At 72.4% G+C, this 57671-nt stretch carries 47 protein-coding genes, 4 pseudogenes, 1 CRISPR repeat array and 1 riboswitch (1 of these 53 cut by a window edge); of the genes and pseudogenes, 30 read left to right on the forward strand and 21 right to left on the reverse strand.

What is annotated here, in order from left to right:
• The 4 genes from IE225_RS14520 to IE225_RS14535 form a co-directional block, all read left to right on the forward strand.
• Positions 1-299, forward strand: partial view of a M16 family metallopeptidase gene (locus tag IE225_RS14520; RefSeq protein WP_190057907.1) — the final stretch only. Its footprint begins 1090 nt before the window's first position; the window shows 299 of its 1389 coding nt (coding positions 1091-1389); the start codon falls outside the window, past its left edge; its stop codon occupies positions 297-299.
• Entirely contained in the window at positions 296-1684 is a 1389-nt protein-coding gene (locus tag IE225_RS14525; RefSeq protein ID WP_190057908.1) for a M16 family metallopeptidase, read from the forward strand. Before IE225_RS14520 ends, IE225_RS14525 begins: the two co-directional genes overlap by 4 nt.
• A 228-nt stretch (positions 1685-1912) precedes the next feature.
• Positions 1913-2110, forward strand: a riboswitch (cyclic di-AMP (ydaO/yuaA leader).
• Positions 2111-2124: 14 nt separating this feature from the next.
• Positions 2125-2880 (forward strand): M23 family metallopeptidase, encoded by a 756-nt coding sequence (locus tag IE225_RS14530; protein WP_190057909.1) that lies wholly within the window; start codon positions 2125-2127, stop codon positions 2878-2880.
• A 199-nt stretch (positions 2881-3079) separates the two neighbouring features.
• Positions 3080-3775 (forward strand): GntR family transcriptional regulator, encoded by a 696-nt coding sequence (locus IE225_RS14535; protein ID WP_190057910.1) that lies wholly within the window; start codon positions 3080-3082, stop codon positions 3773-3775.
• A 264-nt stretch (positions 3776-4039) separates the two neighbouring features.
• On the opposite strand, the gene IE225_RS14540 is transcribed toward IE225_RS14535, so the two are convergent.
• Positions 4040-4321, reverse strand: coding sequence for an HPr family phosphocarrier protein (locus IE225_RS14540; protein WP_190057911.1), 282 nt, complete (start codon positions 4319-4321; stop codon positions 4040-4042).
• Between the two features lie 216 nt (positions 4322-4537).
• On the opposite strand from IE225_RS14540, the gene IE225_RS14545 reads away from it, so the two are divergent.
• The 4 genes from IE225_RS14545 to IE225_RS14560 all read left to right on the forward strand — a co-directional run bounded on the left by IE225_RS14545 (position 4538) and on the right by IE225_RS14560 (position 10288).
• Complete coding sequence (locus IE225_RS14545; protein ID WP_190057912.1) at positions 4538-7402, forward strand: bifunctional acetate--CoA ligase family protein/GNAT family N-acetyltransferase; 2865 nt, start codon at positions 4538-4540, stop codon at positions 7400-7402.
• 198 nt (positions 7403-7600) lie between these two features.
• Complete coding sequence (locus IE225_RS14550; protein WP_190057913.1) at positions 7601-8197, forward strand: DUF5998 family protein; 597 nt, start codon at positions 7601-7603, stop codon at positions 8195-8197.
• Positions 8197-9387: an alkaline phosphatase family protein gene (locus tag IE225_RS14555; RefSeq protein WP_190057914.1), complete on the forward strand. Its 1191-nt coding sequence runs from the start codon at positions 8197-8199 to the stop codon at positions 9385-9387. The genes IE225_RS14550 and IE225_RS14555 overlap by 1 nt, the downstream gene beginning before the upstream one ends.
• Before the next feature lie 97 nt (positions 9388-9484).
• On the forward strand, positions 9485-10288 hold the full coding sequence (locus tag IE225_RS14560; RefSeq protein WP_373303189.1) for a class I SAM-dependent methyltransferase: 804 nt from the start codon (positions 9485-9487) through the stop codon (positions 10286-10288).
• Here IE225_RS14560 and IE225_RS14565 read toward each other — a convergent pair.
• Both IE225_RS14565 and IE225_RS34005 read right to left on the reverse strand, forming a co-directional pair.
• Positions 10260-10886, reverse strand: coding sequence for a TetR/AcrR family transcriptional regulator (locus tag IE225_RS14565; protein WP_190057915.1), 627 nt, complete (start codon positions 10884-10886; stop codon positions 10260-10262). The two genes, IE225_RS14560 and IE225_RS14565, sit on opposite strands and share 29 nt — an antisense overlap.
• 132 nt (positions 10887-11018) lie before the next feature.
• A pseudogene (locus tag IE225_RS34005) lies at positions 11019-11228 on the reverse strand (VOC family protein); the annotation flags it as partial.
• A gap of 119 nt (positions 11229-11347) precedes the next feature.
• On the opposite strand from IE225_RS34005, the gene IE225_RS14575 reads away from it, so the two are divergent.
• On the forward strand, positions 11348-12217 hold the full coding sequence (locus tag IE225_RS14575; protein ID WP_190057916.1) for a sulfurtransferase: 870 nt from the start codon (positions 11348-11350) through the stop codon (positions 12215-12217).
• Between the two features lie 157 nt (positions 12218-12374).
• Here IE225_RS14575 and sepH read toward each other — a convergent pair whose 3' ends face one another.
• Complete coding sequence (gene sepH / locus IE225_RS14580) at positions 12375-13400, reverse strand: septation protein SepH (RefSeq protein ID WP_190057917.1); 1026 nt, start codon at positions 13398-13400, stop codon at positions 12375-12377.
• 471 nt (positions 13401-13871) lie between these two features.
• Here sepH and IE225_RS14585 point away from each other — a divergent pair, with 471 nt between their 5' ends.
• A complete protein-coding gene (locus tag IE225_RS14585; protein ID WP_229879550.1) occupies positions 13872-14816 on the forward strand; it encodes a hypothetical protein in 945 nt (314 codons plus the stop codon).
• On the opposite strand, the gene IE225_RS14590 is transcribed toward IE225_RS14585, so the two are convergent.
• Entirely contained in the window at positions 14740-16071 is a 1332-nt protein-coding gene (locus IE225_RS14590) for a D-arabinono-1,4-lactone oxidase (protein ID WP_190057918.1), read from the reverse strand. The genes IE225_RS14585 and IE225_RS14590 overlap by 77 nt on opposite strands.
• Entirely contained in the window at positions 16019-17269 is a 1251-nt protein-coding gene (locus IE225_RS14595; RefSeq protein WP_190057919.1) for an MFS transporter, read from the reverse strand. The genes IE225_RS14590 and IE225_RS14595 overlap by 53 nt, the downstream gene beginning before the upstream one ends.
• 192 nt (positions 17270-17461) lie before the next feature.
• Between IE225_RS14595 and IE225_RS14600 the strand changes: the two genes are divergently transcribed.
• On the forward strand, positions 17462-18589 hold the full coding sequence (locus tag IE225_RS14600) for a ferrochelatase (RefSeq protein WP_190057920.1): 1128 nt from the start codon (positions 17462-17464) through the stop codon (positions 18587-18589).
• A gap of 8 nt (positions 18590-18597) precedes the next feature.
• Positions 18598-19419: an inositol monophosphatase family protein gene (locus IE225_RS14605; RefSeq protein WP_229879552.1), complete on the forward strand. Its 822-nt coding sequence runs from the start codon at positions 18598-18600 to the stop codon at positions 19417-19419.
• A gap of 95 nt (positions 19420-19514) precedes the next feature.
• Here IE225_RS14605 and IE225_RS14610 read toward each other — a convergent pair whose 3' ends face one another.
• Positions 19515-19688: a hypothetical protein gene (locus tag IE225_RS14610; RefSeq protein WP_190057921.1), complete on the reverse strand. Its 174-nt coding sequence runs from the start codon at positions 19686-19688 to the stop codon at positions 19515-19517.
• A gap of 514 nt (positions 19689-20202) precedes the next feature.
• Between IE225_RS14610 and IE225_RS14615 the strand changes: the two genes are divergently transcribed.
• The 4 genes from IE225_RS14615 (at position 20203) to IE225_RS14630 (ending at position 23785) form a co-directional block, all read left to right on the forward strand.
• The gene (locus IE225_RS14615; RefSeq protein ID WP_190057922.1) at positions 20203-20856 is read left to right on the forward strand and encodes a response regulator transcription factor; all 654 of its coding nucleotides are present in this window, start codon (positions 20203-20205) and stop codon (positions 20854-20856) included.
• Between the two features lie 6 nt (positions 20857-20862).
• Positions 20863-22113: a sensor histidine kinase gene (locus tag IE225_RS14620; RefSeq protein ID WP_190057923.1), complete on the forward strand. Its 1251-nt coding sequence runs from the start codon at positions 20863-20865 to the stop codon at positions 22111-22113.
• Between the two features lie 393 nt (positions 22114-22506).
• Entirely contained in the window at positions 22507-22803 is a 297-nt protein-coding gene (locus IE225_RS14625) for a DUF4193 domain-containing protein (RefSeq protein WP_190057924.1), read from the forward strand.
• Between the two features lie 13 nt (positions 22804-22816).
• A complete protein-coding gene (locus tag IE225_RS14630; RefSeq protein ID WP_190057925.1) occupies positions 22817-23785 on the forward strand; it encodes a hypothetical protein in 969 nt (322 codons plus the stop codon).
• Positions 23786-24043: 258 nt separating this feature from the next.
• On the opposite strand, the gene IE225_RS14635 is transcribed toward IE225_RS14630, so the two are convergent.
• Positions 24044-24532 carry a DUF3093 domain-containing protein gene (locus tag IE225_RS14635; RefSeq protein ID WP_190057926.1) on the reverse strand — a complete coding sequence of 163 codons (489 nt, stop codon included), beginning with the start codon at positions 24530-24532 and terminating at the stop codon, positions 24044-24046.
• Positions 24533-24614: 82 nt separating this feature from the next.
• Between IE225_RS14635 and IE225_RS14640 the strand changes: the two genes are divergently transcribed.
• The 5 genes from IE225_RS14640 to IE225_RS14660 all read left to right on the forward strand — a co-directional run bounded on the left by IE225_RS14640 (position 24615) and on the right by IE225_RS14660 (position 28022).
• The gene (locus tag IE225_RS14640; protein WP_190057927.1) at positions 24615-25199 is read left to right on the forward strand and encodes a PaaI family thioesterase; all 585 of its coding nucleotides are present in this window, start codon (positions 24615-24617) and stop codon (positions 25197-25199) included.
• Entirely contained in the window at positions 25196-25759 is a 564-nt protein-coding gene (gene dut / locus IE225_RS14645; protein ID WP_190057928.1) for a dUTP diphosphatase, read from the forward strand. The genes IE225_RS14640 and dut overlap by 4 nt, the downstream gene beginning before the upstream one ends.
• A gap of 1 nt (position 25760) precedes the next feature.
• Positions 25761-26519 carry a DUF3710 domain-containing protein gene (locus IE225_RS14650; RefSeq protein ID WP_190057929.1) on the forward strand — a complete coding sequence of 253 codons (759 nt, stop codon included), beginning with the start codon at positions 25761-25763 and terminating at the stop codon, positions 26517-26519.
• A 279-nt stretch (positions 26520-26798) separates the two neighbouring features.
• Entirely contained in the window at positions 26799-27197 is a 399-nt protein-coding gene (locus tag IE225_RS14655) for an OB-fold nucleic acid binding domain-containing protein (RefSeq protein ID WP_190057930.1), read from the forward strand.
• Between the two features lie 3 nt (positions 27198-27200).
• On the forward strand, positions 27201-28022 hold the full coding sequence (locus IE225_RS14660; RefSeq protein WP_190057931.1) for a DUF3159 domain-containing protein: 822 nt from the start codon (positions 27201-27203) through the stop codon (positions 28020-28022).
• 219 nt (positions 28023-28241) lie between these two features.
• Here IE225_RS14660 and IE225_RS14665 read toward each other — a convergent pair whose 3' ends face one another.
• Both IE225_RS14665 and IE225_RS14670 read right to left on the reverse strand, forming a co-directional pair.
• A complete protein-coding gene (locus IE225_RS14665) occupies positions 28242-28928 on the reverse strand; it encodes a potassium channel family protein (RefSeq protein WP_190057932.1) in 687 nt (228 codons plus the stop codon).
• Positions 28928-29599 (reverse strand): potassium channel family protein, encoded by a 672-nt coding sequence (locus tag IE225_RS14670; RefSeq protein ID WP_190057933.1) that lies wholly within the window; start codon positions 29597-29599, stop codon positions 28928-28930. The genes IE225_RS14665 and IE225_RS14670 overlap by 1 nt, the downstream gene beginning before the upstream one ends.
• A gap of 551 nt (positions 29600-30150) precedes the next feature.
• On the opposite strand from IE225_RS14670, the gene IE225_RS14675 reads away from it, so the two are divergent.
• The 4 genes and pseudogenes from IE225_RS14675 to IE225_RS34230 all read left to right on the forward strand — a co-directional run.
• Positions 30151-32196, forward strand: coding sequence for an APC family permease (locus tag IE225_RS14675; RefSeq protein ID WP_190057934.1), 2046 nt, complete (start codon positions 30151-30153; stop codon positions 32194-32196).
• 195 nt (positions 32197-32391) lie between these two features.
• The gene (locus IE225_RS14680; protein ID WP_190057935.1) at positions 32392-33720 is read left to right on the forward strand and encodes a class I SAM-dependent RNA methyltransferase; all 1329 of its coding nucleotides are present in this window, start codon (positions 32392-32394) and stop codon (positions 33718-33720) included.
• Positions 33721-34207: 487 nt separating this feature from the next.
• A pseudogene (locus IE225_RS34225) lies at positions 34208-34429 on the forward strand (transposase); the annotation flags it as partial.
• Positions 34424-34804: pseudogene (locus IE225_RS34230) on the forward strand (IS481 family transposase); the annotation flags it as partial. The pseudogenes IE225_RS34225 and IE225_RS34230, both read left to right, overlap by 6 nt.
• Before the next feature lie 41 nt (positions 34805-34845).
• Positions 34846-35850: a CRISPR direct-repeat array (repeat unit 29 nt; unit sequence GGGATCAGCCCCGCGTGCGCGGGGACCAC).
• 91 nt (positions 35851-35941) lie between these two features.
• Here the strand turns inward: IE225_RS34230 and cas2e are convergent.
• The 8 genes from cas2e to cas3 form a co-directional block, all read right to left on the reverse strand.
• Positions 35942-36304 carry a type I-E CRISPR-associated endoribonuclease Cas2e gene (gene cas2e, locus IE225_RS14695; RefSeq protein ID WP_190057936.1) on the reverse strand — a complete coding sequence of 121 codons (363 nt, stop codon included), beginning with the start codon at positions 36302-36304 and terminating at the stop codon, positions 35942-35944.
• Positions 36301-37281, reverse strand: a complete 981-nt coding sequence (gene cas1e, locus IE225_RS14700) for a type I-E CRISPR-associated endonuclease Cas1e (protein ID WP_190057937.1) — start codon at positions 37279-37281, stop codon at positions 36301-36303. The genes cas2e and cas1e overlap by 4 nt, the downstream gene beginning before the upstream one ends.
• Positions 37278-38003: a type I-E CRISPR-associated protein Cas6/Cse3/CasE gene (gene cas6e / locus IE225_RS14705; protein ID WP_190057938.1), complete on the reverse strand. Its 726-nt coding sequence runs from the start codon at positions 38001-38003 to the stop codon at positions 37278-37280. The genes cas1e and cas6e overlap by 4 nt, the downstream gene beginning before the upstream one ends.
• Positions 38003-38788 (reverse strand): type I-E CRISPR-associated protein Cas5/CasD, encoded by a 786-nt coding sequence (gene cas5e, locus IE225_RS14710; protein WP_190057939.1) that lies wholly within the window; start codon positions 38786-38788, stop codon positions 38003-38005. The genes cas6e and cas5e overlap by 1 nt, the downstream gene beginning before the upstream one ends.
• The gene (gene cas7e / locus IE225_RS14715) at positions 38785-39993 is read right to left on the reverse strand and encodes a type I-E CRISPR-associated protein Cas7/Cse4/CasC (RefSeq protein WP_190057940.1); all 1209 of its coding nucleotides are present in this window, start codon (positions 39991-39993) and stop codon (positions 38785-38787) included. The genes cas5e and cas7e overlap by 4 nt, the downstream gene beginning before the upstream one ends.
• 91 nt (positions 39994-40084) lie before the next feature.
• A complete protein-coding gene (casB, locus tag IE225_RS14720) occupies positions 40085-40927 on the reverse strand; it encodes a type I-E CRISPR-associated protein Cse2/CasB (protein WP_190057941.1) in 843 nt (280 codons plus the stop codon).
• Positions 40924-42750: a type I-E CRISPR-associated protein Cse1/CasA gene (gene casA, locus IE225_RS14725; RefSeq protein WP_190057942.1), complete on the reverse strand. Its 1827-nt coding sequence runs from the start codon at positions 42748-42750 to the stop codon at positions 40924-40926. The genes casB and casA overlap by 4 nt, the downstream gene beginning before the upstream one ends.
• A complete protein-coding gene (gene cas3, locus IE225_RS14730) occupies positions 42743-45733 on the reverse strand; it encodes a CRISPR-associated helicase Cas3' (protein ID WP_229879556.1) in 2991 nt (996 codons plus the stop codon). Before cas3 ends, casA begins: the two co-directional genes overlap by 8 nt.
• Positions 45734-45948: 215 nt before the next feature.
• Here cas3 and IE225_RS33160 point away from each other — a divergent pair.
• The 4 genes and pseudogenes from IE225_RS33160 to IE225_RS14750 all read left to right on the forward strand — a co-directional run.
• Positions 45949-46951, forward strand: a pseudogene (locus tag IE225_RS33160) (IS3 family transposase); the annotation flags it as partial.
• Positions 46952-47076: 125 nt separating this feature from the next.
• Positions 47077-47766: a DUF6882 domain-containing protein gene (locus IE225_RS14740; RefSeq protein WP_190057944.1), complete on the forward strand. Its 690-nt coding sequence runs from the start codon at positions 47077-47079 to the stop codon at positions 47764-47766.
• 210 nt (positions 47767-47976) lie between these two features.
• Positions 47977-48459 carry a hypothetical protein gene (locus IE225_RS14745; protein ID WP_190057945.1) on the forward strand — a complete coding sequence of 161 codons (483 nt, stop codon included), beginning with the start codon at positions 47977-47979 and terminating at the stop codon, positions 48457-48459.
• Positions 48456-50651 (forward strand): tetratricopeptide repeat protein, encoded by a 2196-nt coding sequence (locus IE225_RS14750; protein ID WP_229879558.1) that lies wholly within the window; start codon positions 48456-48458, stop codon positions 50649-50651. Before IE225_RS14745 ends, IE225_RS14750 begins: the two co-directional genes overlap by 4 nt.
• A gap of 12 nt (positions 50652-50663) precedes the next feature.
• Here the strand turns inward: IE225_RS14750 and IE225_RS14755 are convergent, their stop codons facing one another.
• A complete protein-coding gene (locus tag IE225_RS14755; RefSeq protein ID WP_190057946.1) occupies positions 50664-52463 on the reverse strand; it encodes a hypothetical protein in 1800 nt (599 codons plus the stop codon).
• 541 nt (positions 52464-53004) lie between these two features.
• Here IE225_RS14755 and IE225_RS14760 point away from each other — a divergent pair.
• Positions 53005-54105, forward strand: coding sequence for a YihY/virulence factor BrkB family protein (locus IE225_RS14760; protein ID WP_190057947.1), 1101 nt, complete (start codon positions 53005-53007; stop codon positions 54103-54105).
• A gap of 450 nt (positions 54106-54555) precedes the next feature.
• Here IE225_RS14760 and IE225_RS14765 read toward each other — a convergent pair whose 3' ends face one another.
• Positions 54556-56676 carry a tetratricopeptide repeat protein gene (locus tag IE225_RS14765; protein ID WP_190057948.1) on the reverse strand — a complete coding sequence of 707 codons (2121 nt, stop codon included), beginning with the start codon at positions 56674-56676 and terminating at the stop codon, positions 54556-54558.
• Between the two features lie 172 nt (positions 56677-56848).
• Positions 56849-57592, reverse strand: a complete 744-nt coding sequence (locus tag IE225_RS14770) for a hypothetical protein (RefSeq protein ID WP_190057949.1) — start codon at positions 57590-57592, stop codon at positions 56849-56851.
• Positions 57593-57671: the final 79 nt, after the last annotated feature.

Below are 57671 nucleotides of genomic sequence, written 5' to 3' on the forward strand. Positions count from 1 at the left end.
CCCAGTTGGAGCGCGAGTGGCTGGACCGGCTCGGCACGGTCGCCGGCCGCGCCGACGAACTGTGCCGCTACGCCGTCCTGTTCGGCGATCCGCAGCTGGCCCTGACCGCCGTGCAGCGCGTCCTGGAGGTGACCGCCGAGGAGGTCCAGGAGGTCGCCAAGGCCCGCCTGCGGCCCGACAACCGCGCGGTGCTCGTCTACGAGCCCGTCGCCGGCGAGGCACCGGCCGCCGAGGCCGCTGCCACCGACGGCACCGATGGCACCGATGGCGCTGACAACAACGAGGAGACGGACCGGTGACCGAGCTCGCCCCGATGCAGTTCCACCCCATGCCGCAGGCGGGCGAGGCCCGGCCCTGGGCCTTCCCCACGCCCGAGCGCGGCGCCCTGGACAACGGCCTGACGGTGCTGCGCTGCCACCGCCCCGGCCAGCAGCTCGTCGCCGTGGAGGTGCTCCTGGACGCGCCCCTGGACGCCGAACCGGCCGGTCTGGACGGTGTCGCCACCATCATGGCCAGGGCCTTCTCCGAGGGCACCGACCAGCACACGGCGGAGGAGTTCGCCGCCGAGCTGGAGCGCTGCGGCGCCACCCTCGACGCGCACGCCGACCACCCCGGCGTCCGCCTCTCCCTGGAGGTGCCCGCCTCCCGGCTGGCCAGGGCCCTCGGTCTGGTCGCCGACGCCCTGCGCGCGCCCGCCTTCGCCGACAACGAGGTGGAGCGCCTGGTGCGCAACCGCCTGGACGAGATCCCGCACGAGCTGGCCAACCCCTCCCGCCGCGCCGCCAAGGAGCTGTCCAAGGAGCTGTTCCCGGCGACCTCGCGCATGGCGCGCCCCCGCCAGGGCACCGAGGACACCGTCGCGCACATCGACGCCGCGGCCGTACGCGCCTTCTACGAGCGGCACGTGCACCCCGCCACCTCCACCGCCGTGGTCGTCGGCGACCTGGCCGGCATCGACCTGGACGCCGTGCTCGCCGACACGCTGGGCGGCTGGAGCGGCCCCGCGGCCCGGCCGCACGCCGTGCCGCCGGTGACCGCCGACGACACCGGCCGGGTCGTGATCGTCGACCGGCCCGGCGCCGTCCAGACGCAGCTGCTGCTCGGGCGCATCGGCCCCGACCGGCACGACCGCGTCTGGCCCGCCCAGGTCGTGGGCACCTACTGCCTCGGCGGCACCCTCACCTCCCGCCTGGACCGCGTCCTGCGCGAGGAGAAGGGCTACACCTACGGGGTGCGGGCGTTCGGCCAGGTGCTGCGCTCCGCCCCCGACGGCAGCGGCGCCGCCCTGCTCGCCATCAGCGGCTCGGTGGACACCCCGAATACCGGGCCGGCCCTGGACGACCTGTTCACGGTGGTGCGGAAGCTCGCCGCCGAGGGCCTCACCGACGCCGAGCGGGACGCGGCCGTGCAGAACCTGGTGGGCGTGGCGCCGCTGAAGTACGAGACCGCGGCGGCCGTCGCCGGCACGCTCGCCGACCAGGTCGAGCAGCACCTGCCCGACGACTACCAGGCCACGCTGTACCGGCAGCTCGCCGCCACCGGCACCGTGGAGGCCACGGCCGCGGTCGTCAGCGCCTTCCCGGTGGACCGTCTCGTGACGGTCCTCGTCGGCGACGCCGCCGAGATCAGGGAGCCGGTCGAGCGGCTCGGGATCGGCCCGGTCACCGTCGTACCGGCGGAGTAGGAGTAGCGGGGTACTGGCGGAGCAGCGGGCGGCACCCGCACGCGTGCGCGAGGGGCCCTGGTGACGGATGCGTCACCAGGGCCCCTCGGTGCCCGAATTGCGGCGGAGACCGCCTGTCTGCCCTGTGGCGTCCGCTACAAAAACCGGGCTGCGTTTGAGGATTGACGGCCCGCCCGCCTAGCGTCACCTCCGGCTGTCCGTCAGGCAGTGCGCCGCACCCGCGGCACCGGGCAGCCGTCGCCGAATCCCCGTGCGGCGCGAGCCAGGGGAGCCGGGGACCCGCCTTCCCGCCGCCGTCCGCGCGGCCGGAGGGGCCTTGCAGTCCCTGGGGTGAATCGGACGCCCGCGCGTGCCGCGAGGGTGTCCGTAGGAGACCTTCCCGCTCCGAACCCGTCAGCTAACCCGGCAGGCGAGACGGAAGGAAAGGACCAGACCACCTCATGGCGTTCACGCGCGCCACCGGCAAGCACCGCCGTCCCGGCCGGACGCAGCGCACCACCGCCCGCGCGGCGGGCGTCGCGGCCCTCACCACCGCCGGCGCCGTCGGCACCCTCGCCGCCCCGGCCCTCGCCGCCGACGAACCCGCCCCGGAGCAGACTGGCCTCATCCCGGTCGTCGCCATCGGCGACACGGTCGCCGCCCAGATCGACGCGCAGGCCGCCGCCCAGGAGCAGGCCGCGGAGCAGAAGAAGGCGGAGGAGGCCGCGCGCCGCAAGGCCGCCGAGGAGGCGCGCAGGGCCCGCGAGGCCAAGGAGCGCGCCGCCCGCGAGGCCGAGCGCAAGCGCCTGGACACCTTCGTGCTGCCCATCACCGGCTCCTACATCTCCACCGGCTACAAGGCCGGCGGGTCCCTGTGGTCCTCCGGCAGCCACACCGGCGTCGACTTCCACGCCGCCGGCGGCACGCCCGTCCACGCGGTCGGCGCCGGCACCGTCGTGCAGACCGGCTGGGGCGGGGCGTACGGCAACCAGATCGTGATCAAGATGAACGACGGCACGTACACCCAGTACGGCCACCTGTCGTCCATCGAGGTCTCCGTGGGTCAGGAGGTCACCCCCGGCCAGCAGATCGCGCTGTCCGGCGCGACCGGCAACACCACCGGCCCGCACCTGCACTTCGAGGCCCGCACCACCCCCGAGTACGGCTCCGACATCGACCCCGTCGCCTACCTGCGCAAGCACGGCGTGAGCATCTGACCCGCCCCGCCCGGCGACCGCGCCCCACTCCCGCCCACTGCCCCGGCCCGGCCGGGGCTTTCGGCGTTTCAGGACGCCCGCTGTCCAAAAAACTCCATGGATTCGATCCCGCCGTCGGAAATTACCGCCCTTTGCCCTAGAGTTCACGGAACACGCGTCCATCGTCGACGTTTCACGGGGATCGAGGCGGAGGTCGGTCATGCGTATTCCGGCGCATTCGGTGTGCACGGCGATCCGGGACGACATCGTCGCCGGTGTCCACGAGCGCGGCAGCCGGCTCACCGAGGAACTCCTCGCCCGCCGGTACGGCGTCTCGCGCGTCCCCGTGCGCGAGGCGCTGCGCACGCTGGAGGCGGAAGGCTTCGTGGTGACCCGGCGGCACGCGGGCGCGTGCGTCGCGGAGCCCACCGAGCAGGAGGCCGCCGACCTGCTGGAGATGCGCCTGCTGCTGGAGCCGCTCGGCGCCGCCCGGGCCGCCCAGCGCCGCACCGAGGCGCACCTGAAGGTGCTGCGCGGCCTGGTCCGGCTGGGCCGGGAGCGGGCCCGCCGGGGCGGCGGCGAGGACCTGCGCTCCCTGGACGGCTGGTTCCACGAGACGCTCGCCCAGGCGTCCCGAAGCCCCGCGCTGACCGCCCTGCTGACCCAGCTGCGGCACAAGATCGCCTGGATGTACACGGTCGACGCGCCGGCCGATCCCGTGGAGTCCTGGGCGGAGCACGGCGCCATCGTGGACGCCGTCGCCCGCGGCGACAGCGAGCGCGCGCGGGCGATCACGGCCCTGCACACCGAGCGCTTCGGCGCCGCGCACCGCCTGCGTCCCGGCGCCGGCGCGGAGCGCGCCGACCGCGTGAGGAATTCGCAACACCCCGTAAACATGCCGGGCCCGCGCCCTTAACACGGACACCGTATACAAAGAAGGGATATGCGGCGGAGGCGTATTTCCGCTGCCCTTTTCCGTGCGTGTCGTGTGCGCTTTTTCGTGTGTGCCGTGTTTGCCGTGTGTGCCGTGTGCGCTCGCGCGCGGTCGGCCGATTGCCTTCCGCACTTTTTCGTGCGCCCGGGAAAATACCGGCGGAGGCCGCCGGCTGCCCGGCGAAAAGGCGAAAGCCGCGCCGCCCGCACGGGCGACGCGGCTTTCGCGGCGGGTGCCGCGGGCGCGTCAGACGGTCTCGGGGAGTTCCTCGAGACCCTCGCCGACCAGCTTGGCGAGCCGGTCGAGCACGACGTCCGCGCCCTCGGCGTCGGAGGCGAGGACGACCTCCTCGCCGCCCTGGGCGCCCAGGCCGAGGACCGCCAGCATCGAGGCCGCGTTGACGGGGGTGCCGCCGGGCTTGGCGATCGTCACGGGAACACCTGCGGCCGTGGCGGCCCGGACGAAGATGGAGGCGGGGCGGGCGTGGAGGCCCTCGGCCCAGCCGACGTTGACGCGGCGCTCAGCCATGTGTTGCTGCCCTTCACTCTCAGGGTTGTCTAGACCAGTTTCCCACACCGTGAAGCGGCCGGGAACGGTTCTGCGCACCTCTGCGCACCGTCCCGGCACGGTGTCGGGCCGCGGCCTCGGCCCGACACCCGGCCTTCACGGACGTCCCTTGCGGAACGCGGGTCCCCCACAGACTGCCTCGCGCCGTCGCCGGACGCGAGCCGTACCCTGGGGCCCATGCAGCAGACCTCGTCGGCCCGGCAGGAATACCCCTCCCACTGGGAGGCCGACGTGGTGCTGCGCGACGGCGGCACCGCGCGCATCCGGCCTATCACCGCCGACGACGCCGACCGCCTGGTCAGCTTCTACGAGAAGGTGTCGGACGAGTCGAAGTACTACCGCTTCTTCGCGCCCTACCCGCGTCTGTCCGCGAAGGACGTCCACCGCTTCACGCACCACGACTTCGTGGACCGGGTGGGACTCGCCGCCACGATCGGCGGCGAGTTCATCGCCACCGTACGCTATGACCGCGTCGGCCCCGACGGCCTGCCCGCCTCGGGGCCCGCCGACGAGGCCGAGGTCGCCTTCCTCGTCCAGGACGCCCACCAGGGCCGCGGCGTGGCCTCCGCCCTCCTGGAGCACATCGCGGCCGTCGCGCGCGAGCGCGGCATCCGCCGCTTCACCGCCGAGGTGCTCCCCGCCAACACCAAGATGATCAAGGTGTTCACGGACGCGGGCTACACGCAGACCCGCAGCTTCGAGGACGGCGTCGTGCGCCTGCACCTCGACCTGGAACCGACCGACCGCTCCCTGGCCGTGCAGCGCGCCCGCGAGCAGCGCGCCGAGGCCCGCTCGGTGCGGCGGCTGCTCCAGCCCGGCTCGGTCGCCGTGGTCGGCGTCGGCCGCCGCCCCGGCGGCGTGGGCCGCAACGTGCTGGGCAACCTGCGCCACGCGGGCTTCACCGGCCGTCTGTACGCCGTCAACAAGGCCCTGCCCGAGGAGCAGAAGGACATCGACGGCGTGCCCGCCCACCGCTCCGTGCGGGACATCCCCGACCCCGTCGACCTCGCCGTCGTCGCCGTGCCCGCCGAGCACGTCCCCGAGGTCGTCACCGAGTGCGGCGAGCACGGCGTGCAGGGCCTCGTCGTGCTGTCCGCCGGGTACGCCGAGAGCGGTCCCGAGGGGCGCGAGCGGCAGCGCGCGCTCGTCCGGCAGGCCCGCGCGTACGGGATGCGCATCATCGGCCCCAACGCCTTCGGGATCATCAACACCGACCCCGAGGTGCGGCTCAACGCCTCGCTCGCCCCGCAGCCGCCCCGCCCCGGCCGCATCGGCCTGTTCGCCCAGTCCGGCGCCATCGGCATCGCCCTGCTGTCCCGGCTGCACCGGCGCGGCGGCGGCGTCACCGGCGTCACCGGCGTGTCCACCTTCGTCTCCTCCGGCAACCGCGCCGACGTCTCCGGCAACGACGTCCTGCAGTACTGGTACGACGACCCGCGCACCGACGTCGCCCTGATGTACCTGGAGTCCATCGGCAACCCGCGCAAGTTCACCCGCCTCGCCCGCCGCACCGCCGCCGCCAAACCCCTGGTCGTCGTGCAGGGCGCCCGCCACGGCGCGGCCCCGCAGGGCCACACGGTACGGCCCACGCGCCTGTCCCACGCGACCGTCTCGGACCTGCTGCGGCAGGCCGGCGTGATCCGCGTGGACACCATCACCGAGCTGGTCGACACCGGTCTGCTGCTCGCCCGCCAGCCGCTGCCCGCCGGCCCGCGCGTGGCGATCCTCGGCAACTCCGAGTCGCTCGGCCTGCTCACCTACGACGCCTGCCTCGCCGAGGGCCTGCGCCCGCACCCCCCGCTCGACCTCACCACCGAGGCCTCGGCCGCCGACTTCCACGCGGCGCTCTCGCGCGCCCTGGCCGACGACACGTGCGACGCCGTGGTGGTCACCGCGATCCCCGGCGTGGGCGAGGTGTCGCTGGGCGACGCGGAGCTGGCGGAGGCCCTGCGCTCCGCGACCGCCACGGCGCCCGCCAAGCCGGTGCTCGTCGTGCACGTGGAGCTCGGCGGGCTCGCCGAGGCCCTGTCGGCCGCGGCCGGCACCGCGCCCCAGGCCCGTCCCTCGGAGCCGGCTCCCCGCCCCGCGGAGGCCGGCGCCGGCAGCCGGGGCCGGCCCGCCGAGCCGCCCGCCTCGCCCGCCGAGCCGCCCGCCGCGCCCGCCGGGGCGCCGCGGGACGCCCGCCTCATCCCCGCCTACCCCGCCGCGGAGCGCGCCGTGCGCGCCCTCGCCCAGGCGGTCTCGTACGCCCGGTGGCGGCGCGAGGCCGCCGACCCGGGCCGGGTGCCCGAGTACGAGGACATCGACGAGAAGGGCGCCGCCGACCTGATCCACGGCCTCCTCGCGTGCGGGAAGGGACTCACGCTCGGCGCCGAGGAGACCTGCGAGCTGCTCGGCCGCTACGGCATCCTCGTGCGCCGCGCCCTGTCCGCCCCCACCCCCGACGCGGCCGCCGCGGCCGCCCGCACCCTCGGCTACCCCGTCGCCCTCAAGGCCACCGCCCCGCACCTGCGCCACCGCGCCGACCTCGGCGGCGTCCGCCTCGACCTCGCCGACGAGGACCAACTGCGCCGCGCCTACGCGGAGTTGACCGACCTTTTCGGCGGCCCCGAGGAGCTGCGCCCGGTGGTGCAGCAGATGGCGCCGCGCGGCGTGGACACCGTCGTGCGGGCCGTCATCGACCCCGCGGTCGGCGCGGTGCTGTCCTTCGGGCTCGCCGGGGCGGCCTCCCAGCTGCTCGGTGACACGGCCCACCGGCTCGTCCCCGTCACCGACCGGGAGGCGAGCGCGATGATCCGCGCCGTGCGCACCGCGCCCCTGCTGTTCGGCTGGCGCGGCTCCGACCCGGTGGACACCGCGGCCCTGGAGGAACTGCTGCTGCGCGTCTCCCGTCTCGTCGACGACCACCCCGAGGTCGTCGCCGTCACCCTGGAGCCCGTCGTCGTGGCCTCCAGCGGCCTCAGCGTCCTGGGCGCCTCCGTCCGCCTCGCGCCCCCGCCCGCCCGCGACGACCTCGGCCCGCGCACCCTGCCGGCGTACTGAGGACACCGGCCCACCGCCCACCGGGCCGCACGCCGGCCGCGGACCGTACGCCGTCACCGGACCGCCCACCGCCGCCGGACCACACGCCGTCATCGCGCCGCCCACCGCCCACCGCTGCCGGACCGCCCGCCGCACCCGTTGCGCGAACGGTCCGGGGTGCTCCCGACCGGCCCGGAGCGGCCCGCCCCACGGATTAGGATGGACGGCATGGCCAAGACCAGTACGACGACCCAGGGGCTGCGTGCGGCGATCGAGCGCAGCGGCTACTACCCGGCCCTCGTGGCCGAGGCGGTGGAGGCCGCTGTGGGCGGCGAGCCCATCCGGTCGTACCTGGTCCACCAGGAGACCACGTTCGACCAGAACGAGGTGCGCCGGCACGTGACCGTGCTGGTCCTCACCGACAACCGGTTCATCGTCAACCACACCGACGAGCAGGGCGCGGACGACACCTCCCCGACGCCCTACGCGACAACGTCCACCGAGTCGGTGCGGCTGGACCGCATCTCGTCGGTCGTGGTCAGCCGCGTGGTCGCCAACCCGGAGGCGTACACGCCGGGCTCGCTGCCCCGCGAGGTGGTGCTCACCATCGGCTGGGGCGCCGTCAACCGCATCGACCTGGAGCCCGCCGCCTGCAGCGACCCCAACTGCGAGGCCGACCACGGCTACACGGGCAACTCCACCGCCGACGACCTGACCCTGCGCGTCAGCGAGACCGGCGACGGCCCGGAGACCGTGCGCCAGGCGCTCGCCTTCGCCCAGGCCCTCTCCGAGGCGACCGCGGACCTCGGCCGCTGATGGTGCAGCCCGCCGCCTGGGACCAGCCCGAACCGCTCTCCCTCGACACCGCCCCGGTGCCCGAGTACGGTTCCGGCTCGCTCGCCGACCTGCTGCCCACCCTCGCCGCGGGCATGGGCGTGCCCGGCACCGCCGCCGCCATCCGGGAGCTGACCCCCGCCGACCGCAACTGCGTCTTCCTCATCGACGGGCTCGGCTGGGAGCAGCTGCGCGCCCACCCCGAGGAGGCGCCGTTCCTGACCTCGCTCCTGGCCGGCTCGCGCGGCGGCACCGGCCGCCCGATCACCGCCGGCTTCCCGGCGACCACCGCGACCTCCCTCGCCTCCGTCGGCACCGGCCTGCCCCCGGCCGAGCACGGCCTGCCCGGCTACACCGTGCGCGACCCCGCCACCGGCGAGCTGATGAACCAGCTGCGCTGGCAGCCGTGGACGGACCCGCAGGTCTGGCAGCCGCACCCGACCGTCTTCCGCCTCGCGCAGGAGGCCGGCGTGCACGCCGCCCAGGTGTCCTCCCCGGCCTTCGAGCACACCCCGCTGACCAGGGTCGCGCTCAGCGGCGGAACGTTCTTCGGGCGGCTCTCCGGCGAGGACCGCGTCGACCTCGCCGCCGAGCAACTGGCCGCCGCCGACCGCGCCCTGGTCTACACGTACTACGCCGAACTCGACGGCGCCGGCCACCGCCACGGCGTCGACTCCGACACCTGGCGCGGCCAGCTGATGCACGTCGACCGGCTGGCGCAGCGCCTCGCGGAGCAACTGCCGCCGCGCAGCGCGCTGTACGTCACCGCCGACCACGGGATGATCGACATCCCCTTCGACGAGCTGCACCGCATCGACTTCGACGAGGACTGGGAGCTGCGCGCCGGCGTGGCCCTGCTCGGCGGCGAGGGCCGCGCCCGGCACGTCTACGCGCTGCCGGGCGCCGAGAACGACGTGCTGACCTGCTGGCGCGAGGTGCTCGGCGAGCAGTTCTGGGTGGCCTCGCGCGACGAGGCCGTCGCCGCCGGCTGGTTCGGGCCGCGCGTGGAGGACCGCGTCTACGCCCGCATCGGCGACGTGGTCGCCGCCGCCCGCGACGACGTGCTGCTCATCGCCTCCGCGCGGGAGCCGAAGGAGTCGTCCATGGTGGGCAACCACGGCTCCATGACACCCGCCGAGCAGCTCGTGCCCCTGCTCGAAGTGCGTTCCTGACACCGGCCTCGAAGCGCGTTCCTGACACCGGCTCGGCCGGCCTTCGGGAACGCTTGTGCGCGTTGCCGAGTGGGCACGTGCCCACTAGAGTGGGCGCATGCCCACTATGCCTCACGAACACCGCGCCATGGCCGAGTCGTTCGGCGGGGACGCCGAGCGCTACGACCGCGCCCGCCCCCGCTACCCGCAGGCCCTGGTGGAGCACGTCACCGGGGCGAGCCCCGGCCGGGCGTTCCTCGACGTCGGCTGCGGCACCGGCATCGCCGCCCGCCAGTTCCTGGCGGCCGGCTGCACGGTGCTCGGCGTCGAGCCGGACGCGCGCATGGCGGAGGTGGCCCGGCGGCTGGGCGTGGACGTGGAGGTGTCGACGTTCGAGGCGTGGGAGCCGGCCGGCCGCCGCTTCGACGCCGTCGTCTCGGGGCAGGCCTGGCACTGGATCGACCCGGTCGCGGGAGCCGCCAAGGCGGCGCGGGTGCTGCGGCCCGGCGGCGTGCTGGCCCTGTTCTGGAACGTGCCCCGGCTGCCGCCCGCCGTGGCCGGCGCCCTGGCCGAGGTGTACGCGCGCGTGGTGCCCGACGCGCCCTTCGACCTGCGGGCGATGGCGGACGCCTCCGCCGTGGACCGGTACCGGGAGCGGATCTTCGGCGCCGCCCGCGACGGCCTGCGCGAGACCGGCCGCTTCGCCGCGCCGCGGGAGTGGCGGCAGGACTGGGAGTACACCTGCACGCGCGAGGCCTGGCTGGAGCAGCTGCCCACCTCCGGCGCGCTCACCCGGCTCCCGCCGGACCGGCTGGCGCAGGTCCTGGACGGCGCCGGCGCCGCCGTCGACGCCCTGGGCGGCAGCTTCCCGCTCACCTACGCGACGGTGGCGCTCACCGCGGTGCGGACTGGCGCCGCCTGAGCCGGTCCGGTTCGCGCACGACCCCGGCGAGGACCGTGTCGACGACCCGGCGCACCTCCTCCTCGGCGGGCGCAGCGCCCTCCCGGCCCGCGAACAGCAGGTGCCCGGAGCCGACCAGGGTCAGCGCCAGGATGTCCACGTCGGCGTCGTCCGCGATGCGCCCCAGGTCCCGCTCGGCCGCCAGATACGACGCGATCATGGCCGTGGCCTCCTCGGCGACGGGCATCCCGACCGGCCGCTCCCGGCGCAGCCGGGCGCGCACCTCGTCCCGGAAGGTGAGGAGTTTGACGATCCCCAGCGCGACGGAGTCGAACACGTCCGTCAGGGCCCGGGTGAGGTGATCGGCGACGGCACCCGTGCCGGCAGCGGCGCGCAGGGCGGCCGCCTGGGCGTCGATCCGCCGGACGCGGTCCTGGACGAGCTCGGTGAGGAAGGTGTCGAAGTCGTCGAAGTGCCGGTGCAGCACGCCCTTGGCGCAGCCCGCCTCGGCGGTGACCGCCCGGCTGGTCAGCGCGTTCGGGCCGTCGCGCAGCAGGATGCGCTCGGCGGCCCGGAACAGCTGCCCGCGCGCGTCGCGCAGGGCGACTCCTGTCGGCACCGCGCCTCCCCTGTCAGGCCGTCGTACTGGGCGGGCGCCCGTTCTGCTCGCCGCGCTCATTCTACCGACGGCCCCGAGGGCGGCCCGGGACCTCGCTCGGCGCGGGACCTGCAGCACCGAGAACCGCGCCCCCTCCGGATCCGCCGGCACCGCCGTGCGCCCGCGCGGACCGTCATGCGGCGGCCTCAGCACGTGCCCGCCCAGGTCCGTGAGGCGGTCCGGAATCCCGGCCACATCGGCCACTTGAAAGCACGTCACCCAGTGCGGGCCCCGCTCCCGCGGCAGGGCGTCGCCCAGTCCGCGCACCCCGGCGACGGGGCGGCCGGCGACGCGCAGGGTCATGTGGCCGCGGCCCGCGCGGCACGTGCCCGCCTCCGTACGGAGCGTGACCGCGCCGGTCCGGCGGAGCGGAGTAGCCGGAGCCGGGCCGGACGGCCACCCCGTGCGCGAGGATGGGCGCCATGAACGCCATCATCTCCGCATCCGACCTGGCGGCCGAACGGGCGGGCAGCACCCCGCCGGTGCTGCTGGACGTCCGCTGGCAGCTCACCGTGGCGCAGCAGACCGCAGCGCCGGGGCAGCCGCCGTTCGACGGCCGGGCCGCGTACGAGGCCGGGCACATCCCCGGCGCCGTCTTCGTCGACCTGGACCGGGAACTGGCCGCCCCGCCCGGCAAGGAGGGCCGCCACCCGCTGCCCGACATGGGCGTGTTCGGGGCCGCCATGCGGCGCGCGGGCGTGTCGGCCCGCCGGCCGGTGGTGGTCTACGACGGCGGCCCGGGCTGGGCGGCGGCGCGCGCCTGGTGGCTGCTGCGCTGGACCGGCCACCCCGACGTGCGCGTCCTCGACGGCGGACTGCCCGCCTGGGAGGGGCCGTTGGAGACCGGGACGCCGCCCGCCCCGGACGAGGGCGACTTCGTGCCGCGGCCGGGTGCGGGCCCGCTGCGGGTCCTCGACGCCGACGCGGCCGCCGCGCTGGCCCGCTCCGGAGTGCTGCTGGACGCCCGCGCGGGGGAGCGGTACCGCGGCGAGGTGGAGCCCGTCGACCCGGTCGCCGGGCACATCCCGGGCGCCCGCTCGGCGCCGACCGGCGAGAACGTCGGCCCGGACGGGCAGCTGCTGCCCGCGGAGCGGCTGCGGGAGCGGTTCGCGGCCCTGGGCGCCGGCGCGGACACGCAGGTGGGCGTCTACTGCGGATCGGGCGTCTCGGCCGCCCACGAGGTGCTGGCGCTGACCGTGGCCGGCATCCCGGCGGCGCTGTACGTCGGTTCGTGGTCGGAGTGGACCTCGGACCCGTCCCGGCCGGTCGCCGTGGGACCCGACCCCGAGTGACCGGCGGGCCGCGCGGCGTTCGCGGGACGCCGTGAGACAACCGCGAGGGCCCGCACCCGGAAACGGGCGCGGGCCCTTCGACGGACCGCCGCCGTACGGCCGTACCGCCGCGGCATGGCCGCAGGACCGTACTGCCGCGGCACGGCCGCACGGCGGCCTACTCCTGCTTCTTGCGCCGCGTGCCGAAGACGATCTCGTCCCAGCTGGGCACCGCCGCCCGGCGGCCCGGGCGGACCCCGTCGGCCTCGGCCTGGCGGTCGGTGGCGCCGATGAGGCGCTCCCGGTGACTGCTGACCGAACGGGGCGGCATGAGCACGTCCGCGTAGGCGGAACCGGCGGACGCGGCGGGCGCCGGTGGCTCCTCCGCCTCCGGCTCGGCCACGGGCTCCTCCGTCTCCGGCTCGGGCACGACCAGGTCGCCCCGGAAGTTCGGCACCGCCTCCAACAGGCTGGTCAGCGAGTCCCGTTCACCCGTGCTCTCCTCCGCGGGCTCCGGGGCCTGCGCGGGCAGGCTCGGCCGGTCCCGGTCGAGGGCGCGGTCCAGGGTGCGCTCGCGCGGCAGCCGGGCGATACGCGGCACGAACGGATAACTCGGCTCGGGCGCCCCGAAGTCGTCGGTCTCGCCGATCAGCGCGCGCGCCTCGTCGTCCACGGCCTGCACCAGCCGCCGCGGCGGGTCGTAGGTCCAGCTCGCCGAGTGCGGTTCGCCCGCGATCCGGTAGACCAGCAGCACCTCCCAGGTGCCGTCGTCGCGGCGCCAGGAGTCCCACTGGACGGTGTCCTTCTCGGCGCCGCGCAGCAGCAGCCGCTCCTGCACGGCCTCGCCCAGCGGCGGACCGGAGTTCTCGCCGGGGCGGCGCACGGGGGTCTTGCGGGCGCGCTCGGCCATGAACGCGCGCTCGGCCAGGACGGGGCCCTCGAAGCGGCGTACGCGGTCCACGGGGATGCCGGCCATCTGCGCGACCTCCTCCGCGGTCGCGCCTGCTCGTATGCGCGCCTGGATGTCGCGGGGGCGGAGATGGCTCTCCACCTCGATCTCGATCTGGCCGAGGCGGGGGCGGTCGCCGCGCACGGCGGCGCGCAGGCGTTCGTCGATCGGAAGCGTGTACTCCGTGTTGTCCGCAGCCTTCAGCACCAGCCGTGTGCCGTCGTTGGAGACGGCCACGACACGCAGTTCGGGCATGGGGACCTCCCGGGTGGTGCCTGCCGACGTCACGTGCGTCGCTGCTTCCGCTCTGTCGAGTGTGGCCTGCCCGGGTGCAGCCTGCCACAACCTTGCCGAGTTGCCCGGCGTGTCGGGCACGGGCCCTGGATCGCCGTTATGGCACGGTTACCTTTTCGCAACGCTAAGTGACCAACTCCGTCACCCTGTGCAACTCGCCCCCTCCCGGCGGTCCAGCGCGGTCCCGAACGCCCTGACGGGAGACGGGACCCAGGGCTCGCAACAGTACTCCATTCGGGCCACCTGCGGAGGTCGGCGCGCCGCCCAACTTCTCGCGACAGGCGGGACTTCGTCACTCCTGACCCGTTTTCGGGATCATGAACGTGGCGTACTTCACGTAAGGCCCGTAATCGGAACTAAGGGTTTCGCGCGCACGTCCCCTCTCGTGCACGGTCCGTCGACCACGTACGGAAAGGCAGGCAGGATCCGCGAATGCGCGCAAGGCCCGATACCGGTGCCGAACCGAGTGTCCGGGACGAGACCGGGACGAGGGAACCGCAGCAGGAACGGGAGAGGCAAGGGGGCGACGGAAGCGACGCGGGCGGGGCCCGGGGCATCGACCTGAGCGTCCCCCAGGTCGCCGGCAGCGCGCTGGCCGCCGTGGTGGCCGCCAAACTCGCCTCGTACTTCGGGGTCTACGGCACGATCCTGGGAGCCGGCGTCGTCAGCGTCATCGGCACCTGCGGCAGCACGGTCTTCCAGCACGTCTTCCGGCGCACCGGCGAGCAGCTGCGCGAAGCGGCCGCCGCGGCCCGCCCCAGGGCGGCCGGAGCCGCCGGGGTTGTCGGGGCCGCGCGGCCCGCTCCGCCCCCGCCCGGCGAGTACACCGCGGGCACCGTCCACCGCGCCCGCTCCCGGGCGTGGCGCCGCCCGGTCCTGGCCGCCGCGCTGGTGTTCCTGGTGACGATGGCCGGGATCACCGTGTACGAACTGGCCTCCGGCACCAGCCTCAGCGGCGGCCGGGGCACCACCGTCGGGGACGTCGTGTCCGGCCGCACCGCGTCGTCCACGTCGTCCTCCTCCTCGTCGTCCTCGTCCTCCTCGTCGTCCTCACAGTCCACCCCTTCGGGTGAGGACGCGCCGGCCTCCTCGGCCGCGCCGGCCGGCACCCCGGCCACGGGCGGCGCCGAACCGTCCTCCCGCGGCACGTCCGGTACGGGCGCGAACGGCGGCCGGTCCGGCGGGGGCGCGGGCGCGGCGGCGAGCCCGGCACCGACGGCGCCGGCCACGGACGCCGGCGCACAGGGCGACGGGTCGCCGGAGCAGGGGGACACCCCGGCGCCCGCGACGAGCGCCCCCGCTACGGACCCAGCACCCGCCGCAGGTAGTCGTTCCGGAACCGCCGCTCCGGATCGAGCCGGTCCCGCAGCGCCGTGAACTCCCCGAAGCGGGGATACACCCGGGAGAGGTACTCGGCGTCCCGGGTGTGCACCTTGCCCCAGTGCGGACGGCCCTCGTGCGCGGTGAAGATGCGCTCGGCCTCGGTGAAGTACCGCTGGTAGGGCGTCCCGCGGAACATGTGGACCGCGACGTACGCGCTGTCCCGGCCCGACGCCGTGGACAGCGCGATGTCGTCCGCGGGGCAGGTGCGCACCTCCACCGGGAAGCTCACCCGCAGATCCGAGCGGTCCACCAGCGCCTTCAGCTCGCGCAGCGTCGCCACCAGCGCCGCGCGCGGAACGGCGTACTCCATCTCCACGAAACGCACCCGGCGCGGCGAGGTGAACACCTTGTACGGGATGTCGGTGTACGTCCGGGCCGAGAGCGCGCGGCTGGATATCCGCGCGATGCCGGGGACGGTGGCCGGGACCGCGCGGCCGATCCAGTTGGCCACCTGGAAGACGCCGTTGGAGAGGAACTCGTCCTCGAACCAGGCCCGCGCCGGCGGCACCGGCCGCTCCGGGCCCGCACTGCGGTTGTTGCGCTTGGTGTTGGTGTTGCCCGTGTGCGGGAACCAGTAGAACTCGAAGTGCTCGTTCTCGGCCCAGAGTTCGTCGAACTCGGCGAGCACCCGCTCCAGCGGCATCGGCTCCTCGCGCGCGGTGAGCAGGAACAGCGGCTCCACGGCGAAGGTGATCGCGGTGACGATGCCGAGGGCGCCCAGGCCGATGCGGGCGGCGGCGAAGACGTCCGGGTTCTCCCGGGCGGAGCAGGTGAGCACCGAGCCGTCCGCGGTGACCAGCTCCAGCTCCCGGATCTGGGCGGCGATCGAGCCGGAGTCGCGGCCGGTGCCGTGGGTGCCGGTGCTGGTGGCGCCGGAGACCGTCTGCTCCATGATGTCGCCCATGTTCGTCAGCGACAGGCCCTCGCGCGCCAGGGCCGCGTTGAGCCGCTTGAGCGGGGTGCCGGCCGCCACGGTGACCGTCATGTTCTCGCGGTCGATCCGGCGGATGCCGGTCAGCAGGTGGGGACGGACCAGCACCCCGTCGGTCGCGGCGATGGCCGTGAAGGAGTGCCCGGTGCCCACGGCCTTCACCGGCAGGCCGTCCTCGGCCGCCCGGCGGACCACGGCCGCCAGCTCCTCGACGGAGGCGGGTGCGGCCTCCCGCGCGGGCCGGGCGGTGACGTTGCCGCCCCAGTTACGCCAGGTGCCGGTGCCGCCGCTCGTCTTCCCGCTCGCCGTGCTGCCCAACGGAGCCTCCCCGACCCGGAGCCGGCCTGCGCAGCCGGCGGTACCCGAGGAAACCCACCGCGACCGCGAGGGCCCCGGCGACCGCCGGGATCCCGTACCCCGCCCGCGCGCCGGCCGCGTCGACGACCCAGCCGGCCACCGACGAGCCGAGCGCCACACCGACCGCGAGCCCGGTGCTCACCCAGGTCATGCCCTCGGTCAGGTGTGTGCGAGGCACGTGCCGTTCGATGAGGGACATCGTCGTGATCATCGTGGGAGCGATGGACAGGCCCGCAAGGAACAGCGCCGCGGCCAGAAACGGCAGGCTTCCGACCAGTAGGAGGGGGATCATACTCACGGCCATGGCCCCCACGCCCAGCATCCACTGACGTTCCGGTTCCCCGCGCACCGGCAGCAGCCCGAAGACGGCCCCCGCCAGGCAGGAACCGGCCGCGTAGAGCGCCAGCACCACGCTCGCGGCCCCCGGGTGGCCTCGCTCACCGGCGAAGGCCACGGTGACCACGTCGACCGCCCCGAAGATCGCCCCGGCCGCCACGAAGGTGGCCACCAGCAGCCACAGGCCGGGCGCGCGCAGGGCGCTGCCGCCGCCGTGGCCCTCGCGCGGGTGCGGCGCGGGCTCCGTGGCCCGCTGCGCGGTCAGCCAGAACACGCCGACGCCGAGGAAGCACGCGGCCAGCAGCGGCCCGGCCTCCGGGAACCACACCGTGGACAGGCCGATGGAGAGGATCGGGCCCAGGACGAAGCACACCTCGTCCAGCACGGACTCCAGCGAGTACGCGGTGTGCAGCCGCGGTGTGCCCCCGTACAGCGCGGCCCAGCGGGCGCGGACCATCGCGCCCAGGCTCGGCACCGCGCCGAGGCCCGCGGCGCACCCGAACAGCACCCAGTCCGGCCCGCCGAGGTGCGCGGTCAGCAGCAGTCCGGCCGTCGCGGCGAGCGCGACCAGCGCGGCCGGCCGCAGCACCCGGCGCTGCCCGTGCCGGTCCACCAGCCGCGACACCTGCGGCCCGAGCACCGCGGCCGCCAGCGCGATCGTCGCCGACAGCGTCCCCGCCAGTCCGTAGCGCCCGTTGAGCCGGGAGATCATCGTCACCACGCCGACGCCCGTCATCGACAGCGGCATCCGCCCCACCAGCCCGGCCGCGGAGAACGCCTTGGTTCCGGGGGCCGCGAACAGGGTGCGGTAGGGGCTGAGCACGGACGTCTCCCACAGGGGCGCGGGGCTGGGACGGGCAGCACGGGGGCGGGGACACGGCGCCAGCGGCACGACGACGGCAGTGACGACGGCAGTGACGCGACAGCAGTGATACGACCGACACAGCTTACGGGCGCGTCCCGGTGCCGCACCCGCGGTTTTCCGGCCGTCAGCGGCGGGTGGCAGGATCGACCCATGCCAGACGCGCTCGATGCCACTCCCTACGACGCCCTGCTGCTGCTCTCGTTCGGCGGCCCGGAAGGACCGGACGACGTGGTCCCGTTCCTGGAGAACGTGACGCGCGGGCGCGGCATCCCCAAGGAACGCCTGAAGGAGGTCGGGCAGCACTACTTCCTCTTCGGCGGGGTCAGCCCGATCAACGACCAGAACCGCGCCCTGCTCGCCGCCCTGCGCAAGGACTTCGCGGAGCACGGCCTGGACCTGCCGGTGTACTGGGGCAACCGCAACTGGGCGCCGTACCTGACGGACACCCTCCGGGACATGGTGCGCGACGGCCGCCGCCGCATCCTGGTGCTGGCCACCAGCGCCTACGCCTCGTACTCCGGCTGCCGCCAGTACCGCGAGAACCTCGCCGAGGCCCTCGCCACCCTGGAACAGGAGGGCCTGGAGCCGCCGAGGGTCGACAAGCTGCGGCACTACTTCAACCACCCCGGCTTCGTCGAGCCCATGACCGACGGGGTGATCGAGGCGCTGGCCGACCTGCCCGAGGACGTCCGCGACGGCGCGCACCTCGCCTTCACCACCCACTCGATCCCGACCTCGGCCGCCGACACCTCCGGCCCGGTGGAGCAGCACGGCGACGGCGGCGCGTACGTCAGGCAGCACCTGGACGTGGCCCGGCTGATCGCCGACGCGGTCCGCGAGCGCACCGGCGTCGACCACCCCTGGCAGCTCGTCTACCAGTCCCGCTCCGGCGCCCCGCACATCCCCTGGCTGGAGCCCGACATCTGCGACCACCTCCAGGAGTGCCACGCGGCCGGCGTGCCCGCCGTCGTCATGGCGCCCATCGGCTTCGTCTCCGACCACATGGAGGTCAAGTACGACCTCGACACGGAGGCCAGGGCCAAGGCCGAGGAACTCGGTCTGCCGGTGCGCCGCTCGGCCACCGTGGGCGCCGACCCGCGCTTCGCCGCCGCGATCCGCGACCTCGTCGTGGAGCGCGCCGCCGTCGCACGCGGCCAGGACGTCACCCCGTGCGCCCTGGGCACCCTCGGCCCCAGCCACCACGTCTGCCCCGTGGGCTGCTGCCCGGCCCGCCAGGCCCGCCCCGCCGCCGCGGGCGCCGACAGCCCCTACGCGTGAGGAGCCCCGTGACCCCGCACGACCCGCTGCACACGGAACTGCTCGACCTGGCCCGTGAGGCCGCCCGCCGCGCCGGCGACCTGCTGCGCGACGGCCGCCCCGCGGACCTGGCCGTCGCGGCGACCAAGTCCAGCCCGATCGACGTCGTCACCGAGATGGACATCGCGGCGGAGAAGCTGATCACCGACCTGATCTCCGAGCGCCGCCCCGAGGACGGCATCCTCGGCGAGGAGGGCGCCGCCACCGAGGGCACCAGCGGCATCCGCTGGGTGATCGATCCGCTCGACGGAACGGTCAACTACCTGTACGGCCTGCCGACCTGGGCGGTGTCCGTCGCCGCCGAGCAGGACGGCGAGACCGTCGTCGGCGCGGTGGCCGTCCCCCTGCGTGGGGAGGCCTTCCACGCGGTGCGCGGCGCCGGCGCCTGGGCCACCGGCCCCTGGGAGGGCGAGCGCCGGCTCACCTGCCGCCCCGCGCCGCCGCTGGAGCAGGCCCTGGTCGCGACCGGGTTCAACTACGTCACCGAGGTCCGCGCCCACCAGGCCGAGGTCGCCCGCCGTCTGATCCCCCTGGTGCGCGACATCCGCCGCAGCGGCTCGGCCGCCGTCGACCTGTGCGACCTGGCCGCCGGTCGCCTCGACGGCTACTACGAGCGCGGCCTGAACCCCTGGGACTGGGCCGCCGGCAACCTCGTCGCCCGCGAGGCGGGCGCCCTGACCGGCGGCCGCCCCGGCGAGCGCCCCTCGCGCGACCTGACGGTCGCGGGAACCCCCGGCGTCTTCGAGCCCCTGCAGAGCCTCCTGGAGGACCTCGGCGCCTGGCACGACTAGGGAAGGAAGGGCCGGAACCTCCGGAGACGAAGGGGCGCAAAGGCAGGAGCCCCGGCGCTGGATTCGCCGGGGCTCCCTGTACGGGTACGGGTCGATCAGACGCCGGACGCGCCGACCTCCACACCGTGTTCGGCGGCGAGGCGGCGGAGGTCGTCGAGTTCGGCCTCCTCCACCTCGACGAGGAAGTCGTCGCCCTCGTCACGAGCCCGCGACAGATCGGACTCGGTCGCCCTTATCCGCTGCAGAAGTCCTGCGGTGAAAGCGTCCATGCTGCGCCCCCTCGTCCTGGGTCGTGGGTCGGTGGCACGGGGGTGTGCCCTGTGTGGGAAGGGGCGATCACGTCTCCGGATGCCCAGCACGCTGCCCGGGCTGGGCGGCGACGGTGCCGGACACCCGCACCCACCTCTGCGGAAAGCGGATCGCGGTGTACCGCATGGTGGTGCGGCACATGCAGAGCGTGATCGCGGGGTGTAAAGCCGTCCTCCCCAAGGCGCCGTCCGGGGAAACCTCTCCGTACGGAGAAATTTTCGCCTTTGTGTCGTGCTCACTCTTCCTTCACCGTCCGGCTCCTGCCGCCTCACCCGGGCGCAGCCGTCCTTCCTCCTCCCGCGGCCCGCCGTCCCCGCGCGGCCCGCCCTCCCCGCCCTGCAGATGCCGCCCTCCCCGCCTTACAGCCGACTTACGGCGGAAAAGGGCAGGATGGAAGGACACACAGCCGGACAACACCCCTGCCCACGTGTGCGCGCAAGCGCTGCGCGGGCGGACACAGGAAGGACAAGCGACGTGCGCGTACTCGTCGTCGAGGACGAGCAGCTGCTCGCCGATGCGGTGGCCACCGGACTGCGCCGGGAGGCCATGGCCGTCGACGTCGTGTACGACGGTGCGGCCGCCCTGGAGCGCATCGGCGTCAACGACTACGACGTGGTCGTCCTCGACCGCGACCTGCCCCTGGTGCACGGCGACGACGTGTGCCGCAAGGTCGTCGAGCTGGGCCTGCCCACGCGCGTGCTGATGCTCACGGCCGCCGGCGACGTCAGCGACCGGGTCGAGGGCCTGGAGATCGGCGCCGACGACTACCTGCCCAAGCCCTTCGCGTTCAGCGAGCTGATCGCCCGGGTGCGCGCCCTGGGCCGCCGTACCAGCGTGCCGCTGCCGCCCGTCCTGGAGCGCGCCGGCATCAAGCTCGACCCCAACCGCCGCGAGGTCTTCCGCGACGGCCGGGAGATCCAGCTGGCGCCGAAGGAGTTCGCGGTGCTGGAGGTGCTGATGCGCAGCGAGGGCGCGGTCGTCTCGGCGGAGCAGCTGCTGGAGAAGGCCTGGGACGAGAACACCGACCCGTTCACCAACGTCGTGCGGGTGACCGTGATGACGCTGCGCCGCAAGCTCGGCGAGCCGCCCGTCATCGTCACCGTGCCCGGCTCCGGCTACCGGATCTGATCGACCGTGGCCACGACTCCCACCGCACACGTCCAGGCACCCCCCAAACCCACCTGGGACCCCAGGCGGCCGGCGCCGCCCTTCCCGTGGCTGCGCCCGACCATCCGGATACGCCTCACGCTGCTGTACGGCGGCATGTTCCTGATCGCCGGCATCCTGCTGCTGTCGATCATCTACCTGCTGGCGGCGCAGGCCCTGAACACGGGCAACGAGCCCCTGTTCAAGATCGTCAGCGGTTCCGAGATCAAGGTGGCCAGCGACAACTGCCCGGCCATCAACACGAACAACCTCACGCTGCCCGAGTTCAACGCGGCGATCAGCCAGTGCATCGACCACCAGCGCCAGGTCGCCCTGGACAACCTGCTCAGCCGCTCGCTGCTGGCCCTGCTCGGCCTCGCCGTCATCGCCTTCGCCTTCGGCTACGCCATGGCCGGCCGGGTCCTGGCACCGCTGGGCCGGATCACCCGCACCGCACGCGCGGTGGCCGGCTCCGATCTGTCCCGGCGGATCGAGCTGGACGGCCCGGACGACGAGCTGAAGGAACTCGCGGACACCTTCGACGACATGCTGGAGCGCCTCCAGCGGGCCTTCACCGCCCAGCAGCGCTTCGTCGGCAACGCCTCGCACGAGCTGCGCACCCCGCTCGCGATCAACCGCACCCTCCTCGAGGTGCACCTGTCCGACCCGAACGCGCCGGTGGAGCTGCAGCAGCTGGGCAGGACGCTGCTGGCCACCAACGAGCGCAGCGAGCAGCTGGTGGAGGGCCTGCTGCTGCTCGCCCGCAGCGACAACCAGATCGTCGAGCGCAAGCCGGTGGACCTCGCCGAGGTGGCCACCCAGGCCATCGACCAGGTGCGCGGCGAGGCCGAGGAGAGGGGCGTGCTGATCCGCGGCGAGCGCAGGCCGGTGATCGTGCAGGGCAACGGCGTGCTGCTGGAACGGATCGCGCTGAACCTGGTGCAGAACGCCGTGCGGTACAACGTGCCGCAGGACGGCTGGGTGGAGGTCGTCACCGACATCCAGCACGGGCAGGCGGTCCTGGTGGTCGCCAACACCGGTCCGGTCGTCCCGGCGTACGAGATCGACAATCTCTTCGAGCCCTTCCGCCGCCTGCGCACCGAGCGCACCGGGAGCGACAAGGGGGTGGGCCTGGGCTTGTCCATCGCCCGCTCCGTGGCCCGGGCGCACGGCGGCCATATCACGGCCCAGCCGCGAGAGGGGGGAGGGCTCGTGATGCGGGTCACGCTGCCGCTGTGACGGCGGCCTCGACACGCGCGGGGATGTTCGCTTTGCGCGGAATTTCCCGACCGCCCGCCGGGATCCTTCCTGTGTGATCAATCACATGCGCGAGTTTCCGGCCATCTACGTTCCGTGATCATGGCGGAGGTCGCAAAGCCCGGAAAATCCGGGTTTTCGAGGGGTCTGATCACGGGAAGTACACGGTGGAACCTCTTTGAAGGGCGAGGTTCGGACCGTGTACGGTCCCGATCGCCATCCAAGTCGATCACTCTCGAGGGGTCCGGTTGGGTGTCGATTGAGTAACAGACCTTGATGTGAGGCAAAATCTCCGCCTCGGGTCGGGCACAAGTCCGGCCTCTCACGCGTTACGTGCGCTGGAGACACCGCAGACACCCAGAGGGGGAGAGCGATATGGCAACCGATTACGACACCCCACGCAAGACCGACGACGACGTCGACTCGGACAGCCTGGAAGAGCTCAAGGCACGGCGGACCGACAAGTCGGTCTCCTCGGTGGACGTGGACGAGTTCGAGGCCGCGGAGAGCCTGGAGCTGCCCGGCGCCGACCTCTCCAACGAGGAGCTGGCCGTCCGGGTGCTGCCCAAGCAGCAGGACGAGTTCACCTGCATGAGCTGCTTCCTGGTGCACCACCGCAGCCAGCTGGCCCGGGAGAAGAACGGCCAGCCGATCTGCCGCGACTGCGACTGAGGCCGGGTCGGCCGTGACCGGCTCGACCCCTCCTTGGAAGCGCCGCTTCCCCCGTCGGGGAGCGGACCACGGGCCGTCCGACGGTCCTCACGGCGCGCGTGACGACGAGCGGGGCCCCTCCGGTACGGGAGCGGCCGGCGCCGGTGCTTCCGGCGCCGGCCCCGATCCGGCCGGAGCGGCCTCGCTCGAACCGGTGCCCGGCCGGGACGACCCGGTGCCGGCACGACCCGGCGCACCCGTCGCCCGCCGGCGGACGGCCGCGCTGCGGCACCGGGCCGGGCGGGTCCGGCAGGGCGCTCGCACGGGCGGGGGCCGCGCCAGGGCGGGGCTGACCCGTCTCGTCGACCGGCTCGTCGCCATGGCCCCGCGCATCCCCGTACGCGACCTGGCGACCCTGCGCCGGCAGTACCCCGGCCTGGGACCGGAGGAGCTCGCGGACACCTTGGTGACGGGCGCGGCCAACGCGACGGCGGCGGTCGGAGCGGGCATCGGAGCGGCGGCGATGCTGCCGGTGCCGCTCGCGATGCCCACGGAACTGGCCGTCGAGATCACCGGCGTCGCCGCGATCGAACTGAAGCTGATCGCCGAACTGCACGAGGTGTACGGCGTCCGCCCGCCCGGCTCGCCGCGCGCCCGCGCCGCCGTGTACCTGTCCTGCTGGTCCCGGGAACGGGGCGTCGACGTGACCAGACCCGCCGCGTTCAACGACATGCTCGGCGGCCCCCTGCGCCGTGAGCTGCGTCGGCGGGTCACCAAACGCATGGTGCGCGACCTGCCGAGCCTGACGCCGTTCCTGGTCGGCGCCACCGCCGGCGCGGTGTTCAACCGGCGTGAGACCAGGAGGCTCGCCCGGCGCGTCCGGGCCGACCTGCGCAAGATCCAGGTGCCCTGGGACGCGCTCGACCTGCCCGCGCTGCAGCCCCCGCCCGACGTCCTCGACATGAGGGACGTCACCGACGTCCGCAGACAGCTCGAGGACTGACATCCAGAGGACTGACCTCCACAGGTCCAGAGGACTGACCTCCACAGAAGCATCCCGCCCCCGACCCGCGGGCACACCGGGGACCGATCCGCCCCGTGGGTGCCCGGCGGCTTTCGTGCACCGGTTGCCGCGCACGAGGACGTCCAGGCGTTCCCGTGCGAAGGGCGTCGGGAAGCCGCCGGGACGGTTCGGGCCGCCCGCGCCCGCCCCTCACCCCGCCACGGCCCCGCTCAGGCGGCCGTGCCCCCGTGGCGCCGCTCAGGCGGTCGTGGCGCGTGCCGTCCGCAGGGCCTCCGCCAGGGCCTGCGGGTCGCGGGTCGACAGATACAGGTACGGGGTCGGGTCCTCGGGATCGGCGACCTCCACGCGCAGCGCCGTGGGGATGTAGGAGCGCAGCAGCAGGAAGGCCCGGGTGTCGGCCCGGTACGTGCGCCAGGCGCGGGCCTCCTCGGCGTCCAGCACCTCCGCCTCGCCCAGCGCCGCGACCGGGATGCGCGCGTCGCCCGCGACCAGCAGCCCGCCCACCACGCGGATGCGCGGCGAGCCGTAGGAACTGGCGCAGACCGCCGCGGCCGCCGTGCCGCCGGCCAGGCCGCCCAGCATCGGCAGCGTGCCGAACGGCAGGAAGACCAGGGCCAGCGCGATCCCCACCAGCAGGCTGATCAGCCACCAGGAGCGGGGCGCGGTGAGACGCTCGTCGTAGGACGGTGCGGACGCCGGGACGGACGGCGGGACGGAAGACTGCATGGAGCCAAGCTTGGCACGCCCCCGTCGGCGGCCCGCCGCACGGGTGAGGCACGGGGTCCGGACGCGGGTAAGGTCTGCGGCTGTGAGTGGAACGTCCCCAGCCCTGACACCGCCCGCCGACGCCGTGCCGCCGGTGCGGCACCCCGACGCGCCCGCGCCCGGCGAACTCCTCGGCGCGCACTACGGGCAGTGCTTCGGATGCGGCGACGACCAGCCGCACGGCCTGCACCTGCAGGCGCGGGCCGGTGAGGGGGTCAGCATCACCGCCGAGTTCACCGTCCGGCCCGCCCACCAGGGCGCGCCCGGCCTGGCGCACGGCGGCGTGCTCGCCACCGCGCTCGACGAGGCGCTCGGCTCGCTCAACTGGCTGCTGCGCACCATCGCCGTGACCGGGCGGCTGGAGACCGACTTCGTCCGCCCGGTGCCGGTCGGCACGACCCTCTACCTGGAGGCCGAGGTCACCGCCGTGTCCGGCCGCAAGATCTACTCGACCGCCACCGGACGCCTCGGCGGCCCCGACGGGCCCGTGGCGGTGCGCGCCGACGCCCTGTTCGTCGAGGTCAAGGTCGACCACTTCGTCCACCACGGCCGCCAGGAGGAGATCCGGGCCGCCCTGAACGACCCGGACCAGGTCCGGCGCGCCCGCGCCTTCGAGGTGAACCCGTGAGCCCGGCCCCCCGAGACCCGCTGCCCGTCCTCGTCCGGCGTGTCGATCCGGAGGTACCGCTTCCGGCGTACGCGCACCCCGGTGACGCGGGTGCCGATCTGCGCACCACCGTGGCCTGCGAGTTGGCGCCGGGCGAGCGGGCGGTGCTGCCCACCGGGGTGTCTGTCGCGCTGCCGGAGGGGTACGCGGCGTTCGTGCATCCGCGGTCCGGCCTCGCCGCCCGGTGCGGTGTCGCGCTCGTGAACGCCCCGGGGACGGTTGATGCCGGGTACCGTGGGGAGATCAAGGTGATCGTGGTGAATCTCGACCCGCGCGAGTCCGTGCGGTTCGAGCGCTTCGACCGGATTGCCCAACTGGTCGTCCAGCAGGTCGAGAGGGTCCGCTTCCACGAGGTCGCGGAGCTTCCCGACTCGGCGCGGGCCGAGGGGGGCTTCGGGTCCACCGGCGGCCATGCCGCCGTGGAAAGCACAAGCGACAGCACAAGCGGTCATGTCGCCGTGGGCGGCACTACGGGTGGGTATCGATACGCTTCGGTCGTATCCGACCGGGAAGGACAGTGACGTGTTCGGACGTCGCAAGAAGAAGGGTGCCGCCAGGGACGCGGCAGGCGAGGCCGAGCAGGTCGTCGACAGCGTCGCCGAGGCGGAGGACGAGGCCGAGCGCGAGCGCGTACGGCTGGAGCCGGCACCGCGGCCCGACGGACCGTGGGACGTCTCCGAGGTCCGCGAACCGGGTGAGGGCCGCGTGGACCTGGGCGGCCTGTTCGTGCCGGGCGTCGACGGCATGGAGCTGCGCGTGGAGGTCGCGGGCGACGCGATCGTCGCCGCGACCGTCGTGCTGCGCGACAGCGCGATCCAGCTCCAGGCCTTCGCCGCACCCAAGCGCGAGGGCATCTGGACCGAGGTGCGCGAGGAGATCGCCTCCGGCATCACCCAGCAGGGTGGCATCGTCGACGAGGTCGAGGGCCCGCTCGGCTGGGAACTGCGGGCCCAGGTGCCGGTGCAGCTGCCGGACGGCACGGGCGGCTTCCAGGTCGTGCGCTTCGTCGGCGTGGACGGTCCCCGCTGGTTCCTGCGCGGCGTGATCTCCGGCCAGGCCGCGGTGCACCCGGAGACGGCCGGGCTGCTGGAGCAGATCTTCCGGGACACGGTCGTCGTGCGCGGCAGCGGCCCGATGGCGCCGCGCGACCCGATCGTGCTCAAGCTGCCCAACGACGCCCAGATGGTGCCCGAGGGCGTCCAGCAGGACGACGGCGGCTCCCGCTTCTCCGGGGGCATGGGCCGGCTGCAGCGCGGACCGGAGATCACCGAGGTCCGCTGAGTACCGCCGGCCGTACGAGAGGGGCCGCATCCCGACGGGGTGCGGCCCTGTCGCCGTACGGCGGCACCGTCGCCGTACGGCCTCGCCGCCGTCGGCGTGCGCACGCCGGCCGGTGTCGTACGGCACCGCCGCGGCCGTACGGCACCGCTCCTGCGGAGGAGGGCCGACGCGGGCCCCGTATCCGGCGCCACCGCGCCCCGGAGCCGGGCGGGGAACGCCGGTTCGAGCGGTGATCCCGGTGGGTACGGTCCCGTCAGGGTGTCCCGGTAGGCTTCCCGTATGAGTGCTGTTCCTCGTTCCGACAAGCCGGTGGGCCGCTTCCGGCGCATACTGGACCGGCTCTCCTCTTCGCAGGAGGACCTGGAGTCCGAGGAGCTGCGGGAGGACGCCGAGACAGCGGGCTGCACGCGGATCGGCGACTGCCAGGACCGGCAGGTCGTCACCGTTACTGGTACCTTGCGCACGGTCACCCTGCGGCCGCGCGCGGGTGTTCCGGCCCTGGAGGCCGAGCTGTTCGACGGCTCCGCGCCGCTGGACGTGGTCTGGCTCGGCCGGCGCTCCATCACGGGGATAGAGCCGGGGCGCAAGCTGATCGCATCGGGCCGGATCTCGATGAGCCGGGGCCGCCGGGTGCTGTTCAACCCCAAGTACGAACTGAGACCCCTCGGACGGGAGTAGCCCGTGACGCCACTCGACGAGCCCACCGACGACATCTCCGCACAGGACGCCCGGGCCGTGACGGAGGCCGCGCTGTTCGAGGCGTTCGGCGGAGTGCGGGGCATGATCGAGACGGTGCTGCCCGGCCTGCTCTTCGTCACGATCTACACGATCGACAAGAACCTGCACCTGTCGGCCCTCGCCGCCCTGGCCGTGTCGCTGGTGCTGGTCGTGGTCCGGCTCGCCCTGCGCGACACCGTCAAGCACGCCTTCAGCGGCGTCTTCGGGGTCGTCTTCGGCGTGGTCTTCGCGATGATGACGGGCAAGGCCAAGGACTTCTACCTGCCCGGCATGCTCTACACGCTGGGCCTGGGCCTGGCGTACATCGTCACCACGCTCGCCGGCGTGCCGCTGATCGGCCTCCTCCTCGGCCCGGTGTTCAAGGAGAACCTCTCCTGGCGCACCCGCAACCCCGGCCGCAAGAAGGCCTACGCCAAGGCGAGCTGGGCCTGGGGCCTGATCCTGCTGGGCAAGTGCGCGATCCTCTTCCCCCTGTACTGGTGGGCCGACACCACGCAGCTCGGCTGGGTCCTGGTCGCCCTGAAGATCCCGCCCTTCCTGCTGGCCGTGTGGCTGACCTGGGTCTTTTTGGCGAAGGCGCCCGCACCGATCGACGTCTTCGCCGAGATGGAGGCCGCCGAGAAGGCGGAGCGGGAGCGCGAGGAGCGCCGGCGCGCCGAACGGACCCCGGCGGACACGGTCGTCGGCGAGGGCCCGCGGCCGCTCGTGGACGGCGCGGAGCGGGCCCCGTCCGCCGAGTCCCGCGGACGGCACCGCAAGCAGTAGGCCGCGCAGGACGATTCCCGCGCCTCTCCACCACTCCCACGACTCGCGACCCCTACGGCCCGCGATTCGCGACTCCCACGGCCCACGCGATTCGTGGCTCCCGCGGCCCACAATTCGCGGCTCCCACGACGGCGAGGGGCGCCCGGAGGAACTCCAACTCCTCCGGGCGCCCCTCGCCGTCTCGTGACGTGTGGCGGGCTCGCCGTGCCTGCCGGCGGATCAGCCCCCCGCGCCCTCGCGGTCCTCGCGCCGCACCGACAGCAGCTCCTCCAGCTGCTGCTCCCGGGCCTGGGCGGCGACGAAGAGCAGCTCGTCGCCGGCCTCCAGGGAGTCCTCCTGCGAGGGGGTGAGGACGCGGTGGCCGCGGATGATGGTGACCAGGGAGGTGTCCGCGGGCCACTGGACGTCGCCGACCTGGGTGCCGGCCAGGGCCGACTCCTCCGGCAGGGTCAGCTCGACGAGGTTGGCGTCGCCGTGGCTGAAGCGCAGCAGCCGCACCAGGTCGCCGACGCTGACCGCCTCCTCGACGAGCGCGGACATCAGGCGCGGGGTGGAGACGGCGACGTCCACGCCCCAGGCCTCGTTGAAGAGCCACTCGTTCTTGGGGTTGTTCACGCGGGCGACGACGCGCGGAACGGCGTACTCCGTCTTGGCGAGCAGGGAGACGACCAGGTTGACCTTGTCGTCGCCGGTCGCGGCGATGACGACGTTGCAGCGCTGCAGCGCCGCCTCGTCGAGGGAGGTGATCTCGCAGGCGTCGGCGAGCAGCCACTCCGCCTGCGGCACGCGCTCGACCGAGATCGCGGTCGGCGCCTTGTCGATGAGCAGGACCTCGTGGCCGTTCTCCAGCAGCTCGCCCGCGATGGAGCGGCCGACCGCGCCGGCCCCGGCGATGGCGACCCTCATCAGTGACCGCCCTCCTCTTCCGGGCCCTCGGCGAAGGCCGCCTCGACCTTTTCCACGTCGCTGGTCCGCATCATCACGTGCACCAGGTCGCCCTCCTGCAGCACCGTCTGCGAGGTGGGCAGGATCGCCTCGCCGAGCCGGGTGAGGAACGCGACGCGCACCCCGGTCTCCTCCTGCAGCTTGCTGATCTTGTGGCCGACCCACTTCGGGGAGGCGTGCACCTCCGCGAGCTGGACCCCGCCGGTCGGGTCCCGCCACAGCGGCTCGGCGCCGGAGGGCAGCAGGCGGCGCAGCATCTGGTCGGCGGTCCAGCGGACCGTCGCCACCGTGGGGATGCCCAGGCGCTGGTAGACCTCGGCGCGGCGGGGGTCGTAGATGCGGGCCGCGACGTTCTCGACGCCGAACATCTCGCGGGCCACGCGCGCGGAGATGATGTTCGAGTTGTCGCCGCTGGAGACGGCCGCGAAGGCGCCGGCCTCCTCGATGCCCGCCTCGCGCAGGGTGTCCTGGTCGAAGCCGATCCCGGTGACCCGGCGGCCGCCGAACCCCGGGCCCAGGCGGCGGAAGGCGGTGGGGTCCTGGTCGATCACCGCGACCGTGTGCCCCTGTTGCTCCAGGGTCTGGGCGAGAGCGGAGCCCACTCTCCCGCAGCCCATGATGACGATGTGCACGACCGTCCTTCCGGTGTTCAAAGTGACTGCTCAGCCCCATCAGGGTCTCAGACGATGGCCCAAGCTACACACGAGCGGCGCGGGGAGGTACCCCTGGGCCCCGAGGAGACACCCGTACCGCGGGGAGCACTTCCCGCGCCGCGAGGGCCGCGGGGGAGGCATCCCCGTGCGCGGTTTCGGCCGGCGGCGGCCGCGCACACCCGGCGGAGCCGGCGGCACCCGGGGACGGCGAGCGGCGTCCGGCGGCGAGCGGCACCTGACGGCGGCGGGCGGCGATAGGCGACGGGGCGGCGTTCAGCGGCGTGTGATGCTGCGCACGCTGCACAGGGTGAGAAATCCGAGGCCGAGGAGGGCGGCGGCGGCACCGATCAGCTCGGCGGGTGCGGGCATGGGACCTCCCGGGGTGCGGGACGGACGGGTTTCGCCATCTAGGCACGCAGGCCCCTTCACCTGCGGAATTCGTGACGCTCGTGGGGAGCTTTTTCACTCGGGAGGCAGATGGGGGGTGGCAGGTGGGCGACCGGCTGTTCGAAGGCTTACGATCCTCTGTTGTGTCCAAACTGACCGACGTGCCCAAACGGATTCTCATCGGGCGCGCACTGCGCAGCGACCGGCTGGGGGAAACGCTCCTGCCGAAGCGCATCGCTCTCCCCGTGTTCGCCTCCGACCCGCTGTCCTCCGTGGCGTACGCCCCCGGGGAGGTGCTGCTGGTCCTGTCGATCGCGGGCGTGTCGGCGTACCACTTCAGTCCGTGGATCGCCCTCGCGGTCGTCGTGCTGATGTTCACGGTGGTCGCCTCCTACCGGCAGAACGTGCACGCCTACCCCAGCGGCGGCGGCGACTACGAGGTGGCGACCACCAACCTCGGCCCGAAGGCGGGCCTGACCGTCGCCAGCGCCCTGCTCGTCGACTACGTCCTCACGGTCGCCGTGTCGATCTCCTCCGGCATCGAGAACCTCGGCTCCGCGATCCCGTTCGTCGTCGAGCACAAGGTGGCCTGCGCGGTCGCCGTGATCCTGCTGCTGACGCTGATGAACCTGCGCGGCGTGAAGGAGTCCGGCAAGCTCTTCGCGATCCCGACGTACGTCTTCGTCTCCGGCGTCTTCATCATGATCGCGTGGGGCGCGTTCCGCGGGCTGGTCCTCGGCGACACCATGCGGGCGCCCACCGCGCAGTACACGATCAGGGCCGAACACCAGGGTCTGGCGGGCTTCGCCCTGGTCTTCCTGCTCCTGCGGGCCTTCTCCTCCGGCTGCGCCGCGCTCACCGGCGTGGAGGCGATCTCCAACGGCGTGCCGGCCTTCCGCAAGCCCAAGTCGAAGAACGCGGCGACCACGCTGGCGATGATGGGCCTGCTGGCCGTCACCATGTTCTGCGGCATCATCGTCCTCGCCCTGACCACCAAGGTCCGCATGGCCGAGAACCCGGCCACCGACCTGCTGCGGAACGGGGTCGGCGTCGGTGCGGGCTACGTGCAGAACCCGGTGATCACCCAGGTCGCCGAGGCCGTCTTCGGCAAGGGCAGCTTCCTGTTCGTGGTGCTGGCCGCGGCCACCGCGCTGGTGCTGTTCCTCGCCGCCAACACCGCCTACAACGGCTTCCCCGTCCTCGGCTCCATCCTCGCCCAGGACCGCTACCTGCCCCGCCAGCTGCACACCCGCGGCGACCGCCTCGCCTTCTCCAACGGCATCGTGCTGCTGGCCGGCGCCGCGACCCTGCTGACGCTGATCTACGGCGCCGACTCCACGCGCCTGATCCAGCTGTACATCGTCGGCGTGTTCGTGTCCTTCACGCTCAGCCAGACCGGCATGGTCCGGCACTGGAACCGCCACCTGGCCACCGAGCGGGACCCCGGCCGGCGCCGCCACATGCTGCGCTCCCGGGCCATCAACACCTTCGGCGCCTTCCTCACCGGCCTGGTGCTGGTCGTCGTGCTGGTCACCAAGTTCACGCACGGCGCCTGGGTGGCGCTGCTCGGCATGTGCATCTTCTACGTCACGATGACGGCGATCCGCCGCCACTACGACAGCGTGGCCGAGGAACTCGCCGCCCCCGAGAGCGCCAGCGACGACATCGTGCGCCCCTCCCGCGTGCACTCCGTCGTCCTCGTCTCCAAGATCCACCGTCCGGCGCTGCGCGCCCTCGCCTACGCCAAGCTGCTGCGCTCCGACACCCTGGAGGCGCTCACCGTCAACGTCGACGCGGCCGAGACCAGGGCGCTGCGCGAGGAGTGGGAACGGCGCGGCATCGACGTACCCCTGAAGGTCCTCGACTCGCCCTACCGCGAGATCACCCGGCCGGTCATCGAGTACGTCAAGCGGCTGCGCAAGGAGTCCCCGCGCGACGCCGTCTCCGTGATCATCCCGGAGTACGTGGTCGGCCACTGGTACGAGCACCTGCTGCACAACCAGAGCGCCCTGCGGCTCAAGGGCCGCCTGCTGTTCACCCCGGGCGTCATGGTCACTTCCGTGCCCTACCAGCTGGCCTCCTCCGAGGCGGCCAAGCGGCGGGCCCGCCGCGAGTGGAGCGCACCGGGGTCCGTACGGCGCGGGCCGGCCGTGGAGCGGCCGAAGGAGTCCTCCGACTCCCGGGCGTGAGCCCCCTCGGTGCCCCGGGGCCGGGGCCGACCGTGTCCGGGGTGCCCGGGGCGGCGGTCCCGTGCCCCGGGCACCCCGGACACGGGTGGAGGGGGCGGACGACGGCCGCCACGGGTGAGGGGGCGGACGGCGGCCGCGTAGACTGGTGGGCTGTTGTCCGGCCCTGCCCCCGCACCGATCTGGAGTCACCCCGCCATGCCCGCAGAACCGAGGAAGTCCCTGGTGGGGCAGGAGTACGAGGTCGAGATCGGCCCCGTCGCCCACGGCGGCCACTGCGTCGCCCGCACCTGTGAGGGCCAGGTGCTGTTCGTCCGGCACGCGCTGCCCGGCGAGCGGGTCGTGGCCCGGGTGACGGAGGGCGAGGAAGGCGCGCGGTTCCTGCGCGCCGACGCCGTACGCGTCCTGGGGGCCTCCAAGGACCGCGTCGAGGCCCCGTGCCCCTTCGCCGGCCCCGGCCGCTGCGGCGGCTGCGACTGGCAGCACGCCAAGCCGGGCGCCCAGCGCCGCCTCAAGGCCGACGTCGTCGCCGAGCAGCTCAAGCGGCTCGCGGGCCTGACGCCCGAGGAGGTGGGCTGGGACGGCACGGTGGTCCCGGCGGAGGGCGACAAGGTGCCCGCCGGCCAGGTCCCGGCCTGGCGCACGCGCGTGCAGTACGCGATCGACGACCAGGGCCGCGCCGGTCTGCGCCGCCACCGCTCGCACGAGATCGAGCCGATCGACCGCTGCCTGATCGCCGCCGAGGAGGTGAGCGAGCTGGGCATCGAGAAGCGGGACTGGACCGGCATGGCCTCCGTCGAGGCGATCGCGGCGACGGGCTCCCAGGACCGCCAGGTGATCCTCACCCCGAAGCCGGGCGCGCGCCTGCCCCTGGTCGCACTGAACCGCCCGGTGTCGGTGCTGCGCGTCGACGAGAAGACCGGCGCCGTCCACCGCGTCCACGGCCGCCCCTTCGTCCGGGAACGCGCCGACGGCCGCACCTACCGGGTGGGCGCCGGCGGCTTCTGGCAGGTCCACCCCAAGGCCGCGGAGACCCTGGTCACGGCGGTGATGCAGGGCCTGCTGCCGCGCAAGGGCGACACGGCCCTCGACCTGTACTGCGGCGTCGGCCTCTTCGCCGGCGCGCTCGCCGACCGCGTCGGGGACAAGGGCGCCGTCCTCGGCGTCGAGTCCTCCCGCCGCGCGGTGGAGGACGCCCGCCACAACCTCGCCTCCTTCCCCCGCGTCCGCATCGAACAGGGCAAGGTCGAGACCGTCCTGCCGCGCACCGGCATCACCGAGGCCGACCTCGTCGTCCTCGACCCCCCGCGCTCCGGCGCCGGCCGCCGCACCGTCTCCCACGTGACGTCCCTGGGCGCCCGCCGCATCGCCTACGTCGCCTGCGACCCGGCCGCACTCGCCCGGGACCTCGGCTACTTCCGGGAGGGCGGATACCGGGTGCGGACACTGCGGGCGTTCGACCTGTTCCCGATGACGCATCACGTGGAGTGCGTCGCCATCCTCGAACCGGCCGCGAAGGGCACCTGACCTGCGGTTTTGCCCGTGCGCATGATGTGCGGTGTGGGCGTTACGGGCGATATCTTGACGCTGAAATGACGCTCATTTGACGCTCGTTCTGATGGGGTGTCAGGTGTGTTGCGTCGCTGGTCAGCTGGCCTGATGGGGAAGTCCGCGAGGTAGGGGTGCCGGAGATTTCTGGTGTCGAACAGTCATGCTCAGCCACATCAGCAGAGCGCCCAGCAGGTTCTTGGTCTGCTGGTGGTACAGCAGCAACGCCTCGCTGACCTGCGCACATGCCCACCATGGGCAGCTTGTCGGAGCTGTTGGCCCGGGAATGGACCGGATCTTGCTTTGCCTGACGGTCGTCCGGCGGCAGACAGCGGTCAGCCCTGAGACAACCGCCTCGTCCTCCCGGCCAGGCAGTGGCACCGGCCAACCCTGCCCTGCATGCTGAGTACTCCAGTTGGATTTCGTGTCCTGAGCTGGTGGTTGTTGTTGTCCGGGTATGGAGGCGATGGCTGAAGTCGACCAGTGGCAGGCCGAGTTGGAGGCGGTGTTCGCCCGGGTGGCGGGCCGGTTCGCCCGGGTGGATCTGCGGCGGCGGATGCGGGACTACGTGCGTGGTCTGCTGGCGCCGGTCGAGCGGAAGAACGGCTGGCAGCTGGCCGAATGGGCCGGCCACCGCGATCCGGCGGGCCTGCAGCATCTGCTCAACGGGGCCCGGTGGGACGCCGACAACGCTCTGATGGGGACGTGGCCCTGCCCCGTTCCGGCCGACCGTCTGGGGCAGATCCAGGGGGCACGGACGGAGATGTCTCCGCTGCTGCCTCCGCCCCTGCCGGCCGGGGCCATCGCGGCCCAGCGCAAGGTGCATGCGAGCGGCCGCTTCATGATCAACGGTCAGTTCATCAAGCTCGGCCCGCGGCATGCGGGAAAGATCGTCACCGTGGTCATCGAGGACACCCACTACCGGATCCTGCATGGGGAGGACGAACTCGCTGTCAGGCCCCGCAAGAACCTCGGGCCGATCACCAGGCTCTACGTCAAAGGCATGGGCACCCAGAAGGACCGTCAAGGATCTCCTGACGACAAACCGTCAAGGAAGTCCTGAGACCTCACAACGACAGCCCGGCCCGTACGCCCCCGGCGCGCGGGATCAGCCCCGCGTGCGCGGGGACCACCCGACGCTGTCCTGGTCGCCATGATCGAGGTTGGGATCAGCCCCGCGTGCGCGGGGACCACAGCTGGTCCGCCTCGTGGGGCGACGCCGGCGAGGGATCAGCCCCGCGTGCGCGGGGACCACGAGGGCCCGGATCATCCTGCCCACCAGGCCCTGGGATCAGCCCCGCGTGCGCGGGGACCACCTCTTCGAGATCGAGGTGGACAAGGTGAAGATGGGATCAGCCCCGCGTGCGCGGGGACCACGCCGAGGCCGTCCAGGATCGGCCCGATGGGCTGGGATCAGCCCCGCGTGCGCGGGGACCACCTCATCCGGGCTGCCGCCGCAGTGATCGCACTGGGATCAGCCCCGCGTGCGCGGGGACCACAACGGCCTGATCCAGCTCAACGTCCGCCTGTGGGGATCAGCCCCGCGTGCGCGGGGACCACTGGGCCGAGCCGACCGGCCCCGGCGTGGACAAGGGATCAGCCCCGCGTGCGCGGGGACCACGGCGTGCGGCGCATCGTCACCCGCGTCGACGAGGGATCAGCCCCGCGTGCGCGGGGACCACGGCACCTGCGCCAGTTTCACGCCGCTGCCGCCGGGATCAGCCCCGCGTGCGCGGGGACCACGAAGTTCCGGGTTTCGGGATGATCGTGTACCGGGGATCAGCCCCGCGTGCGCGGGGACCACTCCAAGGCCCGGTTCTCTGCGGTGTTGGTCAGGGGATCAGCCCCGCGTGCGCGGGGACCACTTCCGGGTTTACCGTCGGTAACCCTGTCCGAAGGGATCAGCCCCGCGTGCGCGGGGACCACCGTCGACTGGGGGCAGCTTGACGACGCCGAGCGGGATCAGCCCCGCGTGCGCGGGGACCACTGAAGGCGCCGGCGGCGTCGTGGATGATCACGGGGATCAGCCCCGCGTGCGCGGGGACCACCTGGTCGTCTCGACCCCCCTATTACTTGGACGGGGATCAGCCCCGCGTGCGCGGGGACCACAGGCTGTGACGTGCGGCTTTACTTAGAGGGATACCCAGTTGTACTTCCTTTTAGAGAAACGGGCATAATTCATAAATCGGGTTTCATGCTGTCAAGTGCTCCGGAAACGCCGTCTCTTGGCTGCCTTGCTCCACCCCTGGCGTCCGGGTTCGGGTTGAGGGGTGGTGGGTGCTGGTGTGTGGGGAGAGGGGCGGTGGAGGAGGGTGACGCCTTCGTGGTCGGTGGGGTGCCAGGCGTGTTCGTGGGTGGCGAAGGTGAATCCTTGCTCGTTGTCGGTCTGGTAGGCGAGCAGGGCGCGGCCCTGGCCTCGGTAGCGGCGGACTTCTTCCCAGAGGATGTCGCGTACGCGGGCAGTGGGGGAGCCGAGGAAGACGCCCGGGGATATTTCGAGCAGCCAGCGGGTGAGGAAGCCGCGTAGTCCGGCGGGGCAGTTGGCGAGCACGATGACGGTCACCAGATCGGTTCCTCACTCAAGTGGGGTCCGTTCTCGGTGTCGCCGTAGTTGCGGCCGCCGGCCACGAGTCGGCCGTGGTCGGTCTGGAGTGCGACCTGGTCGGTTGTTTCCTCTGCGTCCCGGCCGTCGTCGTGGTGGGCGAGGAGGAGGTTTTTGATGTCTTGTACGCAGCGGTCGAGGAGGCCCGTTTGGTTGATGCGGTCTCTGAGTGCTCTGCGGGTTCGGGTGGCGACGTCGTCCTCGCCCTGGGTGGCTGCGTCGAAGGCGGCGGGGATGGCGATGTCGGTCTTGTAGAGGTCGGCGATGTCCAGGACGAACGAGCGTTCGTGGCCTGAGTGGACGAAGCCGAGCCCGGGTGAGCAGCCCAGTGCGCACACCACGGCGTGGGCGATGCCGTACATGCACTGGGCGGCCGCGGTGACGGCCTGGTTGGCCGGGTCGCCGGCGGTGAAGTCGCCGTGGTGGTATTCGCGTCGGCGCCAGGGGACACCGGTGCGGGCGGCTTCGCGGCGGTAGCACTCCTTGACCCGGCGGCCCTCCATGTTGAGCAGTTCTTGGCGGGTGCGGGTGGAGGGGTCGTCGTCGGGGAATCGCAGCCGGTACATGGCCCGTGCGACGGCGAGGCGGGTTCGGCGGTTGGCCCAGGCCGTGGCCTGGGCCTCCGCGAGGCGGGAGGAGCGGGTCAGGGCTCGGCCGCCCGCGTAGAAGCGCACGCCTTGCTCGCCGACCCAGAGGACGCCTGCTCCGCATTCGCCGAGTACGGACATGGCCTGGTGGGTCACCCGGGTGCCCGGCCCCAGGAGCAGGGTGCCGATGGTGGCGGACGGGATGTGGGTGACTCCGTCCGCGTCGGTGGCCGTGATGGCGTTGTTCTCGCGGTGGATGGTGCAGCGTTCCAGGTAGATGAAGGAGATCCGGTCGCCGACTCGGGTGAGCTCTCGGGGAGAGGAGGCGGCGCGTTGGCTGACGGTGCTCATGAGGCGCGTGTGGGGGCGAGGGTCATCAGGCCGCAGCCGTAGGCCTTGCCCTTGCCCAGTCCGTGGGTGAGGGTGCGGCGGAAGGCGTCGATGTCGGTGATGCGCAGGCGTCCGTCGAAGGTGACCCGGGTGAGGCGGACGTCATGGCGGGGGGAGCGGCTCTGGTAGCTCTTGCGGAACTGCAGTGGTGTCCGGTTGTGCACGATCACCTGATGTTCGTGGCCGTGTTCCGTCAGCTGCTGCTCCGGTGGTGTGCGGACGATCTCGAAGCCGGCGTGTTCCTGCCGGGCCAGCAGCCAGCCGATCTGGTGGCGGGGGGTGATGTGGGCGGTCCGCTTGGTCTCGGTGCCTGCGGCGTCGCTTTCCTTGCGGATGTGGTGGACGGGGTTGGCGGTGAGCCGGAAGGCCCAGGTGCTGCCTGCGGTGAGGCGGTCGAGGAACTCCTTGTAGGCGAAGGTGGTCCAGCCCGGCTGGTCGAGGTGGGGCCAGCCGGCCTGTTCGACCAGGTGGGTCAGGTCGGGGCGGTCGGGGCTGACGATGAACAGATCGGCGCGGGCGGAGGCGGCCGGGTCCACGCGCCACAGCACCCGTGGGCCCTCGCCGTTGCGGGGCGGGGCGTCGGGGAAGGCCATGTTCACGGCGCCGTGCATGAGGTGGGGGGAGCCGAGGAGTCGGCGGGCGCCGGAGCGGGCGGTGTTGATGCGGAAGCGGGTCAGGTACATCAGCTGGACCTCGGGAGGTTCTCTGCCGGGGTGGTGTCTGCGGGCCCGTCGAGGGGGCGTAGCAGGGTCGTCGGGTCGTGCGGCCCGGGCACGGCGGGTGCTGCGGGGGACGGTGGGGCGACCCGGTCGGTGCGGATGCCGCGCAACTGGTACTGCCGGTGCCGTGGGTCGAAGCTGACCGGTGTGTCGCGCAGGGACAGGTGCGGGAGCTGTCCTGGTGGGCAGTCGATCAGCACCTCCAGGGGCTCCGGGGCGGCCGCAGCGTCGCTCCGGCTCTTTTGGCGCGTCAGCTGCCGCCGGTACCAGGGGGATGCCTGCCACGGTGCGGTGCGCAGGGCCTCCTCCAAGGTGGTGTCCGCCCTCGGCGGGCCCATGTCGAGGGGGCGGGACGGGGGGCAGGAGCGCCGGCCGAGGTAGGGCAGGAAGTGCGGGGCGAGCAGGCCCTGGTGCAGCCGCTGCAGCAGGGCCTGCTCGCCTTCGACGCCGGCGACGAAGACGGCGTCGGCGAGGTAGAAGCGCTCCGACAGTGGCATGGCTTTGCCGGAGTCGGCGTGGTGGGCGGTGTGGAAGTCCCGTAGGCGCAGGCCGGGTTGGTCGATGCGTACGCCGAACCGGAGGGCTGCCAGGTCGGAGAGGTCCGCGGTGCGGGGACGGCCGTCGGCGGCGGCGAGCAGACCGAGCACGCCGCTCTTGGTGGGCGCGTTCTCCGTGGTGCGGCGGGCGAAGCGGGCTGCGGAGCCCCAGGACTGCAGGGGGCCGGCGAGCCGCAGCAGCAGCACCGTCATGCGGCAACTCCGGAGGCGAGTCGCTGGGCGACGGCTTGGCCGACGTCCTGCAGCAGCGCCTTCAGGGAGACCTGCTGGCCCAGTTCGGCCAGCGCTTCGGTTTCGTCGCCCACACGGAAGACCCAGCTGTGGTCCTGGGGGGTTTCGATGCCGTACTGCCTCTCCAGGTCCGGTACGTATGCGGCGAGCCGGCGGCAGCTCTCGCGCAGGTATCCGCCGCCGGGGCCCTGCGGCACCGGCTCCTCGAAGGCGCTCACGAAGCTGACCGGGCGGCGGTCGCGGAGCTTCACGATCACGGCGGAGGGCAGGGTGTGGTTGCCGAAGGTGTTCACTTTCCCGGTCGGCAGGGAGGTGATGAACGCTTCCAGGAACGCCGCGACGGCCTTCTCCACCGGCGCGCTGGGTGCTTCGTCGTCCCGGAGTCCGAGCCCGAGGTTGCGCTGCAACTCGTCGACGTCCACGGCGGCGTAGCGGTAGAGGGTGGCGGAGTTGAAGTCGACGGTGCCGATCATTCCGGCGCCGGATTCCTCGGCGGTGTTCAGGTCGTCGACGGCCGTGTAGTAGTCGGACTCGATGTCCGACTTGTGCACGCTGATGGCGTGCGCCACCTGCGTGGCCGCCTCGACGTTCAGGTCTGCGGAGTCGGCGACCATGCGCCCGAAGAGGGCGATGTCCACCGAGTGCCGGGAGTCGACGGCCTGCCGGGCCGCGGCCTTGTTCTCCTTCTTCTTGAAGTGGTTCTTGAGCGCGTCGACGTCCCCCGTGCCGCCGCCGGCTTCGATCGCCAGCTCGGCCAGGGCGTCCAGCTGGCGCCGGCTGAGGAACATCAGGTACGAGGAGGTGGGGGAGGCGGCCGGTTCGTCGCCGTTCTTCCCCTTCCGCTTCGGCACCTCGATCTTGGTGCCGGTGGCCGCCTGCAGCGTTTCGGCGGCCAACTCGACGGCCACCGGCTGCAGGGAGCCGTCCTTGGCGGTGATCCGCTCGGCCAGGGCCTCGGCGACCTTCTTGGTGCGGACACCGAGTGCCTCGGGAGGCAGCAGGTCGTTGAACGCCTTACGGGTCGCGCGCTTCCAGGCCTGGCTGGAGACCCGTGCGCGGCGTACTCCTCCGTAGTAGGCCGACTTCGGCGTTCCGGTGTCGTCGCGGTTGAGGTTGCTCGGCGGAACGGTCTGGAGAACGTGGATGTCGAGGATGGTGCGGGTCACCGTGGTTCCGTTTCTCTTCAGGGGATGCTGCGCCGGGCAGGGCGCAGGAGAGGAAGTGAGCCGCGGTCGTCTCGCGGCTGGTGGGCGTGGACTACTCGCCGGCGTCGTCGAGTGCTGCGTCCGGCGTCCGGGCAGTGGAAGCAGAGGCGGTTTCTTCCTCGTCGTTCGCCGGCGAGGTCTGGTAGAGGCGGTGGAAGTCACGGCCCCAGGAGCGCCTGACGCCGCCCTGGCTCGTCTCGTCCTGCCAGTGGTAGAGCTGCTCGGCGAGCAGGCCGTAGTCCAGGGGGATGCGGGCGTTGCGCAGCAGCAGCACCATCTCGCGCAGCCGGCGGCTGAGCATGTCGAAGTCCACCGAGGTGCCGATGCGTACGAACCGGGTTCGGATGGGTGAGTTGGCGTCCACTCCCCGGTCGGCTGCCTGGCTGTTGGCCGGCGGGCGGGCCGGTTCGTCCTGCACTCCTGTTTTGCCGTCGGCGAGCCGCCGTACGGCGCGGCCCAGGGACCAGTCGGGAACGTGCATGGGGTGGTCCCGGATGGACTGCTGGTGAAGTGCCCAGAGGGTCACGGCGAGGTGGACCGCGCGCTCCTCGCGCTCTTCCCGCTGCTCCTGCTGGTGCTTGATCTTGTGCGACAGGTATCGGGACGGGTCGCTGCCGTCGTGGTCTTCCTGCCTGCGTTGTTCCCGCAGCCGGGCGAGCTCCTCCAGGTATTCCAGACCCCAGCTGGAGGGTGAGGTGTAGAGGTCGCGGCCGGCCTCCCGGCGCAGCCGGGCGACCGCGGCGACCGCGGCCGCGTCGTCTCGGCGGTAGCCGCTCTGCAGCCGGCTGACGGTCGACAGGGCGACGGAGCGGGGCACGGAGAGACGGCGCGTGTCGTCGCTGTCCTGCTTCGGCGTGGCGGGAGCGGGCTCGGTGTGTGGTGTCGTTGTCGTCATCGTGCGCTCTCCGCGCGGTTGGGGTCGGCGAGTCGAGGGCCCGGCTGGGCCGGTACCGGGACGGTGGTGGGCCGGCTCGGCGGCGGACCCAGGACCTTGTACAGGCGGGCTCTGAACCACTGCTCGGCACGGCCGGTGTCCATCAGCCGGCTGCCCTGTCCGGGGACGTCGATCATGCGTCCTTCGTCCGCGGCGGGGCCTGTGGAGTCGAGCAGTTGCCGGCTGAGCCGTTCGAGGTGCTCGCGGACCGTCTCCCGCCACTGCCGGCGAGCCGTCTCCAGGTCCGGGAAGGCCAGCAGGTCCTTCAGCCATGCCCGGTAGGGGCCGTCCAGGGCACCGAAGCCCAGGTCGCGGGCGGCGGCGACGGGAGTCGTCGGGTCGCTCCCGGCGGCGCGCGCCAGGTTCCCGGCGAGCTGGCCCAGGGCGCCCACGGCCAGCTCGGCGTCGCTGACCGCGTCGACGGCGGCGGCGCCGTACACCGGGTCCGCCTCGTGCAGGGTGATCACAGGCAGGATCACCGAGTCGTCCACGATCTCGTCGATCACGGACTGCTGCGTGCCGTAGACCGCACCGACCAGGTGCAGCCTGACCAGGGTTCCGGGAGGGAGCTCACTGGTCGTGATCACTTGTGTGAACCAGCGGGTGATGCCGGATCGCAGAATCCGGTCGGGCTCGCCCCGTTTGCCGTCGTCCGCCACCTGCCTGCGGGCCGGAAGCAGGGAGCCCAGCCCGCGCCAGGCCGCCCTGCTCGGGTCGTGCCGCAGCGGCGTGTACACCGGGCTGCGTCCCTGCTTCTTCTCCTGTGCCTCGCTGCGCCGCCAGCTCGACATCGGCTCCAGCTTCCACGGCGCCGCCAGGGTCAGCGGGTCGCCGTAGCCGAGCACCACCCCGGTGACCGCGCCGTCCTCGGTGTGCAGGCGGATTCTGCGGGACTGCCAGGTGTACAGGTCGCGAAGGCCTGCGGGCCGGGCCGGGCCGCCGGCGCCGTCGCGCTCCCCGGGGCCCAGCGGGGCGGGGCGCCGCCAGACCGGCATGTCCTCCCCGGCGGAGGTGTCCCAGTCCGCCCCCGTCTCCTCCAGGGCGATGAGGTTGAGCAGCAGGGTCTCGCGCAGCGTCGCCCCTTCGGCGAAGACGCCGCCGAGGTTGCCCAGAGAGCCCACCCCCAGCGGGTAGACCTTGCCGGCCTTTCCTCGCTTGTCGCCGACCATGGCGGGCTTGATGCCGGAGGTGTCGTAGGCGTGGGTGTGTACGAGCCACCGGGCGGCCTCCGCATACGACAGCGTCTCGACGCCGGGCCGCCGCATGGCGAAGAAGGGCTCCCCCACCGGCACGTCCGCAACGATCCGGGCGAGCGGCGCGACCTCTCCCTTGTCCGTGCGCAGGCCGGCGACCTGATAGAACGGCCGCTCGGGATGGAAGAGATCGAACCGGTCCCGGTGACGTGCCAGGTAGTCGGCCACCGGCGCGAACGGCCGGGGCGACACCCACAGGTCTTCCCAGTCCTCGACCTCGGCCGGACCGTCCAACGCGTCATACAAGATCGCCAGCAGCAGCCGCAGCAAGGCGATCTCCTGCGTGGGGACGTCCCCCACCAGCCGCCGCAGCGAATCCGCCTGTTCGAACAGGCCGAGGAGGGAGACCTCCTCCACCGCCCCGTCCGCCTGCTGCACCGGCAACCACGGCATGGCCACCAGGTCGAAGGACGGTCGTCCGCCCGGCCCGGAACCGCGTGCGCTCACCACGCCGGCCTCGACAGATGCCGCACGGCTCGCGAGAGCAGCACCGGCACTGGCTTTGGCCGCGTGCTCATCCTGTTCACTCATACCCCCCCTCTTGGACTTCGTTGTCCTCCGGCGGCGCCTGCGCGCCCCCCGTCGCACCACCCCTGGCCGCGGGCACGCCAGGGGCCGTCACCCGCAGGCCGTCGGCACGGCTGTAGGTGAGCTGAAAGCCTGCCAGACGGCACTGACAATCGGCGTCGAGCACGAGGATCAACTCGCCTGCCAGCCAAGGGCAGTCCTTTGCCTGCCAGGCGGGAACCATGAATTGCTCCAGCTCGGCGATTGTCCTGTCGATCAACCACGGCGAGCTGAAACGCCCCGGCAGAGTGAGCGCGCTCGCGGCCACCGCCTCGGCGGCGCGCCGGGACGGAGTGAAGTCGGTCGGCAACTCCAGTCCGCCCCGACCCCCCTCGCGGCCGTCGTCCAGCCACGGCACCGTGGTCAGCCGGCCGTCGGCCTGCCGCTGAACGACCAGCACCTCGAGCGTCTCCGTGCTGTCGCGCACCTGGGCACGTCCCGCACGGGTGTCGTCCACATCGCCGGCGGCGGCCTCCAACCACCCGTACACCGGCCGCCCCGGCCGCCCGACCGGATCGAGGAGGAAACTCCCCGCCTTCTCCCGCTTCTCGGCGAGCAGTTCCTCGTGCGCATCCCGCAGCTCGCTCAGCCTCTGCGCCCACGTCTGCGGACCGACGGGCTGCTCGCCGTAGGCCGTCTGCACCAGCGGGCTGATGCCGCCCGGCAGCTCCAGAGCCGCGCCGTCGAGATACGGCTCCAGCACGGCGATGGAGCGCAGCAGGACGTACTCGCTCCGGTACACCGCGCATGTCCCCTTGACCGGCTGCGGAGGCGCCGCGGACCAGTCCACTCCGGTGATCAGGCAGCGCGGTCGGGCCAGGCGCCGAGGCCGGGAGCGCCGGTGCCGGTGCAGCCGTCCCATCCTCTGCAGCACCAGGTCCACCGGAGCCAGATCCGTCACCAGCAGATCGAAATCGATGTCGAGCGACTGCTCCGCCACCTGGCTGGCCACGACCACATGACGGGCGGGACGCTCCCGCCCGTCCGGACCGAACCGCCGCAGCAGCCCGGCGTCCTTCGCCGCCCGGTCCGCGGCGAGGAAGCGTGAGTGCACCACCGTGACCGCGTCCTCGCCCAGGCGCTGCCGCAGCACGTCCGCGGTCTGCAGGACCCGGTCCACGGTGTTGCGTACGACCAGTGCGCAGCCGCCGTCGGCCAGCTCCCGCTCGAGGCGGCCGGCCAACACCTCCAGGTCGTCGTCCAGCCGCTCCAGCACCACCCGCGTTTGCCGGCCGGAGGCAGCCGACGGCCGCGCCGAAAGAACCGGCCGGCCCGGACAGGCGGCGGTGATCAGGGGATAGGAGTCGGCACCCGTCTCCACGCCGTCCGCCGCCGAACCGGCGTAGGCGGCCACCAGCGCGCGCCGCCGTTCCTGCGGCAGGGTGGCCGACAGCAGCACCACCGGAACCCGGTACGCCGCCAGCCACTCCAGCACGCGGTCCAGGTAGCGCCCCATGTAGGCGTCGTAGGCGTGCACCTCGTCGATCACCACGACCTTGCCCGCCACCGCCAGATGCCGCAGAGCCAGATGGCGGCTCTTCAACCCGGCGAACAACACCTGGTCGATGGTCGCCACCCCGAACGACGCCAGCAACTGCTTCTTGTGCCCGCGCAACCACTGGTGCGCATGCAGGACGGAAGGCTTGGCATCCGCCTCACCCGGCTGATGCCGCTCGTCCGGATCGACACCGAGGATGGACGGCTGCCTCCGGCGCAAGAGGCCTGCCCACACCCTGTTGAGCGCCGCCTTGGCGTGGGCCAGAACGACCGTACGCCGACGGTCCTCCCCCTCCACCGCGCCGCCAGGGAGTCGTTCCAACCATTCCAGCAGACGAGGGAACATGGCGTCCCCCGTTGCGCGCGTGGGCAAAGCCACCAGCACCCCGCCGGCACCGGACCGCGCCGCCAGAACCTCCGCGGCGGCCAGCGCCGCCTCGGTCTTCCCCTCGCCCATGGGGGCCTCGATCACCAGCAGCCCCGGCTCGGGCATGGAACGCGCCACCTGCACGGCCTCGGACTGAACCGGCCGGATCGCCGCGCCCTTGAGCCTGGGAAAGCGCCGCGCGAACAACTCGGTGGTGGAGTATCGGGGTTCCTCGGGACTCCACGGCTTCGGCAGATCCAGCTCGTCCCAGGCGGCACGGAGCCTGCGCTGCTCGCCCACCGGCCCCGACGGCTGCCAACTCTCCGGATCGTAGGGAAACAACTCGGGCGCGCTGGCGATCCAGTCCGCGAGGATCACCACCGCCGTCAGCACCACCTGCACCGTCTGCGGCAGCCGAACCTGCCCCCACTCCGGCAGCCTGCTCCTGGCCCCGGTCGCCTGGGCACAGGCATCCATCAGCTCGTACTGGACCTGACGCCACACGCTCTCACTCGGCCCCGGATGCCGCAGCAAGTGCGGACGCAACTGCAGGTCGTGAATCTGCTGATGATCGGGCGGCACCCCGTGATGACCACCCGAAACGACCGCGAACTGCCCGGACGCACGGCCACGCAGACCGAAGCGTTCCGCCATCCACTCCTGCAGCAGCAACTGCCCGGCCAGCCCGTGCGGAGCCAGCCGCCGGTCCTGGCCGTACTCACGAACCAAGGGCATGTCGAGGCCAACGTCCCTCATCACCCCGGCCAGGGACTCCACTTGACACGCGAAGGCAGGCGTGGCCTTCCCCGCGTCATGGACGGCAGCCAGAAAACGCACGAGGACGTACGCGTCCGCCTCACCACCAGGCAGGACCTCACTCACCAACGCCCGAACCGACCGAGGCAGCCAGTGCTCCCACAGCAGCCCGGCAACGGCCCCGCTGTCCGCCATGTGGCGCCACAACGGAAGCCAACTGTCCGTCTTCCGCTCGTGCTTCGCCCACACCTGACGCGCTGCTACCGACAACTGGTCGAGCGGCAGCAGAACGTGTTCCAAACGTGGACTCATGCGCTCATCAGACATGCTTGCCCTCTTTCTGCGCAGACAAAGCGACAAAAGAGCCCTGACCTGCGGGATGCCGTGGTAATGGGCCGACGGCGCGAGCGGCATGGAGAACTGCGGAACGCTCGGTGCGGGCTGGGGATCAGGCCCGCGTGCGCGGGGACGGGGCCTCCCCCTGAGTGGTGGACACGCTGATACTGGATCTGCTTGATCCGGAGGAAGTGAGAACACCGCCGATGGCGATGAAGGACTACTCGGGCGAGTTCAAGGCCGATGCCGTGGCCCTGTACGAGTCCGCGCCCGGGCGGCCTGCAAGAGCATCGCTGCTGACCTGGGTATTAACGAGGCGACGCTGCGTGAGTGGGTGCTGCGGGGCCGGGAGCGTCGCGGGGTCACCCCCGCGGCCGCTCGGTCGGGTGGGGCAGCGCCGGCCCGGGCAGGACGGCCGGCACCGTCCGCCGGCCCGGACGAGCGGATCCGGCAGCTGGAGGCCCGGGTGGCCGGGCTTGAGGCGAGCGAGCGGACGCCGGCCACCGAGCGGGACATCCTGCGCAAGGCGGCCGAGTATTTCGCCGGGGAGACGAATTGGTGAACCGCTTCCAGTTCGTCCACGACCACCGGGACGCCTTTGGTGTGAAGCGGTTGTGCCAGGTGCTGGGCGTGAACCGGTCCGGCTGCTACAGGTGGCGGGACGGGGCCGAGGCGCGGATCGCGCGGCTGGCCGCCGACCGGGCCCTGGCCGAACAGATCCGCGCCGTCCACGCCGACTCCGGCGGTGCCTGCGGCTCTTTGCGGATCACCGCCGAGCTCCGCGCCGACGGTCGGAAGATCAACGGGAAACGGGTGGCCCGCGTGATGCGCGAGTTCTCCATCCAGGGCGTACGCCTGCGCGGACGGGTCCGCACCACGATCCCCGAGCCGTCGGCGACGCCGGTCCCGGACCTGTTCCAGCGGGACTTCACCGCCCCGGCGCCCAAAGTCAAGTACCTGGGCGACATCACCCATCTCCCCACCGGAAACGGACAGTTCCTCTGTCTGGCCACTGTCCTGGACTGCTTCAGCCGCCGGGTGGTCGGCTGGTCCCTCGCCGCCCACATGCGCACCGAACTCGTCGCCGACGCCCTACGGATGGCAGCCGCCACCCGCGGCGGTCTGAGCGGCGCGGTCTTCCACCCCGATCACGGTGCCCAGTACACATCGCGTGAATTCGCCGCTCTGTGCGGCGAGTTGGGAGTCACCCTGGTCATCACCCGACGTGACAGCCAGTCAGTCCACTCGGGAGGACACACCGCTCAAGTTCGAAGACCCGAATATCTCGCGCAGGGCCTCGAAGCGGTCGCCGCAGAAGTTCATAGAGTTGGATCATGGCGAGTGAATTCAGCGAGGACTTCCTCTGCGAGGCCGAGCGGCATGCCGCATGGGGCGCCGCCCAATGGGAGACTCTGACCGCGTTTCTGCCCGAGGGGCCCTGGACCGCCGACCTGGAAGCCTGCCGCTACCGGCAGGGCGACCTGGAACTGCGCGTGGGTGTGCTGGGGACGTACGACCTCTCGGAGCAGTCCTGGATGTGGGGGTGGGCGAACCCGGGGCTGCGGGGCACAGAGGTGGTCTCCCTGGCCGCCACCGTCGAGCGGTACGGGCGGGCGCGCGGTATCACCGAACTGACCGAGGAGATTCTGGACCTGTCCGGTTTCCCTGATCCGCGCCGGGCCGCCGAGACGCTCGCCTTCACCGGAATGGGGATGGCCGAGGCACCCGGATACATCGGCGCCCCGGCGGGACCGGCTACTCAGGTGTACTTCCTGCCTGATGACCCCCAGGTGCCGCGCACCGGCCTGGACGCGGTCGCCCTGCCGCGGACGCTGCTCACCGGCGCGCAGCTGATCGGGCATTCGGCTCGGCACGTCGTCAGCGGGTACTTCGACCACCACGGCGTCCCGCACCGTATGGAGGGTGACCGGATCGTCGCCGAACTGCCCGGCGGCGGGGTGGTCGAGGTCACCTTCGACGCGGCCGGGCGGATCGTGGGAGTGGAAGCCGGGATCCGCCCTTGAGCCGGAGGCCACGGGCCGCGGCCGGTGGTCCCCGCCCGCGCGGGGGTAGTCCCGACCGGACCATGGAGGCGGGTCCCGATCGGGTGGTTCCCGCCCGCGCGGGGGTAGTCCCAAAACGCGTTCGAAGAGGCGGGAATGTTCTGTGCCGTTGCGTTCCCGGCAGGGTAGAAAGGGGGACTGTGCACGTGAGGGGCACGTAAGGGGGTTGTGATGGAAGCGGAGTTGGCGGCGCTGGCGGCATCGGGCGCATCGACCATGGTTACGCTGATGGTGTCCGACGCCTGGGAGCAGGTGAGGGCTCGCGTGGTTCGCCTGTTCGCGCGCGGCGGTGACGAGGCGGCGGTCGAGGGGGAGCTGCGGGGAGCGCGAAGTGAGCTGCTGGCGGCTCATGACGCGGGAGACGTGGACGCGGCTGGTGACGTCGAGGAGGAGTGGCGTCTGCGCCTGCGCCGGGTCCTGCGGGCCGATCCCATGGCGGCGCGGGAGTTGAGGCGGCTGCTGGACGAGCTGGACGAGCTCGGATCGCAGGGCGCGGATCAGCCGGTCGTCTCGGTCCGCAACACCATCACCGGAGCCACGGTCAACGGTCCTGTCTTTCAAGGACAGCAGTTCTCCCACCTGACGTTCACCAGCGCACCGCCCCGCTCCTCCGGTGCACCGCCCCGCTCCTCCGACACCCCTGCGGCGGAATGACAGACAATACGGACAACCAGGCGGACGAGCCGCTCAAAGCCCTGGCGCCCGTCAGTCATGGCAACGACCTCTCGGGAGTGGTGTACGGGCCCAGCGTGCAGGCCCACCAGATCCACGGTGGCATCACCTTCCAGGTCCAGCCGCCGCCCGCCCCAGGACCCGACGTCCGGCCGGACGAAGTTCCGCCGGTGCTCTTCGACTTCATCAACCGCACCGAGGAACTGGCACGGCTGAACGCCCTGTTCGGCGACCACAGCGAAGCCTCCGCCAGGCGGGTCGGTCTCGGACTGGTCTACGGGCTGCGCGGTGTCGGCAAGACCTCGATGATCAGCTACTGGGCGGAACACGGACGGCGCCTGTTCCCGGACGGCCAGATCTACGTCGACTTCGACACCCTGGGCGGCCGGTCCGGTGGAGGAGACGTCTCCGAGGCCGCGCGGCACTGCCTGCGAGCCCTCGGTGTCGGCGAGCCGGCCATTCCGTCCTCGCTGGAGGAGCGTGTGGCGATGTTCCGCTCCTGCTCGGCGCGGCGGCGGTTACTGGTGGTGCTCGACAACGTGAGGCACCCCGGCCAGGTCAGGGCGCTCCTTCCCAAAGGGCCCGGCAGCGTGCTGCTGGCCACCAGTCATGCCCGGCTGGGAGAACTGATCATGCTGGGCGCCAAGTTGCTGGAGCTTCCGCCCTTCGACAGGGCCAGCGGGCTGCGCCTGCTCGCCGCATGGTGCGGCGAAGAGCAGATCCACACGGACCGGTCGGCTGCCGAGCGCGTCGTCGACCTGTGCTGCGGCCTGCCCGAGGCCCTGAGCGTACTGGCGGCACGTCTGCAGACGACGCCGGGGCTGACCGTGACACGACTGGCGGACGAACTGGCGGACGAGACGCGTCGGCTCGCCGGGATGTCCCTGGGGGAGGAGCATTCGGTGTCCGCCGTATTCGACCTCACGTACCGCGAACTGCCGCCGGACGCCGCCCGTATGTACCGCCTGGCGGCATGGATCCCCGGGCGCGCCTTCGACACTGGCACGGCCGCAGCGGCCGCCGGCCTCGCACCCGGGACGGCCCAAGCTCTGCTGCGCACGCTGGAGAAGACCCGTCTCCTCGACAAAGCGATGCCCGACGGCCGTTACCGCTTCCACGATCTCGTACGCCTGCACGCGCGGCAACGGGCCGAGGAGGAGGAACCGGACGGCGCACGGCAGGGCGTGATCCACCGTGTGGTCAGGCACTACCTCGCGCTCACTGCTTTCGCCGACCGCGCTGTGCGACAGGACCGGCTGCGCATCGCCGACCTGACCGACCTGCTGCGCGGTGCGGCGGATCCCTTCGCCTCCGTCGGCGGCCCGGCCCCACTGGACTGGCTGGAGGCCGAGCACCGCACCCTCCTCGACGTGCTGCGCGCGGCATGGGAGGCCGGTCTCGCCACCGAAGTGTGGCAGCTGGCCGAGGCGTTCACCGTTCTCTTCCTCCACCACCGGCATCTCGCCATCTGGCGGGAGTCCCTGGAACTGGGAGCGCGGGCGGCGGCACGGTGCGTGGAACCCGCGGCCGAGGGCCGGCTGCGCAGCCTGCTGTCACGACCGCTGATGGACCTGGGGGAGTTCGACACCGCTCGTGCGGAGCTGGAGCGTGCCGCGGCCTGCGCCGAGGTCTCGGGCCACCTCGTGCTGCAGGCATCGGTGCAGGAGTTCCTCGGCCGGTACTGGGAACACTGCGACATCGACCGGGCGATCGCCTCCTACCAGCGGTCCGTCGAACTCAACATCGAGGCCGGTGAGCGGCGTGGTGCTGCCATCGCCGCCTACTTCCTCGGATGCGCCCAGGACGCCCGCGGCGACCATGCCGCAGCGCTGGACACTCTGCTGCAGGCCCGCCGCAGGCTGCTGGCCGTCGCGGACGCGAGGATGGCGGCACGGGCCACACTCGCCATCGGCGTCGCCTACGACCATCTCGGCCGTCCGGCTGAGGCGATCGACGCCCTGAGCGAAGCGGCCGAGATGCTCAGGGCGCAAAAGGCCGCGCACTACGAGGCACAAGCCCTCCTCGCCCTGGCGGACATCGAGGAACGGACGGGAGCGGAACGAGCAGCGGTACGCGCCCACTTGACACGCGCCTGGGAGATCTACACGCAGGAGGGCAATCCGGCCGCGGACCGGGTGCGGGAGCGTTTGGACGGCCGGTACGGGACCGAATGAGACCCGGCGGTCTCATTCGGCATCCGCAGTCAGCCGCCCGGAACTGGAACTGGGACTGGGACTGGAACTGGGACTGGGACTGGGACGGATGATGACCTCGCCCTCCTCCAGATGCCCGAGGCGCAGCGTGACGGCACCAACCAGCGGCCGGCCCGCGCGCAGTCTGGTGTAGACGGCCGCCGCCAGCAGGCAGGGGTCGGTGAAGTGCCCGGTACCCACCGCCTCCACGACACGGCCGTCGCGCAGTCCCACAAGGCCGCCCCCGTCGGGGAGGGACACGGCGGCGAGAAGACTTCCCGGGAACCTGGCCAGCGTGTCGTGAACCCAACTCTGCGCGGAGACGACCGTCCGTATCGGCCTGCGACGGACGATCACCGACGCGCTCTCGATCAGGTGGGCGTCCCGCTCCTCCTCGTCGCAGGCGAGATGGACGAAGGTGCCCGGTGCCTCCCGCGCGGTCGGGCACACCGCCGCGGGGAAACGGCACAGGGAAATGATCGCGTCCTCCGCGACGTCGGCGCCTGGTGGCCGTGGCCGTGGCCGTGGCCGTGGCCGTGCCGGTGGTTCTCCCGTCTCGACCGAGGTGACCACGAGCCAGGAAGTGACCTGTTGTGGTCGTCGTTCGAACCGCTGGGGCGGCAACGCCCGCGGTGGTGCGGCCGGCGGCTCCGGAAGCCGCAGCAAGCGGTACAGCACCGTGCGGAGCCGAGGCAGAGCCTGCCCCGGCTCCGCGAACGCCTGTTCACGGATGTCAACGTACCGGTCGGGCACGTGGGAGCGGACGGCCGCCTCGATCTGGTCGCGCAGTCCGCCGCGCGGATCGAGGCGTGGTGCGGCGTCTCCGAGGGCGGCGATGGCCGTGCCCGGTACGGCGTCGGTACCGAACGCCGCAAGGAGAACGGGCTTGCCCAAAGCCGCCCCGTACAAAGTCACGGAACCGTGGTCGCCGACGACCACCGAGGCCGCGGCCAGTACCGGCCGCCAGGCGTGCACCGGCGGAACCAGCAACAGCCCGGCTTCGAGCGCCGCCGCCTGAAGCGTGCGGATCTGCCAAGAGCCGTGTGCCGCCCAGACATTGGGATGAATGATCGCTGCCACGCGGTACTCGTCGTACGGCAACTCGGCCAGCAGGCGCTCCGCGATGTCAGGAGTTCGGCCCAGCAACGATGTGGGCCCCCACGTCGAACTGAGAACCACCAACTGCTGCCCGTCGGCGACGCCCAGCGCGCGCCGATAGGATTCCATGTGCTCGAGACCGGCCCGCAGTTCGTCAAAGCAGGGATCCCCCACCAGCAACGTACGGCCGGCGGTCTTCGGGTGCGCAAGGAGCAGCTGTCCCTCCTGGTCCGGGTGGGAGAGAGCCAACCAGGCACGCCCCGTCTCCAGCAGGGAATCGGGCACGACTCCCGACAGCCGCTGGCGCGAAGAGCGGGAGTCGGGCACGAACTTGTGGAAGCCGACGCCGTGCGGCAGGACCAGCACCGGGCACCCGTTTTCCGGCACGTCGATGTTCTCACTGGCCGTCAGGATCAGGTCCGGGGAGATGCTGCCCAGCTGACTCCAGGGCATGACCCGGCATCCGGCATCGTGCAGGAGATCCAGAACACCGTCGTTGAAGGCGGATGTGGGATCGTAGGCGAAGACGACGGTCACCCGCCGGTCGCCGCGTACCAGTGCGGGCAGACATTCCAGAACACGTGCCGTGGAAGTGACCGTACGCGCGGCGACGACCAGCGTCCTCTCCCCATGAAACGTGCTCCAGCGCTCGGCATCTTGACCGACGGGAACCCGAAGGGGCCGGCTACCGTTCACGGCCGCCCCAGCACAACAGCTCGCAATGGCCGCCTAGCTCGCGGCTCGCGGCTCGCGGCTCGCGGCTCGCGGCTCGCGGCTCGCGGCTCGCGGCTCGCGGCTCGCGGCTCGCGGCTCGCGGCTCGCGGCTCGCGGCTCGCGGCTCGCGGCTCGCGGCTCGCGGCTCGCGGCCACCGTCGATTAGCACATCCCACTTCGCTGTGCAACCTCTCACTCTTTCATCGGCCAGCGAATCGTCCGAGACGTCGTGCTTGCTCGCAGATGTGCCTGGGGGACACACCCGGTTGATCGTATCGCCGAAAGAGTGGGAGAAGGTCAGTCCACCAACGATCGGCTGTGTGGGTCCTTGGGACTGCTGCCTGGCCGCGTCCAGCGGAAACGTACTGCGTACCGTGCGGATCATCGGTGCCGATGCCGTCGTCGACTGCCGCGAAACCCTCCGCCAAGCCCTCGGTGACCGACATGGTGACGGCAGGAGCGAAGCGCGCCGTTCGGATCACGGGCGAGGCGTGGACGGCGAGGAGACGGTTACCTGCTCCTCATGACACGGCTACCTGGACTCGGACACGAAGATCAGAGCGACGACCGGCTTCAGCGGCGCGACCGAACCGGTGGGGACCCGTCCACCTGGTCAAAGGCCGGGGGCGGTGAGGAGGAGCAGTACGGCCCGGACGATCGCGTGGAGGAGGCTGCGCCGGACGCGCCGACGAAGCTGCCGAGGCGGTCGTGGGCGAAGGTGCTCAAGGGCACGCTGAAGGAGTTCAAGGACGACGAGCTGACCGACCGGGCGGCGGCGCTGACGTACTACGGGGTGCTGTCGCTGTTCCCGGCGCTGCTGGTGCTGGTCTCCCTGCTGGGCATCACCGGCAAGTCCGCCACCGACAAGGTGCTGGCCAACCTCAAGCAGCTCACCCCCGGCTCGGCCCGCGACATCATCACGCGGGCGGTGGAGCAGTTGCAGGGCAATGCCGGCACCGGTTCCCTCGTCGCCCTCGTCAGCCTGGCGCTGGCGATATGGTCGGCCTCCGGCTATGTGGCCGCGTTCATCCGCACCGCCAACGCCGTCTACGACATGCCCGAGGGCCGGCCGGTGTGGAAGATCCTGCCGATCCGCGTCGCGGTGACGGTCGTGCTGATGGTGCTGGCGGTCATCAGCGCGCTGATCGTGGTGTTCACCGGCGGCATCGCCCAGCAGGCCGGGCAGGCACTGGGGATCGGGGACAGCGCGCTGACGGTGTGGTCGATCGCCAAGTGGCCGGTCCTGGCCGTCCTCGTCACGGTGATGATCGCGATCCTGTACTGGACCAGTCCGAATGCCAAGGTGAAGGGCTTCAGGTGGGTCACGCCGGGCAGTTTCCTGGCGCTGATGATCTGGCTGATCGCCTCGGCCGGGTTCGCGTTCTACGTGACCAACTTCGCTTCCTACAACAAGACCTACGGCACCATGGCCGGCGTCATCGTCTTCCTGGTGTGGCTGTGGATCAGCAACCTGGCGATCCTGCTGGGCCTGGAGTTCGACGCCGAGACCATCCGCCAGCGGGCCGTCGCCGGCGGACTGCCGCCCGAGGCCGAGCCCTACACCCGGCCCCGCGACACCAGGAAGTGGGACGAGGAGGACCGGCGCCGCATGGACGAGGCGTGAACCCGTTTCCCGCCGGGATCACGGGCGCGGGCCCCTGCCCTCGGGATGCCTCGGTGTCCATGAACGTGGCGGGGTGGGCGGCACGGCCGCAAGGCCGCCGTCGCCGGGCCGGGTGCGGTGGCGGTGGCGCAGCTGGTGTCCAACGGCGTGTGCAAGCAGCCGGCGCACCGTCCGCGACCGCCCAAGGAGTCGATCCCGAACGAAGAGGTCCACGACCGTCCCGGCTCCGCAGCCCGGTCGAGCGCGCCTTCGCCCGGCTCGAGCGAGGGCGGATCGCTGAGCTGTGGCGAGGTGCAGTTGCTGGTGACACCGAATGGCGTGCTGATGAGGAAGAACGGCCTGCGTACGGGGGCTGTCAGGCGGTTCGGTCAGGTCAGAGGCCGGGGGAGCCAGGGGCGTCATGGACGAGCCGGGTGCCGTCGGCCGTCGGGAACGTCGGCCTTCGTGATGTCACGGAGACGGTGCCGGGCTCGGCGTCAGGTCGACTCCGCACAGGTCGGCGAGTTCCTTCGCCACCTCGACGAGGGGTGCGTGGAGTGCGGTGAGGGCCTGACGCATCTCGGTGGACCGTTCCCACCGGCGTTCGTGCTCGACGGCGCTGGTGTTCTGCGGCCGGGTGGCCTCGTGTTCCTGGAGGGCGGGATGCCATGTGGCGAGGAAGGGACGCAGATGGTGGTTGATCAACGTGGTGGCGATGCGGGGCAGGGTCAGGGGCGCCGGGACCTCTGCCGCCACCCGGTGGAGGACTTCACGTGTGGTGGAGAAGAGGGAGTGGAGCGAGGTCAGGGCTTCCCGTAGGGACCCCTGGCCGGGGTGGAGAGGCTGAACGCCGATTCGGGTGACCAGCTCGACCTGGAGGTCGAACGCGGCGGCCCGCTCGATGGGCCCGGGGGAGGACCGTCGGGACGCGGTCCGGCTCTTCGCCGGGAGGGCCTTCGGTGCGCTGTGGGCCGGTGGGGCGGAGGGGGCTGCGAGGGTGTGCAGAAGCGAGCGGCGGAGGTCCTCTTGCCGGGAGGTGTCCGTGTCGTGCCGGCGCACGGCACGGGCGAGCAGGGGATGGATGGTCCACGAGGCGTCCTGGAATGGTTCGGGGCGCAGGGCTCCGGAGCCGAGGAGCGCGTCCACGGCTTCCGCGACGAGGGTGGCCGACTCCCAGGGGTCGTAGGGCGGGACGGTGGAGAGGACGGCTTCCAGGGTGCGGCGCGGCAGGGGCGCCGGGCAGGCCAGCGCAAGCAGCCGCAGGACGTCGTCGACGGGCCGGTGACCGGTCAGTGGTCGGGTCAGGAGCGCAGCGGTCAGCCGGCGACGGGACGGTGCCTGGTGGGCGGGCACGGTGTGCTGGGAGGTGAGGATGTCGGTGCCGGGTGCGTGCAGCCGGTTGCGCACCTGGGTGAAACCGCCGGCCGCTGCCAGATCGGCGAGCAGGTCCAGGGCCTGGGGATGGCCGCCGACGTCGTGGACCAGTGCGTGGGCGGCCGAGCGTTCCGCTTCGCCGCGCGGCCGGCGTTGGGAGGTGAGGAGGGCGTAGCCGGATTCGTCGGGCAGCGGCGTCACGTCGATGGTCTCGGCGAACGGTGTGTAATGCAGAGACCGGGTGGTGATCAGTGTGGAGGCCACGAGGTTCGGTGCCCGCAGCAGATGCAGTTGTTCCTCGGACAACCCGTCGGGGACACCGTCCACCACCCACAGGCACGGTGCCCCGCGCTCCCCGAGGACGACCGCCAGCCGGCTCAGCAGGCGCGGGAGCGACTGGGCGTCGGCCTCCCCGGTGAGAGTGACGACGACCGTGGCCACCTGATCGGCGTAGGCTTCCACGGCTTGCGACGCGGTGGACGACTCGGCCGTGTGCAGGTCGAACCAGAAGATCCCGCCGGGATACGCCGGGGCGAAACGCAGTGCGTACTCCTGCGCGAGCAGCGACTTCCCGATGCCGGGCATGCCCCGCAGCTGCGCGGCACGGCCGGAGCCCGCCTGGGAGACGAGCGGGGCACGATGGCGGTGCAGCGCGGTGTGAATGCGCCACTGCTCCGCCAAGCGGTCGACGAAACGAGCCGATCCGGTGCGTGCCGGTGCCGGCAGCCACGGTACGCCGGACTCGGCCGCCGCGGCGCCCATGGTGGTGGCTAGCCCGGCGGCGTGCTCCGCGACCCGGTCCGCCAGCCGGTCCATTGCCTGGGCGGTGGTCGGCCACGGCCAGTGTCGTGCGTCCCGCAGCTCCACGGGGTGGACGTGATCCGCTGCCGGCTCCGGGTTGATCACCAAGACACGTCGCCGGGGATCGCCCTCGCGCTGCCCGGCCAGATAGGCATACGTCAGTTCCCACTGGCAGGCCCGGCGCCTGGGATAGTCAGCGGAATACAGGGCCAGCACGACCTTGGACTGGGCAAGTGCCCGGGTGATCGTGCCGGTGATGGAGGCGAAGTCGTCCACCGCCGTGTCGTCGACGAACAACCGAAGCCCACGGCCGCGCAGCGCGGAGGCCAGCAACCCCGCCTTCTGCGCGTCGGTACGGCTGTAGCTGAGGAACACGTCCCACCCGGCGGATTCCGTGCGCTCGTCCAGGCCGGACATCAAACGACCCCTCCGCTCCCGGAAATCCGCTCAGCTCCCCGAATCAGCCGGGGGGGGGGTGCTGCTTGACGGACATCACGCGATGCCAGGACACCGGTCAGTGGAATGAAGATCGTCACCGTTCCATCATGCCGACACGGTCCCCGCACCGCAGGGACGGCCGCCTCAAACGTCACCGCGCGGCGTCCTTCTGCTGTCGGGGGAGCGGGGAGGACGCACGGGCGGCGTACCACGCGGAGCGGCGAAGGTGCCGTTCAGGATCACGGATACCGGCGATCTCACCGAGTCCGATCACGTACGGCCGCAGGTTGTCCTGCAGCGTCCGCAGTTCCTCCCGGAACGCGGCGTTCTCCGGCCAGGCGGACTCGTCCTGTCCGGGGTGGGCCTCCTCGAACGCGCGCAGCCGGGGATGCCACTTGGCCAGGAACGGCGCGAGTTCGAAGTTGAGGATGTCCAGCACCAGTTCGTGGACCGAGTCGCCCTTGGCCGGAGGAGGCGGGGCCGCCCCCGACTCCAGAGGCTCGCGGTACAGGTCGAACAACGTCTTGAGGGAGGTGAGCGCCTCGCGCAGGTTGCCGCTGCCGTCCTCGAGCGGACGGGTGGCGACGCGGGTGGCGGCCTGGAAGAACATGCGCTGCGCGGCCTGCCGCATGTCGGTGTTGGCCCGGAAGGTCATCTCACTGCCCGGCAGCACGAGCCGTACCTCGGTGAGCTGGACCGACCGCCGGTACAGATCCGCCCCGAGGACAACGGCCACCCCCAGCAGGGCACCCACGACGATGGACAGCCGCTGCCCTCCGGTCTGGCTGATGGAGTAGGCCGCGATTCCCACGACCGCGCCCAGGAGGCCGGCCAGCGCGGCACGGGCCGCCGTCCACGCCACCGTGGTGATCGACCGTCCTCGGCCTGCCCGCATGAACCCCTCCCATGCCCCGCTCACCCACCTCTTGGGTGCTCACGTCCGATCCAGCAACTTACCGTGAGCGCACGGGTGG

It is taken from the genome of Streptomyces echinoruber, from assembly GCF_014651135.1.
Taxonomy (GTDB): domain Bacteria; phylum Actinomycetota; class Actinomycetes; order Streptomycetales; family Streptomycetaceae; genus Streptomyces; species Streptomyces echinoruber.

Coding starts and splice junctions, on each gene's coding strand:
- IE225_RS14560 (WP_373303189.1), top strand. CDS start 9,485: ATGCCCACTATGCCTCACGAACACCGCGCCATGGCCGAGTCGTTCGGC.
- cas3 (WP_229879556.1), bottom strand. CDS start 45,733: ATGTCTGATGAGCGCATGAGTCCACGTTTGGAACACGTTCTGCTGCCG.
- IE225_RS14745 (WP_190057945.1), top strand. CDS start 47,977: ATGGAAGCGGAGTTGGCGGCGCTGGCGGCATCGGGCGCATCGACCATG.
- IE225_RS14600 (WP_190057920.1), top strand. CDS start 17,462: ATGCCAGACGCGCTCGATGCCACTCCCTACGACGCCCTGCTGCTGCTC.
- IE225_RS14750 (WP_229879558.1), top strand. CDS start 48,456: ATGACAGACAATACGGACAACCAGGCGGACGAGCCGCTCAAAGCCCTG.
- IE225_RS14760 (WP_190057947.1), top strand. CDS start 53,005: ATGACACGGCTACCTGGACTCGGACACGAAGATCAGAGCGACGACCGG.
- IE225_RS14540 (WP_190057911.1), bottom strand. CDS start 4,321: ATGGCTGAGCGCCGCGTCAACGTCGGCTGGGCCGAGGGCCTCCACGCC.
- IE225_RS14575 (WP_190057916.1), top strand. CDS start 11,348: ATGAACGCCATCATCTCCGCATCCGACCTGGCGGCCGAACGGGCGGGC.
- sepH (WP_190057917.1), bottom strand. CDS start 13,400: ATGCCCGAACTGCGTGTCGTGGCCGTCTCCAACGACGGCACACGGCTG.
- IE225_RS14665 (WP_190057932.1), bottom strand. CDS start 28,928: ATGAGGGTCGCCATCGCCGGGGCCGGCGCGGTCGGCCGCTCCATCGCG.
- casA (WP_190057942.1), bottom strand. CDS start 42,750: ATGAGTGAACAGGATGAGCACGCGGCCAAAGCCAGTGCCGGTGCTGCT.
- IE225_RS14545 (WP_190057912.1), top strand. CDS start 4,538: ATGCAGCAGACCTCGTCGGCCCGGCAGGAATACCCCTCCCACTGGGAG.
- IE225_RS14680 (WP_190057935.1), top strand. CDS start 32,392: ATGCCCGCAGAACCGAGGAAGTCCCTGGTGGGGCAGGAGTACGAGGTC.
- IE225_RS14555 (WP_190057914.1), top strand. CDS start 8,197: ATGGTGCAGCCCGCCGCCTGGGACCAGCCCGAACCGCTCTCCCTCGAC.
- IE225_RS14550 (WP_190057913.1), top strand. CDS start 7,601: ATGGACGGCATGGCCAAGACCAGTACGACGACCCAGGGGCTGCGTGCG.
- cas5e (WP_190057939.1), bottom strand. CDS start 38,788: ATGACGGTGCTGCTGCTGCGGCTCGCCGGCCCCCTGCAGTCCTGGGGC.
- IE225_RS14765 (WP_190057948.1), bottom strand. CDS start 56,676: ATGTCCGGCCTGGACGAGCGCACGGAATCCGCCGGGTGGGACGTGTTC.
- IE225_RS14635 (WP_190057926.1), bottom strand. CDS start 24,532: ATGCAGTCTTCCGTCCCGCCGTCCGTCCCGGCGTCCGCACCGTCCTAC.
- IE225_RS14610 (WP_190057921.1), bottom strand. CDS start 19,688: ATGGACGCTTTCACCGCAGGACTTCTGCAGCGGATAAGGGCGACCGAG.
- IE225_RS14740 (WP_190057944.1), top strand. CDS start 47,077: ATGGCGAGTGAATTCAGCGAGGACTTCCTCTGCGAGGCCGAGCGGCAT.
- IE225_RS14530 (WP_190057909.1), top strand. CDS start 2,125: ATGGCGTTCACGCGCGCCACCGGCAAGCACCGCCGTCCCGGCCGGACG.
- IE225_RS14535 (WP_190057910.1), top strand. CDS start 3,080: ATGCGTATTCCGGCGCATTCGGTGTGCACGGCGATCCGGGACGACATC.
- IE225_RS14655 (WP_190057930.1), top strand. CDS start 26,799: ATGAGTGCTGTTCCTCGTTCCGACAAGCCGGTGGGCCGCTTCCGGCGC.
- cas6e (WP_190057938.1), bottom strand. CDS start 38,003: ATGTACCTGACCCGCTTCCGCATCAACACCGCCCGCTCCGGCGCCCGC.
- cas1e (WP_190057937.1), bottom strand. CDS start 37,281: ATGAGCACCGTCAGCCAACGCGCCGCCTCCTCTCCCCGAGAGCTCACC.
- IE225_RS14625 (WP_190057924.1), top strand. CDS start 22,507: ATGGCAACCGATTACGACACCCCACGCAAGACCGACGACGACGTCGAC.
- IE225_RS14770 (WP_190057949.1), bottom strand. CDS start 57,592: ATGCGGGCAGGCCGAGGACGGTCGATCACCACGGTGGCGTGGACGGCG.
- IE225_RS14585 (WP_229879550.1), top strand. CDS start 13,872: ATGCGCGCAAGGCCCGATACCGGTGCCGAACCGAGTGTCCGGGACGAG.
- casB (WP_190057941.1), bottom strand. CDS start 40,927: ATGACGACAACGACACCACACACCGAGCCCGCTCCCGCCACGCCGAAG.